This is a genomic window from Rhodoferax sp. GW821-FHT02C08, assembly GCF_059421805.1.
On the sequence record NZ_JBWKVR010000032.1, the window covers coordinates 1 to 50,380 of the forward strand.

Genomic DNA, 50,380 nt, shown 5'->3' on the forward strand with positions numbered 1-50,380 from the left:
GGCCGCAGTTTGCCGCGAAATGTGCCCCTATCCCGTGCTCCCAGGCAATTTACGAAAGCAGCTGTAACCGCTTGTCCTGCAAATGAAGGAGATTTGTGTGCAACGGGCCGTATGCGGGCCGTTTCATACGCGGGTTAAACCACAAGCTGAGCACAGGGTGAACACGTAAGCTTGGCATAGGGCAGCGTCGCTAAGATGCGCAGGTGCCCCACCCGCTAATGCCATCGCCGTGAAAATCTTCCAGCGCGAACAACGCTCGCTTTTCGGCGAAATCCTGGACTGGATGCTCACGCCCTTGCTGTTGCTGTGGCCGGTCAGCCTGGCGCTGACCTGGCTGGTGGCCCAGGGCATTGCGGGCAAACCGTTTGACCGGGCGCTGGAATACAACGTGCAGGCGCTGTCGCAGCTGCTGGTGGTGGCCCAGCCCGACCACGCGCAGTTCAACCTGCCGCTGCCGGCGCGTGAAATCATGCGCGCCGACGACTCCGACCAGGTCTATTACCAGGTACGTGGCGTGCGTGGCGAACTGCTCAGCGGCGATACCGACCTACCGCTGCCGCCGGCCGATGAAAGGCCCGCTGAAGGCCCGGTGCATCTGCGCGACGACGAGATGCGCGGCCTGGACGTGCGCGTGGCCTATCTGTGGATCAAGCTGGACATTGCCGGTAGCCAGCTGGCCCTGGTGCAAGTGGCCGAAACGCGGGAAAAGCGCTCGGTGCTGGCGGCCGAAATTATCAAGGGCGTGATGCTGCCGCAGTTCGTCATCTTGCCGCTGGCCGTGCTGCTGGTGTGGCTGGCGCTGGCGCGCGGCATCCGCCCGCTGAAGCGCCTGGAGGACCGCATCCGCGCCCGCACCTCGGACGACCTGAGCCCGCTGGACGAAAAGGCCGTGCCGCTGGAAGTGGCGCCACTGGTCTCGTCGGTGAACGACCTGCTGACCCGTCTGAAAGACTCCATCGCCACGCAAAAGCGCTTTCTGGCCGACGCCGCCCACCAGCTGAAAACCCCGCTAGCCGGGCTGCGCATGCAGGCCGACCTGGCGCAGCGCGAAGGCACCAGCACGGCCGAGCTGAAGCGATCGCTACAGCAGATCGGCCGCTCCAGCATCCGCGCCACCCACACCGTGAACCAGCTGCTGGCCCTGGCCCGGGCCGAGAACGGCGGCGTCAGCCTGACGCTGCAGGAATGCGACCTGGCCCGGCTGACCATGGAGGTGGTACGTGACTGCGTGCCCCGCGCGCTGGAAAAACGCATCGACCTGGGCTACGACGGCGCCGAAGCCGGTAGCCCCGGTCTGCAGATCCAGGGTAACCCCACGCTGCTGAAAGAGCTGGTGCGCAACCTGGTGGAAAACGCCATCCACTACACCCCGTCCAACGAACCGCACACCGGCATCATCACCGTGCGCGCCCTGGCCAACGCCGGCCAGGGTGCTGAGCTGCAGGTGGAGGACAACGGCCCCGGCATCCCCGCCGCAGAGCGCGCGCTGGTGTTCCAGCCCTTCTACCGCGCGCTAGGCAACGAGGCCGATGGCTCGGGCTTAGGCCTGTCCATCGTGCAGGAGATTGCGCGGCAGCACAACGCCGAGGTGCTGCTGGAAGATGTGCATCCAGATGCCGTGCCGCTAGGGCTGCGGGTGACGGTACGGTTTCAAACCTGAAAACGGGCCCATACTGCGCATCACTTGCGTCCGGGCAACATCGCCAGCAAAACCCCGTCTTTCAGAAACACGTGGTGGAAGATGGCCGCAGCGGCATGCAGGCCGGCCAGCCACATGATGGCGTCGCCCAGGAACTGGTGCACATCGCCCCAGTCCGCCAGTCCGGCGATGGCGGAGTCGGCAATCCAGGGCATGTGATCTACGCGTATACCGCCGAGCAGCGTCAAAGGATGGTTCTCGCTGCCCAAGGCCAGGAGGGCAGTAGCTGGCAGTGCCAGCAACAGCACCCACAAGGCGATGTGCCCGAGTTTGCTGGCCAGGTGCATGGCCGCGCTCATCTCGAACTGTGGCGCGGCTGGGCGGAAAGCAACCCACAGCAAACGCAGCAGGGTGAGCACCAGCACCAAAATGCCCAGGGACTCGTGCCAAACGATATCGATTCGCGTTGCGGGATCGACACCCTGGCGCATCATGCGCCCGAAGCCGCCGGGGCCGAGAATGAACGCGATGGTCACGACGATGGCCGTGAGCCAATGAAAAGCCTGGCTGAGACAGTCGTAGCGAGGTGTGGCTTGTTGGGTCATGTTGTTTTCCTCAAAGTGAGACTATGCGTCCAGGGGTAGGTCATAGTATGGGTTTGGATCAAATGTGTGTGAACCATGGATGGCGTTCCATGGCTTCACCGAAGGTCCGGCCAAGGCGGCGCTGAAGCCAATACAGGCATCTCTTGTCAGCTGTACGGAACCAAGCAGGCATTGGATACCCCTCACATGAAGATAAGCTGAAGAAAGTCGCCGTAGCCGTTTGGATTCAGGCTGCATTCATATTCACCGCTTGTAATCCATTGCCATCGCAAGCCCTGCGCAAAGCCAGGCAAGAAACCTGGTCCTAACCATGCTGCGCACCCGGCGGCCTTTTTTTGTTTGTAATGCTCCTCTTTCCACCCAAGGAATTTCATGCGGCATATTGAGCGACACAGAACCCAGCACATTGGCTGGCTGCGGGCATCCGTGCTGGGTGCCAACGACGGCATCGTCTCCACCGCCAGCCTGATCGTCGGCATCGCCGCGGCGCAATCCAGCATTGGCAACATTCTGATGACCGGTGTGGCTGGCCTGGTCGCCGGAGCCATGTCCATGGCAGCAGGAGAGTATGTGTCGGTGCACTCCCAGGCAGATACCGAGCGGGCCGACCTGGCGCGGGAACGCGCTGAACTGGAAGCCGACCCTGTGGCCGAGCGGCGCGAGCTGACGGCCATCTACACCAGCCGAGGGTTGACACCCGAGCTGGCCCGCGAAGTTGCAGAGCAACTCATGGTGCACGATGCCATCGGCGCCCATGCGCGCGACGAACTTGGCATTTCGGAAATAGCCACGGCGCGGCCTCTGCTAGCGGCCTGGGCATCGGCGGGCAGCTTTGCCGTCGGCGCGGTACTGCCTCTGGCCGTCGCAGCACTGGCGCCTGCACAGGGGCTGGCGTTGTGGATCGCGGGCATGTCGCTGCTCTTCCTGGCCGTACTCGGAGCGGTGGCGGCCCGCGTGGGCGGGGCCCATCCCTGGCTGGGCGCATGGCGTGTCACTTTTTGGGGTGCGCTGGCCATGGCCGTGACGGCCGGAGTCGGCAGCCTGTTTGGTGCGGCGGTGTAGCGCCTAGCTAAACCAGCAGCGCTTTAAGTAGCTGGCAGGGTGCGCACGAAGCGCTGCTCCACTACCGGCGTGCCCCATTGCTGCCCGGACCATTGCTCGGCCAATGCAAAGCCAAAGGTCTCGTACAGCTTGCGCGCCGCGTCCAGCCCCTGGAAGGTCCATAAATGGGTTTCGGCAAAAGCCTGGCGGTCACAGAAGGCCATGGCTTCGGCCAGCAGTTGCCGGCCCGCGCCCAGGCCGCGTAAACCGTCGTCGACGATGAACCAGCGCAAATGCGCCTTGTTCGACCCCAGGTCTTCACCATCCACCGCTACCGAACCCACGATGCGCCCCGCCTGCAAGGCCAGCCACAGCCCGTTGCGCGGCTGCTCCAGGCGGGCACTGAACTCGGCCAGGCCACTGGCCACCCGGGCTTCGAAATAGGCGCCGAAGCCCACGCTGCGGCTGTAATAGCGGGCGTGCATTTCGGTGATGCGCCCCAGTGCGCCAGGCAGATAGCCCTGCACGATCTGCAAAGCCGACCCCGCTGCCAACGATATGCCGGTGCGCCGTGCCTGCAAGGCCTGGGCATAGGCCGCCAGGCCCTCGGCCACCGCCTGCTGCTGGGCTTCGGTGAGTTGCGCCAGCGCGCCCAAGACCTGCTTGCGGCCGTAGGCATGGATAGACTTGAGACTGCGTTTGCCCTGCGCCGTCAGCGCCAGGTATTTCACCCGGCCATCGTCACCGCTGGCGGACTCCTGCAGCTCGCCCGCATCCACCAACTTGCGCACCATGCGGCTGACGCTGGACTTCTCCAGGCCCAACACCTCGCCCAGCTGCACCGCCGTCAACGTGCGCTGGGCACCAATCTCCAAAATAGCGTGCACTGCCGACGGTGGGTAGTCGGTAGCCGCCAGGGTGGACTGCATGAAGCCGAGTTCGCGCACCATCTGGCGCGATGCGCTGCGGATGTGGTCAACGAGAGAAGCGGGGGTGCTGGATGTGGCGGGCATGGCTCGAGTTCGCTATTTCAATATGGTTGCATCATACAACCATATTGAAACCACTCAACTTAGCAGCTTGATCAGCGCGTCCGGGTGGATACCCAGCCCCACCAGGCCCGACACGCCCATCAACACACCGAACCCCGCCGGCACCAGGCTGAGCAGATACAGGCTGCTGAGCTGCGTAAGCGAGGCCACGGCCAGCATGGAGATGGCGATGGCAATCAGCGCGTCACACAGGTCGAACTGGTCGTCGCGGAAATTCAGCGCGTCGTAGCTCTTCTGGTCTTGCTCGGCCTGGGTTTTGAGCTCGTCCTTCTTCTGGTTTTCTTTCTGCGCCAGCGCCGCATAGGCGCTGATCTGCTGCTGGTAGGCGGCCTGCTGGGCAGGCGCGGTCACGGCCATGGCCTGCAGGCGCAGCTGGGCCAGCGTGGCGTTGGCAATCTCTTCGCGCACATTGCGCGCCTGGTAGAACTGCCAGTGGTCCAGCTTGTCGGCCTGGGCCTGCTGCATGCCCTGCACGATGTTGTCGTCCTTGACCTTGCAGATGCCCAAAAAGGTGGCCAACAGAGCCACGGTGATGGCCACCGCCGGGTTCAGCCAGCGGCGCTTGGTAGGCCTTCTGGCGGGTTTGGCGTGGTCAACGATATCTAGCGGGTCCAGTTCCATGGCGATGCTCCTGTAGCGTGCCCGCCACCGAAGGGTGGCCAGGCGATACAGGCTTGTAACAGCTAAGCCCTTCGGTTTCTTAGCGCAGGCTTAAAGCTCCGGCCCCACGGCAAACGCCAGCGGCATAGCCCGCGCCAGCCAGTGATTTTTCTTACAGTGGCATCAGCCCGCTGATGCATTCGAGGGCACGGGAATACGGTGCGTGGACTTTATTTTCTGCAGGGAAATATTGGTCTGCACCGTCGCAATTCCTGTCAGTTTGCGCAGAACGCTGTCTACAAAGTTGCGGTAGTCATCCAGGTCCACGGCGATAACCTGCAGCAAATAGTCGGCCTCGCCTGTGATGCGGTGGCACAGCAAAACATGCGGACTGCTTTGTATGACCTCTTCAAACAGCCCGAACGCATTGGCGGTATGGCTCTCGAAACGGACCAGCACAAAAGCGTGGATCTTCCAGCCCAGCTTGTCCAGGTTCAGATTGGCCTGGTAGTCCTCGATATAGCCACTGCTCTCCAGCTGCCGCACGCGGCGCCAACACGGCGTCTCACTCAGGTGCATCTGCTCTGAAAGCTTGGCATTGGATAAACGCCCGTCTTCTTGCAGGGCTTTCAAAATAGCCAAATCAACTTCATCAATACCACTCATGGGTGGAGTCTTTCTAATTAAATATAAATTTTAGGTTTTTCCACCAAAATCTTAGGGCTGGCAGGCCCCTAAAAGCAAGCACATTTCAGCGCGGCGCAAGCACAATTTGGCGGCTTTTCACCCTTGCCCCACCACCCCACCATGCTCCAACACCCACCCCTGGCCCGCCACAATGTCCAGCACATCCAGGCCTCGCGTATCCGCGCTGTGGCCGACGCAGCCGCACACCGCACGGACCTGTTGCCCTTCTGGTTTGGCGAACCCGACCAGGTCACCGCCCCTTTCATCCGCGATGCGGCCAAGGCCGCGCTGGATGGCGGCGATACCTTCTACACACCCAACCTGGGCATTCCCGCGCTGCGCCAGGCCATCGCGGACTACCTGACCCGGCGCCACGCGCCGATTGGGGCCGAACGCATCGCCATTACCTCCGGTGGCATTTCCTCGCTGATGCTGGCCGCACAGCTGGTCATTGAAGCTGGCGACCGCGTGGTGGCCGTCACCCCGCTGTGGCCCAACCTGGTGGAAATCCCCCGCGTGCTGGGCGCGCAGGTGGACACGGTGGCGCTGCACCTGGATGCGCAGCAGGGTTGGACGCTGGACCTGGACGCGCTGCTCACGGCACTGACGCCGGGCACGCGCGCCGTGCTGGTCAACTCGCCCAACAACCCCACCGGCTGGGTTATGCCGCCCGACCAGCAGGACGCGCTGCTGGCGCACTGCCGCCAGCATGGCATCTGGCTGATTGCCGACGACGTGTATGAACGCCTGGTGTTCGACCGCAGCGCCGACACACCACCCCAGGCACACAGCTGGCTGGCCCGCTGCACGCCAGACGACAGGCTGATCTCCGTACACAGCTTCTCCAAGTCCTGGCAAATGACCGGCTGGCGCCTGGGCTGGATGGTGGTACCGGAACGCCTGAGCGCCGACCTGGCCAAGCTCATCGAATTCAACACCTGCTGCGCCCCCGGCTTTGTGCAGCGGGCGGCTGTCACCGCCATAAGCGACGGCGAGCCGCTGGTGGAGCAGTTTGTGCAACGCCTGGCCATCGCCCGCGACTACCTGCATAGCGCGCTGTCCACCATGGACGGGCTGACAGTATCCAAACCCCAGGGCGCCATGTATCTGTTCTTTCGCATGGACGCCGCAGCGGACAGCCTGGCCTTCTGCAAGGACCTGGTACAGGCCACCGGGCTTGGCCTGGCACCGGGCCGCGCCTTCGGGCCGGAAGGTGAGTCCTGCCTGCGCTGGTGCTTTGCCAGCAATACGCAGCGCCTGGCAGACGGTGTGCAGCGCTTCCAGCACTTCCTGCACGGTCGGCGTTGAGACACTCCAGCAGCTATTGATTCAATAGCTACTTGCGCAGTATCTACCTGCGCTACAGCCCCATTTAGGCCTCAGCCCCCAACGCCTGCAGCATGTGGCTGATGAAGCGGCTGAGCTTGGGCAGCTGGCGCCGGTCCGGCAGGTACACCAGATGCGCCGGCCGGGCTGCGGGCACGCAATCGGGCAGCACGGCCACCAGGCGGCCGCTGGCCAGGTCGTCGGCCAGCAACACCTCGGGCTGCAATACCAGGCCCAGGCCCTGCAGCGCAGCAATACGCAAGCTGTCACCCTGGTTGCAAACAAAGCGCGACTGGTCGGGCCAGTCCACGGTTTTGCCGTCCTCGCGCAACAAACAATCGGCACGGCTATGCCACACCGCGTGGCGCAGGCAGGTGTGCTGCACCAAGTCGACAGCACGCTGCGGTCGGCCGTGACGTTCCAGGTAGGCGGGTGCCGCGGCAATCACCATGCGGTAGGGCTGCAGTGGCCGCGCCACCAGGCCTTCGTCGGCCACCGGGCCGATGCGCACCGCCACGTCGATGCCATCGCCGGCCAGATCGACCAGCCCGTCGCTGAGCTGCAGGTCCACCCGCACTTGCGGGTTGTCCAGTAAAAACCCGGCCACCAGCGGAGCAACCACCTGGTTGCCCAAGGTGGTGGGCGCGCTGACCCGCAGCAGGCCTTGCGGCGCGGCCCGGCTGCGCTCTACCGCCGACTCAGCCCAGCGCACCTGTTCCAGTACGCGTTTGCTGTCCTCGTAAAAGCTGCGGCCCACATCGGTCAGGCTGTGCTGCCGGGTGCTGCGCTGCAGCAGTCGGGCGCCCAGGTGCGTTTCCAACGACTGGATGTGCTTGCCCACCATCACCGCCGAAATGTCCAGCTGCCGGGCTGCAGCGGCGAAGCTGCCGCCTTCGACCACAGCCACCATAACTTCCATGTTGCGGAATTTATCCATCGCTATTCCAAACCAATGCTTAGTAGATAGCGAAGTATTAACTACTTTATGTAGTCCTGCATTTGCAAAACAATCCAGGCTTCTTAACTTCTAAACCCAGGAACACCCCATGAAAATCCTCTTGATCGGCGCCAACGGCACCGTAGGCCAAGCCGTAAAAGCCAATCTGGCCGCCCGCCACACCATCGTCAGCGTCGGCCGCAACAGCGGCGACTACCAGGCCGATCTGGCCCAGCCCGCCAGCCTGGAGGCCCTGATGGAGCGCGTGGGCAAGGTGGACGCCATCGTCAGCGCCGCCGGTAATGTGCACTTCGGCCCGTTGAGCCAGATGACGGCAGAACAGTTCAACATCGGCCTGCAAGACAAGCTACTGGGCCAGGTGCAGCTGGCCTTGCTGGCCCAACGCTACCTGAACGACGGTGGCTCGGTCACGCTGACCAGCGGCATCCTGTCCACCGAGCCGATCCGCTATGGCGCCAACGCCACGGCGGTCAATGCAGGCATCGAAGGCTTTGTGGCCGCTGCCGCCATTGAGCTGCCACGCGGCCTGCGCATCAACGCCGTCAGCGCCACAGTGCTCACCGAATCCTTGCCCACCTACGGCCCCTATTTCGCGGGCTTCGAATCGGTGCCCGCGGCGCGCGTGGCTATGGCCTACCAGCGCAGCGTGGAAGGCGGGCAAACCGGCCAGGTCTACCGGGTGCTGTGATACCCGGATTGCACGTGCGAGGCCTGCTGGTGGCCGTGGAATCAGCGGTAATAGGCTTCGACCTTGCCCTTGATCTTCATCAGCAGCGGGCGACCATGGCGGTCGCGCGTCTTACCGGAGGGCACCTTCACCCAGCCTTCGCTGATGCAGTATTCCTCCACGTCCGAACGCTCCTTGTCATTCAGACGGATGCCGATGTCATGCTCGAACACGGCAGCCACATGGAAGGGGCTGCGTGGGTCGGCAGACAGGTGGTCGGGCAGGGCGGGAGCGGAGCTAGCGGCGTTGGTATCAGCGGTGGCGTTGTTATCGTTGGTATCGGTCATGGCAATGGCTGTGGAAAAAATCAAATGGCCCGCATTGTCCCGGATTTGCTGGCCCCGCCTACTGCGCGAGGATCTGCATCATCCGCTCTGGCTTGGCCAAGGGCTCAAAACCGAACTGCGCATAAAGCCCATGCGCATCGGCAGTGGCCAGCAAAAAGCGGCGCAAGCCCTGTAGCTCCGGGTGGGCCAATATGGTTTGCACCAGCCATTTCGACAGGCCCTGGCCCCGGTGCGCCTCCAGCACATACACATCGGCCAGATAGGCAAAAGTCGTCTTGTCGGTCACCACCCGCGCAAAGCCCACCTGCTCGGCGCCGTGGAACAACCCAAAACACAGCGAGTTCGCCGCCGCGCGCTGCACCCGCTCGAACGCAATACCCGGCGACCAGTAGCTGCGTGTGAGGTAGGCATGGACGGCCACCATGTCCAGGCCGGTGGGGTCGGTACTGATGCGGTAGTCCCCGCGTTGGGCATTCACGTGCATGTTCTGCGGCTCCGGGTAAACAAGGCTGTGGCGCAGATATTACCTGCGGCAGCCGCTATTAATTACATAGCACTACGCAGAAGATGCCGGAAACAACGCAGCCCCCACCCGGGCCAGCGTGCTGGTGGAGCCGCACATCTGCGCCACGTATTGCAGGGCCATGCGGTGCTCGGCCTCGCTGTAGTCGCCCAGGGCATCGGCCACCATGGTCATCTGGAAGTTGCGCATATAGCCGTCTATGCAGGACACCATCACGCCGTGGTGGGCAAACACGCCGCAGACGACCACCTGGTCGCGGTTCATCTTGCGCAGCAGCGGCTCCAGCTCGGTCTGGAAGAAGGCGCTGTGGCGCGGCTTGTGGACCACATATTCGTCCTCGCGCGGCGCCAGGCTGCTGGCAATTTCGCAATCTTGCGGCCGCACATGGGCGGCGTTCAGGCCGTCGCCCCAGACCGCCAGGCCCAGGCCGCGCTCGAAGCGCGAGGGCGCACGCTCACCGCGGCAGAACACCACCGGCAGCTGCGCTTGGCGAAAGCCGGCCAGCAGCGCCGCCACATTGCCCAGCAACGGCGCCGGGTCCACGAACAGATCGACCCAGTAGTTCTGCATATCGTGCACCAACAGCACGGTGCGCTCCGGGTCCAGCTTCCAGTGGATCTTGTTGTAAGCCTGACATTCCTCGCCGGGCAGCGCATAGGGTGCAATCGGGTTGCGGGCCAGGGTTCTTTGGGTATCGATCATGGGGCTGGGTCCTGCGGTTTATTTCTTAGCCGCGCCGAGGGCTGGTACGGTGGCAATGACGACCTGCTTGCCGTTCTTCACCTCGACCATGAAGCTGTCGCGGTCCAAGTCGCCCTTGTCGTCAAACGCCAGGTCCATCAGCACGCCGGGTTGCTGGGCCGCCGTGATCTTCATGCCGTGCAGGGCAGCGGCCACGGCCTGGCGGTCCAGCTTGCCGACCCTCTCGATCGCGGTTTTCAGCACGTACATGCCGGAATAACCTTTCATGCCGTTGTGGTCCGACACGTATTTGTATTCGCGCTCGAACTTGACACGAAAAGCCTGGACGGCCGGCAGCGGCGCATCTACCGTCAGGTTGACGTGGGCGATGGCACCATTGGCGGCATCGCCCGCCAGCTCAAGCACTTTCTGTGCGGTGAGGGTGCCTTCACCCACAATGGGTTTGCTCCAGCCCTGCTTGCGCAGCTCGCGCAGGGCACGGGCCGATTCTTCATCGTAGGTGTAGACAAACACCGCGTCGGCATTGCTCTGCTTGGCGCGCAGCACGGCGGCCGAGAAATCGAGCTGGCCGCCTTCGGTGGAGATCTCGGCCACGATTTTGGTGGGGGATTTCTCCAGCGCCTTCTTCAGCATGTCCAGCCCGCCTTTGCCGAAGTCGTTGTTCACGTAGATGATGGCCAGGGTTTTGAGTTGGGCTTGCTCGCTGATGTAGTGCGCCACTTGGGGCATGGCTGTGGCCTGGGTGGCCGTGGTGCGGAAGATGTAGGGGTTGCCCTGGGCGGTGATGCTGGCCGCCTCGCCGCCGGTGAAGTTGGGAATGCCGGCACGGCGGCTCTCTGCCATGCTGACCATGATGGAGCCCGAGAACACCGGCCCGAAGATGGCGAACACATCGTTGTCCACCGCCTTCTGCGTCAGGCCCTTGGCCACGCCGGGATTGCTCTGGGTGTCGGCATTGGTGGTCTGCACCTTCTTGCCCAGAATGCCGCCGGCGGCGTTGATCTCTTTCACCGCCAGCTCCACACCGTTTCTGAAGTTGGTACCCGCAGTAGCGCCTGAGCCGGACAGCTCAAGGATGTTGGCGATCTGGATGCTGTCCTGCGCGTAGCTGGCGCTGGCCGCCAGCAATGCACTGGCAGCGATGAACGAAAGGGCAAATGGAAATGTCCGGTGAAATGGCATGGGGGTCTCCGGTAGCTTGTAGGGTTATGCGGGCCGCCGCGCAAGTCCGGCCGGCGGGAGAGATTGTGCTTGCGAAGCAGAGGCAGCCTTGAGGCGGCGGCACCAGCTCTTGGTTTCATTTGGTATGCGCAGCGTCCACACATCTACTTCAACGTCTGCTTTGCAGAGAAATGACCGTCGCATTAGGGCCCAATTGCGACATTCAGTCGTGCCCAAAGCAGACTTCTAAAGGTTCACAATTGGCAGAAAATTCCACCGCCAGAACGGTTGGCATCCAATAGCAAATCTTTTAGTGCGGACAGCGCAGGAGCGAGCGCCGCATTGGTAGTGTCGCAGCAGATTGGCTCGTTGTTGGCGTCTGTGGCGTAAACGAAGCGTACAGCGACGTCTGGTAAGACTTGCACCTTGGTGAGCAAGCGCCCGATATTCGCAACAGCAAGTTCCAGGCCTGATGGCGGCAAGACTTCTTCTTCATATTGCTCGAAATGTCTCCCCACCGACGCACCAAGCTCACTCCAGAAGCCGACGTAGAAGAGCCACTCCGACGCATCGCCGGGCAAAGCAAGTTCCTTACTTACTTCAGAGCCATCTAAGATTTTGAACCACGAGGAGTGCATTGGGTGTCCGCTGATGGCCGAATTTTGCCTCACGCACGAAAGCCGAGCGTGTCGTTCAATTTGCGCACGCACCATGCCTGCACAGCTACTATCTACTTGAAAAAAAGCTTGGGTTTTTCGAACTTGAACTGCTTGTTGCCGAACGACCACCCGCCGAAAAATCGCTTCTTGAAAGGTAAGAACACCAACACACGACCGTCGTCTTTGTGTTCCACATCCAGAATAGCGAGGTGCTGACCATCCTCGTCGACCGGCGTACAAAACACATTCCCAACAATCTGGCCATCGCGTGCCAGCGACACGAGGACTTTCAATGTCTCCACTACGGCGCTATGCCTGTCGGGAAATTCGTCTGTTGGTTGAATTGGGCTGTACTTCCCGTCTGTGCTTCTCGCAAGCGAGAACATCTGAAATTCACCGCGCTTCTCAACAAATCGTTTGACCCAGCTTTCCGCTTCGTCGATTAATTCTTGCTGACCCGTCGTGACGTTCAAGTTATTTCCAATCTCTGATTTTGTGAGTTGCTGGGCAATCGCACTGCGTAGATTTAACCAAGACGCGAATGTCGGCTCATGGCCGAACTATGTCTTTAACGCGTGCCGTCATTTTTCTTCTTCCCTGTAATTGCCGAGCCGACTATTTCGACTACGACCGACAGGCAAAGAACAAGGTCAGCGAATTTGGAAGCCCCGGAAAAAAATAGTCCAAGAGCGACAAGGAGACAAGCAATCGATAAAAGATGAGTAGCTTTCAAGTTTTCCCCCAAGCTATTTAGAAAAACGCTGCCCCGCATATTAGGTTTGTTAGTGTCAATGGCTGCTTCTGGCGACGATAAAAGCCACACAAAAACCAGCCCCGCTAAAAGCCTACCGCACCACAGGCGGCGCCGGATGCAGCCGCGCCATGGCATGCGCATCGACGTACTGGCCGTGGCGCAAGGCATAGGCGCGGTGCGTGCCTTCCAGCACAAAGCCATGCCGCTGGTACAGACGCTGGGCGGCGGTGTTGTCGGCGTACACCGTCAGCTCCAGGCGCAGCAGATTCAGCCAGTTGTCGGCCAGGTCGGTGGCAGCTTGCAGCAGGGCTGTGCCTATGCCTTGGCCCTGCAGTTCGTCGCGCACCGCCATGCCGATGCCGGCCACGTGGGCGCGGCGCGGCTGGGGTACGGGGTGGATACCCAGGTTACCGACCACCTCGCCGTTAACCACCGCCACCAACATGCGGTCGAATGGGCCCATGCCCGTCAAGCGTTTCTTCCATACCTCGCGCGACTGCAGCGGGATCTGCATGGTGCCGGCGGCCGCCAAGGGCTGGGCGTAGATCAGGGCAATGGCGTCATAGTCGTCTGGCTCGGCGTGGCGGATGGTGGGCTGCATGGGCAGGATTCCTGGAACGGGGAAACCCATGTTAACGGGGCGTATGGCCTGCTTAGGTGGATGTTGCGGTGCAGGGTTCATCGCCACGTACAGCTCCCAGCAGCAAGACCCAGAGAGCCTGGTGCGATTGGCGGAACCAGTCGAGGTGGCCAATGTGTCGCAGCCCGTGGTCCTGAGGCCGCAACTGGACGGCACGACCGGGCGCTGCGGGCAATGTCTGCAACAGGTCCTGCACGGTGAAGTGCGTGGCGATGTCATCATCCTCGGCGTAAAACAGGGTGATGGGCGTGCGTACCTGCGCGTGGAAGTCCTGCGCCGAGCCCCGCCGCACAGCATTGGTGGCGTAACCCCCGGCAGCGCACCACTGGCCCCATTGCCGGGCCACACCGGCAGGCAGGTTTTCACCCAGCCCCAGCCAGGCAGTCGGTGCATAGCCCTTGAGTAGGGTGCCCAGCGGCACCAGCAGGCGCAGCCCCAGGCGGGCCTTGAGCGCGAACGCGGGCCGCATGCCGCGGAACCAGCCGGTGGATGCAGCCACGCCCACCAGCCGGGCCACACGGCCATGGTTGGGCAATAAACCCAGCATCTGCCCACCCGCACTGTGGCCGACCAGCACGGCCTGCGCAGCGCCGCAGTGGTCCAACAGCCATTGCAAGGCCGCCACCTGGTCAAGCTGGCCCCAATCGACCAGCTGGGCCGTGCTGGCCGACAACTCTCCGTCCAGCGACAGGCCGACGCCCCGGTAGTCAAACACCAGCACCGCATGGCCCTGCCCGGCCAGCCAATCGGCGAAGCGCCAATAAAACTGCTGGCGCACGCCAGTAGCAGAGCAGACCAACACCGGCTGCAGCTGGTGGAGGCCCCGGGCTGCAAAAAAGTGGGCTTGGAGCCGCTGGCCGTCGGCACAGTCCAGCATGACCGGCTCGGGTGCCAGCGCAGGGGTGAGGGATCGGGTGGCAGTAGGCCGGTCAGACATCTTGGACTCCCAGGGTTTGCACATGCTCCAGCCAACGTGCCACGGTTTGCAGCTCGGCGTCGGTGAAAGAGTTGGTCAGGCGGTCGTTCACGCGGCCCAGCGCCTTGCGCAGTACGGGCATTTGCGCACTGCCCTCGGGGCGCAGCCACACGCGCTGCGTGCGCGCATCGCGCTCGCAGGGCCGGCGTGCCAGCCAGCCCAGTTGCTCCATGCGCTGCACCAGGCCAGACACCGCCGAGGGTGCCAGGTCCAACCCCTGCGCCAGCTGACCCATGGTGGCGCCATCACTGCGCGCCAGGAGGAATAGCACGCCACCTTGGGCGGGCGAGGGCACGCGCTCACCGGCCTGGGCAGTGCGCTCCTGTTCGGCGGCCATCCACTGTTGCAGGCGGCGCTGCGCGCTGTTCAGCAGAAAAATAAGACGCGGTTTAGACGCCATAAAGACTCCAATTACTTCGCATGCGAAATAATTACATGGTACTGCAAACCTTTGTGATGCAGCCACGTCCACACTGCCGGACTGCGGCCGCCTTGCTCGTAAATGGCAAGAAATGAGGCCGCCGGCATCAAGGAAATCTATATGCCAAATTGGCCTGTAGCGCAGGTAATACCTGCGCAAGAAGCTACTGAAAACATAGCAAACTAAATTCCGCCCACGATGCACATAGGGCCAGCTGTCTGGTAAAAGACTCGATCCCCCACAGCGTGAAAACAAGCATGCCTACCCCCACACCCGCCACGCTGTCTTCCAGCCCCACCCTGCACTGGACCGAGAACGACCAGCCGCAGTCTGCCCATTGGCACTCCGAACGCGGCGCGCCACCACCCAAAAAGGTGGTGCTGGCCGACGACACGATGAACGCCGACACCGCCTACCACCTTGCCTGCGAAGGTACGGCACTGCTGTGGCGTGGCGACTTCCACAACGCGCGCCAACTGCTGCAGGCGATGACGCGGCGCATCGACAAAACCCCGGCCCGCAAGCAGCGCAAAGCCCCCAAGGATGCGGGCACGCTGGCCGATGCCTTCCACCTGCACCGCCAGGCCCAGGCGCAGCGCGCACGGGTGCTGAACATGCTGCTGGTACCCATGGCTGCAGACTACAGCGTGCCGCTGCGCCGCGCCCCCAAAGTGCACGCCGCCTGCCTGGCCGCGTGGGGCCCGGCGGACGCTGCAGCGGGCCCATCGGTCATCACTCTGCGCGAGCTGCAGGGCCTAACCAGCGCGCACGAATGGCGCCGCGTGGGCATCGAAATACCGGCGCTGGGCGCGGCGCCGCTGAACCGCATCCACCCGCATTACGGCGTGTTTTCTCCGGTGCGGGGCGAATACATCGACCTGGTGGCCAAGGCGCCGCTGCCTGCCGATACGGCGGTGGCCTTCGACATCGGTACCGGCTCGGGCGTACTGGCCGCGGTGCTGGCTCGGCGCGGCGTGGCCCAGGTGGTGGCCACCGACCAGGACCCACGCGCCCTGGCCTGCGCGCGCGCCAATCTGCTGCAGCTGGGCGTGGCGCCAACGGTGCAGGTGGTGCAAACCGATATGTTCCCCGAGGGCCAGGCCCAACTGATCGTCTGCAACCCACCCTGGCTGCCGGCCCGGCCTGGCTCGCCCATAGAACACGCGGTGTACGACGAAGGCAGCCGCATGCTGCTGGCGTTTCTGGCCGGCTTGAAGAAGCACCTGGCGCCGGGCGGCGAGGGCTGGCTGATCATTTCCGACCTGGCCGAACACCTGGGCCTGCGCACACCCACCGAGCTGCAGGACGCATTTACCCAGCACGGCCTGCAAGTGCTGGGCCGGCTGGACGCCAAGCCTCAACACCCCAAGGCTACCGACGCCAATGCGCCCCTGCATGCTGCGCGTGCAGCCGAGCTGACGACGCTGTGGCGGCTGGCGATATTGCCGCTCTAGGGTTTAGTACAGCACGCGGCGGAACAGGCTCAGCGCCAGCTGGTAGCCCAGCAGCTGCAGTTCCGCATCAAAACGTTCGCCTTCATCGCGCATGAAGGCGTGCACGCCGTTGAACTCGTGCCAGGTGAAGTTGACGCCGCTGTCGCTGAGCTTTTGGTAGACCAGGGCGCGGCCTGCGGCGGGGATGTGCGGGTCTTGCTTGCCCCAGACCATTTGCAGCTCACCCTTGATTTCGCCGGTGCGGCCCAGGCTGTCATTGCCAGGCTGGGACGGCACCATGCCCGAATGGATGTCGGTGGCATAGAAGCACGATGTAGCGGCAATCGCCGGGTTCAGCGCCGCGCGGTAGGCCAGGCCGCCACCCAGGCAGAAGCCCATGGCGCCTATGCTGCCGGCGTAGTAAGGCAGGCTGGCGGCGTAGTCGATGATGGCCTGGGTGTCACTGTCGTGCGCCTCCAGGGTCTTGGCCACCTTGTCGGCATTGCCCTTGTCGCGGCCTGCGTCGTCGTAGCCCAGCACGGTGCCGATGGGGTTCAGCTCATGGAACACCTCGGGCACGATGACGATGTAGCCGTGGCCGGCCATGGTCTGCGCGCTGCGGCGTATCGGACCGGTCTGCTGAAAAATCTCGGAATACAGGATGATGGCCGGGTACTGCCGGGGCTTGGCAGCGCCGCCGTCCTTGGGCCGGTACACATAGCAGCGCATGGGGCCGGTGGGGGTGCTCAAATCGACTTCGTGGGCTTGGATTTGCACGGCAGGTTTCCTAGGGTTGGGGGTCGTTGGCAGCAGCCTTGCGCGCCAGGTCTTGCTGGTGGGCCGCCAGGTCGCCTAGGCGTATGTTTTCAGGTGCGGCACGTAGCTTGGCATGGCCCACGCGCTGCGCTTTGTAAATACCGCTATGCCCTGAAAAAAGATAGCTGGCTACGCAGGCCAGTGCTGCGTAAACCCCGATTTCGGCACCAAACAATTCCATGGCCATCAGGGTGGAAGCCAGCGGTGTATTCGCCGCACCGGCAAACACCGCCACAAAGCCCACGCCGGCCAGCAGAGGGAAGGGCAGCTGCAGCAGCGGCGCCAGCGCATTGCCCAGGGTGGCGCCCAGGTAGAACAGCGGGGTCACTTCGCCGCCCTTGAAGCCCGTGCCCAGCGAGGCCACGGTGAAGGCGAACTTACCCAAGTAGTCCGTAATGGCCAGCGGGTGCTGGAAGGCATCCACGATGGTGGGGATGCCCAGGCCGATGTAGCGGTCTGCGCCCAGCCAGAACCAGGCCACGGTAGCCACCACCACGCCGCCCAGGAAGGGGCGCAAGGGGCTGTAGGCGATGTGCTTTTTCATGAAAGCGCCCAAGGCATGGGTGGCATCGGCAAACAGCTTGCCGGTCAGGCCGAACAGGCAGCCCGCCAGCACCATGGCCAGCAGCGGCCAGGCGGCCACGGGCGGCACCAGTGGCACGACGTAATGGGTATGGTGCACACCCCACAACAGGCCCACCTGGTCGGCCACGATGGCGGCCACCAGACAGGGCAGTAGGGCGTTGAAACGCATGCGGCCCAGGGCCAGCACCTCCAGCCCGAAAATTGCGCCGGCCAGCGGCGTGCCGAACACCGAGGCAAAGCCAGCACTGATGCCGGCCATCAGTACCATGCGGCGGTCTTCGGCGTGCAAACGAAACAGGCGCGTGAGCTGGTCGGCCAGCGCGCCGCCCATTTGCACCGCCGTACCCTCGCGCCCCACGGACGCGCCAAACAGATGCGACACCACGGTGCCGAACAGCACCAGCGGCGCCATGCGCAAGGGGATAGTGGCCTTCGGGTCGTGGATCTCGTCAATCAGCAGGTTGTTACCCGCCTCCACACGCTGGCCAAAGCGCAGGTACAGCCAGCCCACGCCAAAGCCGGCGAACGGCAGCAGCAGCAACAGCCAGCGGTGGGCGATGCGGGTTTGCGTGGCCCATTCCAGAGCAAACAGAAAGAAGGCAGACGCACTGCCCGCCAGCACCGCCACCAGCATGGCTAGGCCGATCCACTTAGCCAGGTAGATCAGCACATCCACGGCCTCGGGGCGTTGTAGCGAGGGCATCGATAGACCTAGTTGGCCGGGCAGGCCCGCAGCGGCTTGCCCGCCAACGCGGTCTTCAGGCCGTCGAGCTGGGTCTTCAGCGCCGCGTCCACCGCTGGCAGGCGCAGCTGCAGGCCGTGCTGCTCGGGCCGCTCGACCACCACCTTGGCGGTGCGCACGCCGCGCTGGGCCAGGTCGCCCAGGGATTTATTGGCTGCCGCTTCGCTGTCGAAACGGCCCAACAGAATGCCGGGTTCCAGCGATGGGGGCGCAGCTTCGTATTTGACGTGCAGGCCGCGCAGCTCGGCCTTTTTGCGGTCGGTGAACTCGGCCGTCTGGTAGCGGCCCATATAGACGATCCAGCGGCCTGGATCGGTGGCTTCATCCAGTGACCAGGAACCCGCTGGCAGGGCTGCCAAGGCATCGCTCAACTGCTTGCCACGTGCTGCGTCAAACAGGCCGGCCACCAAGCATTCGGTGGGCTCGTTCGCCGCTATGGCCGGAGCCGAAGCCGGCGCGCTGGCAGCAGAGGCCGCAGTTGCGGCTGCCGCCACGGCCTCGGGCGTCAGCACCACCAGCATCTCGGGGTGGATCTGCTGCTGCAGGCGTTGCGGCTCGGACTGCTGCTCCGGCGCCAGGCCATAGGCGGCCAGCAAGCCATGCGACCAGGCAAAAAACAGGGCGTTGGCCAGCACCAGGGACAGCAGCAACGCGCGCAGCATGGTCTTGCTTCCCATGGTCATGCTCCGGTCGATCCAGGTGTTGCCGGCGCAGCGGGGCGCACGCTGACCTCGGAACTGGTCACGGTCTGCATGCCCGCAGGGGTTTGCAGCAGCAGGCCGCCCTGCGCATCTACACCGCGCGCCATGCCCACGGTGCCGTTGCTCAGGGTCACCGCGTTGCCGCACAGCAGGTCGCGCCGGGCAAAGCCGGACAGGAAGGGCGCCAAACCGGCCAATTGAAAGGCCGCCAAGGCCTGCAGCAGCGGCGGCGCCACGCGCAGCAGGGCTTCCCCCGCATCCACGTCGGGCAGCAGCTCCTGCAGGCAGGCGGGCGGGGTGGACAAGCCCTCGGATGCACGCGGCGCGATATTGATGCCCACGCCCACCACCACCGAGCGCTGCTCACCTGCGCCGGCGGTTTCGATCAGCACGCCAGCCAGCTTGCGCCCCTGCAACCAAAGGTCGTTGGGCCACTTGAGCTGGATGTCCGAGTGCAGACTCTCGGCCACGCTCACGCCCACGGCCAGCGACAGGCCAGCCCAATCCGCCGGCGCCAGCGGCAGGGAGACAGAGAAAGTCAGCGAATCGCCCACCTGGCTGTGCCAGTCACGGCCCAGGCGGCCCCGGCCGGCGGTTTGCTGCTCGGCCACCAGCAAGGTGGGCTCGCAGCGGCCAGCGCGCACGCGGCGCATCAGCTCGCTGTTGGTGGAGGCTATCTGCGGCAGCACCTCGACCGTGAAGTCCGGCCACTGCGGCGACACCGCCTCCCAGATCGCCTCGGCGGGCCAGCGCATCACTTGTGCAGCCTGCTCAGGCGGCGTTTAGGCGCCAGCAGCGTGCCGCGGCAGCTGGGGGCACCGCACCAGCAGGGGTATTCGGCCTTGAGCTTGGGGGTGTAGCGCTCTTCCAGCATCAGGCCGTAGTCGTAGTTCAGCTCTTCGCCGGCGGCGATGTCGCGCAGGGCGATGATGAAGATGCGGCCGTCCTGCTCATCGGTTTCGCAGTTCGGCTCGCAGGCGTGGTTGATCCAGCGTGAGGAATTGCCACCGTAATTGGCGTCGATCACCCGGTCTGCGTCCACATGGAAATAGAAGGTGTGGTTGGGCTGGCTGGGGTCGTGCGGGTGCCGGTCCTGGGCTTCCTGCCAGGTGATGATTTCGCCGACGTACTCGGCCACTACATCGCCGGCGGCGATGTTCTGCAGCGCAAAAACGCCCTTGCCATGCACGCCGGAACGGCGAACCTGGATGCGACGGCCTGGATTTCTAGCGGCTTTCGGTCGGGTTTTGGAAGTCACGGCAAAACTCTGTTAACTTAAATAAGGAGCCCATCCGCGAATTTGTGCGCGAAATGGGACAAAGCCGGATTGTAGAAGTGGCCCCACCCTGGTTGACGCCGCTCAGACAAAGTCCGCACAAATTCAAAAATTGGCAAAGTGAAGTTATGACAAAAACCCTGGTGATTGCCGAAAAACCCTCGGTGGCGCAAGACATCGTGCGTGCGCTCACACCGACCGCTGGCAAATTCGAGAAGTTCGACGAGTATTTCGAGAGCGAAAAATACGTGGTGACCAGCGCGGTCGGCCACTTGGTGGAGATCCAGGCGCCGGAGGAATTCGACGTCAAGCGCGGCAAATGGAGTTTTGCGCATCTGCCGGTAATTCCACCGTATTTCGACCTAAAACCCGTCGATAAAACAAAAACTCGCCTCAACGCCGTGGTCAAGCAGGCCAAGCGCAAAGATGTGACCGACATCATCAACGCCTGTGACGCGGGCCGCGAGGGTGAGCTGATCTTCCGCCTGATCGAGCAGTACGCCGGCGGCTCCAAGCCCCTGGCCAAGCCGGTGCGCCGGCTGTGGCTGCAGTCCATGACACCGCAGGCCATCCGCGACGGCTTTAGCGCGCTGCGCAGCGAAGCGCAGATGCAGGGCCTGGCCGATGCGGCCCGTTCGCGCTCCGAGGCCGACTGGCTGGTGGGCATCAACGGCACCCGCGCCATGACCGCGTTCAACTCACGCGACGGCGGCTTCTTCCTGACCACGGTGGGTCGGGTGCAGACGCCCACGCTGTCGGTGGTAGTGGAGCGCGAAGAAAAAATCCGCAAGTTCGTCAGCCGCGATTACTGGGAAATCCACGGCACTTTCGATGCCGAAGCCGGCAACTACCCCGGCAAATGGTTCAACCCCGACTGGAAAAAACCGCCGCCCGGCCCAGACGGCCAGCCCGACGCCGAGCAGCGCGCCGACCGCGTCTGGAACGCAGCCGAGGCGCAAGCCATTGCCAACGCCGCCCGCGGCAAGCCCGCCACGGTGACGGAAGAAAGCAAGCCCACCACGCAGGCATCGCCCGCCCTGTTCGACCTGACCTCGTTGCAACGCGAGGCCAATAGCCGCTTCGGCTTCAGCGCCAAGACCACGCTGGCCCTGGCCCAAAGCCTGTACGAACGCCACAAGGCGCTGACCTACCCGCGTACCGATTCGCGCGCCCTGCCCGAAGACTACCTGCCCGTGGTCAAGGAAACCATGGGCATGCTGGCCAATAGCGGCATGAAGCACCTGGCACCCTTCGCCAAGCAAGCGGTGGACGGCAACTATGTGAAGCCCACCAAACGCGTGTTCGACAACAGCAAGGTCAGCGATCACTTTGCGATCATCCCCACGCTGCAAGCACCGAGCGGCCTGAGCGAGGCAGAACAGCGGCTGTACGACTTCGTGGTGCGCCGCTTTTTGTCGGTGTTCTTCCCCAGCGCCGAATACCAGGTCACCACCCGCATCAGCACGGTGGCGACTGAGGGCAAGAAGTACGCGTTCCGCAGCGACGGCAAGGTGCTGGTCAAGCCGGGCTGGCTGGCCATTTACGGCAAGGAAGCCGTCAACGACGACGATGAAAAAGACGGCAAGAACCTGGTGCTGGTGAAGCCGGGCGAAGTGGTGCAGACCGCCTCGGCCGACCCCAAGGCACTGAAAACCCGGCCACCGGCCCGCTACTCCGAAGCCACGCTGCTGGGCGCCATGGAAGGCGCCGGCAAGACTATCGACGACGACGAACTGCGCGAAGCCATGCAGGAGAAGGGCCTGGGCACGCCAGCCACCCGCTCCAGCATCATCGAAGGCCTGATCGCCGAAAAGTACATGCTGCGCGAAGGCCGCGAGCTGATCCCCACGGCCAAGGCCTTCCAGCTGATGACGCTGTTGCGCGGCCTGGATGTGGAAGAGCTGTGCCACGCCGAGCTCACCGGCGAGTGGGAATACAAGCTGTCGCAAATGGAGCGCGGCCAGATCAGCCGCGCCACCTTCATGGCCGAGATCGCCGCCATGACCGAGCGCCTGGTGAAAAAGGCCAAGGAATACGACCGCGACACCATTCCCGGTGACTACGCCACCCTGTCCGCGCCATGCCCGAATTGCGGTGGCATCGTGAAAGAAAACTACCGCCGCTACACCTGTACCGGTGCCGATGGCCACAGCGAAGGCTGCGGTTTCTCCTTCGGCAAATCGCCCGCAGGCCGCACTTTCGAACCGGCCGAGGTCGAACAATTCATGCGCGACCGCCGCATTGGCCCGCTGGACGGCTTCCGCTCCAAAGCCGGCTGGCCGTTCACCGCCGAAATGCTCATCAAGTTTGATGAAGAAACCAAGAACTACAAATTGGAGTTCGACTTCGGCGACGACAAGGCCGGCGAGGAAACCGGCGAGCTGGTGGACTTCAGCGCCGCAGCCAACCTGGGCAACTGCCCCAAGTGCGGCAGCCCGGTGCACGAGCACGGCGCCAACTATGTGTGCGAAAAGAGCGTGCCCACCCAGGCCCACCCCACGCCCAGCTGTGACTTCAAGAGCGGCAAGATCATCCTGCAGCAAACGGTGGAGCCCGAACAGATGCACAAGCTGCTAACCACCGGCAAGACCGATCTGCTGGATAAGTTCGTCTCCATGCGCACGCGCCGCAACTTCAAGGCCTTCCTGGCCTGGGACGCGGAAGCCGGCAAGGTGAACTTCGAGTTCGCTCCCAGCAAGTTCCCACCTAGACCAGGTGCAGCTGGTGCAGCCGCCAAATCGGCTGCGGCCAAAAAAGCCGCGCCGGCCAAGAAGGCAGCGCCCGCTAAAAAGGCCGCTGCCAAGAAAACCGCAGCCGCCAAAACCCCGCGCAAGACCGCCACCACCGGCGGCCTGACGCCCAGCCCGGCACTGGCTGCGGTAGTGGGTAGCGAAGCCGCTTCGCGCCCGCAAATGGTCAAGAAGATGTGGGACTACATCAAGGCCAACAACCTGCAGGACACGACCAACAAGCGCAACATCAACGCCGATGCGCTGCTGGAACCGGTGTTCGGCAAACCGCAAGTCAGCATGTTCGAGCTGACCGGGCTGATCGGCAAGCACCTGAGCTGATCGCCCGGCCTGTTTGCTATTAAATAAAGAGCTGCTGCCGCAGGTGATGCCTGCGCTAGCGGCTTTTTTTATGTGAAACCGAACAAGGCGGCTGGCGTGTCCCACAAGACCTGCTGGCGGTCCGCCAGTGGCAGCCAGTGGTCCAGCGCCTCGCGCTGGGCGGTGTAGTTGGTGGTTTGCTCAAACAGGGTATGCGGCCAGTCGCTGCCCCACAGCAGGCGGTCCAGGCCGAAAGCCGCGCGCAGCAAAGGCAGAGCACACAGGGCTGTCGCCTCGCCCGCACCCTGGCTGCCATTGCGGTAAGCCCCTGACAATTTGACCCAGACCTGGCGGCTGCGGCCGCGCTCCAGCAGGTACCGGAAGCCCGGGTCGTCCACGCCCAGCCGGGCATCGGGTCGGCCGAAATGGTCCACCACGACGGGTAGCCCCGCGTCCAGCAGCGGATCGACCACGCCTTGCAAGGCACCCGCGCTTTGGTGCACCTCCACCTGCCAGCCCAGACGCCGAATAGAGCCCAGCAGGCCGGCCCAGGGCGCGCCGCGCAGGTCAGGGTTGGGCAGACCCACCAGATTCAAGCGTATGCCGACGATGCCGGCCTGGGCCAGGCGGTCCAGCTCGGCAGCGTCCACCGCCGGTTCCACCACGGCAATGCCGCGCAATCGCTGTGGCTGCTGCCGCAGGCATTCGACCAGATAGTGGTTGTCGGTGCCCAGAAAGCTGGGCTGTACCAGCACGCCATGGCTCATGCCGTGGCTGTCCAGCTGCTGCAGATACGCACTCAGGGGCGCGTCATAGCCGCTGGGGGCCCGCCGCCTGTCCGGCATGGGCAAACTGCGGTGGAACACATGGGCGTGGCAGTCTATGGCTTGCACTGGGGAGTGGGACATAAGGTGGGAGCAGGCGGCCAGAGGTGTGACGGCCGTCAGACCCAACACCGTGGTGTTGAAGTCTCTACGCGAGTTCATGCAGCTTGCATTGTCAGCGCACGGCCGCGGGTTTCAGGCAGGCACAACACCGTCACCATGGCCAACCCGTAGGCAATGGCGGCGTCGATGCCGATGGCTTCGCCCAGGGGCATGGACTGGCTCATATAGCCCACCAGGAAGGGGAAGATGGCGGACGCAATGCGGCCAAAGTTGTAGCAAAAGCCTACGCCTGCACCGCGCATGTCGGCTGGGTACAACTCGTTGAACAGCGAGCCCAGGCTGGCCGGAATGCCCGCCGCAAAAAAGCCCAGCGGAAAGCCCAGCACCAGCATGGCCGCGTCGCTCAGGGGCAGGTACACATAGGCCAGCACCGTGACGATGCAGCAGGCGGCAAACAGTGCGACATTGCGGCGCCGGCCGATGCGGTCTATCAGCTGCGCACTGGCCATGCAGCCGCACCAGAAGGCAATGATCACCACCGCCAGATTGCCGCCCGTGCTGAGCACAGACAGATGCCGCTCCTTGGACAGATAGGTCGGCAGCCAGGTCATGATGGCGTAGTAGCCGCCATGCGCGCCGGTACCCAGAATGGCGCCCAGCAGCGTGGTCTTGAGCACGTCCGCCCGGAATATCTTGGCCAGGTTGAACCAGATGCCACCCACGTCGGCACCGGCCACTGCTGCGGCGCGCACGGGCTCTTTCAGGCTGCGGCGGATGTAAACCACCAGCAAGGCTGGCAGCAGCCCCACGGCAAACATCACGCGCCAGGCCATGTCCGGTGGCAACCACGAAAAGGCAACTGTGAACAGCAACACGGCCGCGCCCCAGCCCACGGCCCAGGCACTTTGCACGGCGCCCATCGCCTTGCCACGGTTTTCCGCACGAATGGTCTCGGCCATCAGCACCGCACCGGCCGCCCATTCGCCGCCAAAGCCAAAACCCTGGAACGCCTTGAGCACCAGCAGCTGCGGAAAGGTCTGGGCAAAGGCGCACAAGAAGGTGAAGCCCGCGAACCAGACGATGGTCCATTTCAGCGTACGGATACGGCCAAAGCGGTCCGACAGCGCACCGGCCACCCAGCCGCCCAGCGCCGAAGACACCAGCGTGACGCTGCTGATCAGCCCGGCCTGGCCCTTATCGATGCCAAAGGCCGCAATGATGGCCGGAATGGCCAGGGTGAACATCTGCACATCCAGTGCGTCCAGCCCCCAGCCGGCAAAGCAGGCCCAGAAGGTTTTACGCTCGGTGGGCGTTCCTTGTTTGTACCAAGTAAACATAAATCTCCTTCAGACCTTGTTATATAAACATATAGATGACTGTATGAATTCTAGAAGCCAGGCCAATATTCGAAAGCAGTAGAAACCCTAGGCAGCCCCGCATACCGGTGCGCAGCCGCAGACTGGTACAGTCGAAATTCCTTTGAACATCTACATGAGTGCACGCCAGTTGCAAGCCCCTATGGACGACCGCCTGCCCCGCTACCAGCAAATCCGTGACGACCTGGCGCGCCGCATTGCCGCGTCGGAATGGCTACCGGAGCAGGCGATCCCTACCGAGGCCGAGCTGACCGACAGCTACGCGGTATCCACCGGCACGCTCCGCAAGGCCATCGACCTGCTGGTGGCCGAAGGGGCGTTGACGCGCAGCCAGGGCAAGGGCACCTTCATACGCCGGCCTCGCTTCGACTCCTCGCTGTTCCGCTTCTTCCGCTTCAAAAGCCGCAGCGGCGAAGCGGTAAAGCCCCGTGCCCGCGTGCTGAGCCGGGAACTGGCCCAGCCCGATACCGAGGTGCGCAGCGCCCTGCGCCTGGACCCGGCGCAGAGCGCCATCCATTTGTCGCGCCTACGCCTGATCGACAACGAACCTGTGCTGGCCGAAGACATCTGGCTGCCACGCGACGGCTTCCAGGCGATCGAGACCCTGCAACTCGACGCGTTCGAAGACCTGCTGTATCCGCTGTATGAAAAAGAGTGCCGGCAGGTCGTGGCCTCGGCCACCGAAACCCTGCGCGTGGAGTCGGCCAGCGCGGCACTGGCGGCGCTGCTAAAGGTCGCGGTGGCCAGCCCGCTGATACGCGTGCACCGCGTGGCTTTCGACTTTGCCGGGCGGCCCATCGAATGGCGCAGCACCTGGGGCGCGGCTGACGGTTTCGAGTACCAGATCGACATCCGCTGACAAGCGCGCGCCCCATCCTCCAGATGGCGGACGGCCCTGGTACAAAGCCGCTTCCGCCAGGCCGCTAGCAGGTGCATAGTGGCGGCGGTCGGCGCCTCGGGTGCTGCGCATCGGAGGTCTTATGCAGTGCACATTCCGCATCCCGCGTACCCCACGCATATACGCCGCCGTCGCCATGTCCCTGGCGGCCTTGGCCCACGCCCAGACGCCGACCCCAGCACCTCCGCCCTGGTTACCGCTGGCCACCTGGCTGCTGTATTTCATACCGCTGCTGGCGCTGTTCGGCGCGGTAGTGGCCATCTGCGTAATACGCGCGGCCTTGAAGCAATCGGTCGGCTGGTCGCTGGCCGACGCCCTGTCCGAAGAAGTGGATTTGCCGGTCTATACCGAGGTGAAGGATGCCGCCGGCAACACCACCCGCAGCCTGCAGCTGGGCCCGGATGGCAAGCCCCTGCTGGCGGCCCAGATGCGCGCCAGCAGCAGCCGCGTGATCGCACTGATGGGCATGGTGGCGATCCTGTTTCTGTTCATCGGCTTTGGCGCGCTGGCCCTGTTCTCGCTGGGCCGTACCGGCCAGGTGCCGGACAGCCTGGAGCGGGTGGTGAACTTTCTGGTCTCGGGCATGACGCTGTTTGCGCCCTACGTGGTCAACAAATTTGCTTCGCTGTTCCAAGGCCTGCCGCGGGGTAAATAAGCAGGTTCAGCCACACAGAAAGTCCACCAACACGCGCACCCGCATCTCCAGCGGCTGGCCGTCGCGCTGGAACAGCCATGAAAAAAGCCGCTAGCTGGCCTGGGCCAAGCTTGGGGCTGCCGTGCCGCGCAACTGCAGGCCCTGGTGCACCCGCCATGCCAGGAAAGCCGCCGTCAACGTGGAGCCGACCACCACATAGCCGATCACGCCGTAGTTCTGCAGCTTGCCATCCGCACCAAACGACACGATATGCCCGGCCACCAGCGATGCCAAGCCACCGGCCAGCTGCTGGATGGCGGCACTGATGGCGTTGTAGGCGCCACGCTGGGTCGCCTCCGGCACCATGCTGGACATGGCCTGGAACGGAATCAGGCGCGAGAAGATGCCGACAAACAGCACCACGTTGACCAGCACCAGCAGCCAGAAGGGCACAGCGGCCAGGTGGGTGTAGACCAGCACCATGGCAATGGTCAAAGCGCTGCCCACGAAAAACACCGGCAGCTTGCCCCAGGTATCCGCCGCCCGGCCGACCAGCGGGCCAACAAAGATGGTGAACGCACCGGTGATCAGGTAGATCGTAGGCAAACGCTCCATGGCGATGCCCACGTTGTTCACGATGAACGCGCTGCTGAACGGCATCAGCATGTAGCCGCCGGTGGTCAGCAGCGCGGTGGTGGCAAAAGCCATCAGATAGCGCGGCTCGACCACGGTATGCCACAGGTGCATGAAGGCGCTTTTCTCCTGCGGAATGCGCAGGTGGTCGGCCACCGGCTTCATGCCCAGGACGATAACCAGTCCGCCAATGCCCCCGACCACCACCATCGCCAGAAACGGGGCGTGCCAATTCCAGCGGTTGGCCAGATACAGGCCCACAGGCAAGCCCAACACCTGGCTGGCGGCAAAGGCCGTCTGGATCACGCCCATGACGCGGCCGCGCTGCTGCGGGGCAAACAGGTCGGCCGCAATGGCCATCACCACCGAACCGATGACGCCGCCAAAAATGCCCGTCACCACACGCGCCAGCAGCAGCATTTCATAGTTCGGCGCCAGCCCGCACCACAGCGTGGCCAGCACAAAACCGGTATAGAAAAACAGCAGCAGCTTCTTGCGGTCGAAGCGGTCCGCGAAGCCCGCCGTCAGCAGGCCCGACAGGCCGGCGCTGAAGGCGTAGGCCGACACGACCATGCCGAACTGGCGCGTGCTGATCTGCAGTGCGGGCATGATCAGCGCACCCAGTGGCGACATGATCATGAAGTCCAGAATCACAGCGAATTGCAACGCCGCCAGCAGGCCCGCCACAAAGGTCTGGTAGCGGGTGAACTTGGCCGGCGCGGCCTTGTGGGGGGTGGTGGATGTCATGCGATGGGCCACTCAAAGTACTGCGCAGTGTGCCGCGAAGGCAGGGCTGGCGCAGATAATGGCAGGTAAAGATGCTGTTGCATAGGCGATGGTTGAATTTGAAATTTAATATAGGTGCCTATATATTAATATAGCCTCCTATGTATTGTCAATACGATATATGAGCGATGACCATTTACCCCCCAACCCGCTAAAGCTCATAGGCCGTGCGCACCGCAGCTTTGCCCGCATCGCCGATGTGGAGCTGCGCGACCTGGGTTTCGCCACGGGCCAAATGCCGGTGTTGATGGGGCTCAAGGGTGGCAAGGCGCTGTCGCAGGCCGAGCTGGCCCGCATTGCGCAGGTAGAGCAACCCAGCATGGCCCAGCTGCTGAACCGCATGGAGCGCGACGGCCTGGTGGAGCGCGTCCCCGACCCCGCGGACAAACGCAGCCGGCTGATCTCGCTAAGCACCACGGCGGCCAAGCGCATGCCCAAGGTCAGGGCGATGATGGAAGTGCTGAAGGCGCAAGCGCTGATTGGCTTCACTCCAGAGGAGATCGCCCAACTCGCCAGCTTTGTGGAGCGGATCAATACCAACATCGACCAGATGGCGGTCGAAAGAAGCAACGCCTAGGCTACCGCCGCCTCCAGATTAATCCGAGCAGCGGCTTCATGCAATGCGAAGAAATGGGGCGTGCTGTAAATATGCGACCGGTCCAGAAAGGACTGCAGCACGGCCCGGCGCTTGCGCCGGAATATCCAGCCCGGCACGAAAGCGTATTCGGCACGAATCTGGCGCTCGTATTCTGCAAACCGGGTGGCGGGTGCGGCCAGAATACCAAGGTCTATATCCACCAGAAGTTGCTCGTCCGTAGCCTCGGGTGCAGCGCTGTGCCGCGTCGCCATGACCAGGTCATGCACGCGCTGGCATAAAGCCGGCGGCAGGGCTGCAGCCAGCAACGCATCGCGCGCCCAGTCTGCGCTTTTCTGCTCGTTGTCCGATCGCTGCAGCGCGTACACCGCATCATGGAACCACAAAGCCAGCTCGACCTCGGCCGGCTGCTGTGCCAGATGCAGACTGGTTTCCAGCGCCTCAAGACACTCGCGCAGATGCTGCAGGCTGTGGTAGTGGCGCTGCGGTTCGGCATAGCAAGCCAACAAGCGCGCCTGCAGCCCAGCCGCCGGTACGGCTACGCCCAGACCCCGCCAGGCGCGTTGCCAGGAGCGGTCAAAAATATCTGCAGCGTTTGGCAATGGTGATGAATCGCTCACAGCTTTGCCCCTGGGTTTACTACAAACTTCATAGCTGCTAGCGCAGGTCTTATCTGCGCCAGCGGGCTATTTCATCATTATTTGACGGCGGCAATCGCCATGATCTCGACCTTGATCTCGGGGCGGGCCAGACGGGCCTCGACCGTGGCGCGGGCGGGGCCGATGCCGGTGGTGCCAATCCAGGCGTCCCACACCGCATTCATGGCGGCGAAGTCACCCATGCTGGACAGATAAATGGTGGCGCTGAGGATGTGCGCCTTGTCGCTGCCGGCCTGGGCCAGCACGGTGTCGATCTGGTCCAGCACGCTCTGGGTCTGGGCGGCGATGGGCAGGCTGGCGTCTTCTGGAATCTGACCGGCCAGGTAAGCCACGCCGTTGTGGATGGTGGCGTCGCAGAGTCGGTTGCCGGGGTTGATGCGTTGCAGAGGCATGGGAGTCTTTCTGAAGAGTAAGTGGATGGAAATGCTTGATCGTACTGTCTTGGCGCCACACGCTTTTGTCCTGCAAAGCTAAAAAACGGTCTCCAAATCGTCACGCATTTGAAATATTTCCTCTATCCAATGCGGGGTTTATTTGGGAAACACCTATGTTCATCCGCCGTGCCCTGCTGGGCTGTGCCATCGCTTTAAGCTTCAACGCATTTGCCGCGGAAAGCCCCTACCTTACCCATAAGCAGCTGGACATCATCCCCTTCATGCCCGCACCCGTAGCCAACGGTAGCGCCGAGGACCGCGCCCAACAGATGCTGGTGCTGGCGGCGCAAAAAGCGGCCACGCCCGAGCGCATTGCACTGGCCAACAGCGACGCCGAAGAAACGGTGTACGCCATGTTCTCCACAGTACTGGGGGCCAACTTCAAGCCGGCCAACCTGCCCCTGTTCACCGCCATGTTCGCGCGCATGGGCGACACCGAAGACGCCGTGGTGGACCCGGTCAAGGCCTTCTTTGGCCGTACACGTCCGTTCCTGAACAACCCGGACATCAAGCCCCTGGTGAAGCCGTCCAAAAGCGGGTCCTACCCGTCGGGCCACACCTCGCGCTCCACCATGATGGCCATCGTGTTGAGCAGCATGCTGCCGGAACAACGGGCGGCCATCTTTGCGCGCGCCAACGACTACGCCGAAAGCCGTGTCATCGGTGGCATGCACTATCCCAACGATCTAGATGCAGGCCGCCGTGCCGGCAGTGCCATGGCCGCAACCCTGCTGGCCAGCCCCACATTCAACACCGATTTCGAAGCCGCCAAGGCAGAGCTGCGCAAGGCGCTGGGCCTGCAGTAAACCCCGACTGGCGAATAGAGATCCCGCCAGGCACTGGCCTTAGCCGCGCGAGCGGCAGACAATGGCCCTCCCTGTTTCTGTCCAAGGAGATCCGAGCATGGCTACTGGAACTGTCCGCCTGCACCGCGTGCTGAAAACCCGGCCGGAGAAAATCTACCGCGCATTTCTGGATGCCGCGGCCATCACCAAATGGTTGCCGCCCTATGGTTTCGTCTGCAAGGTGCAGCATATGGAAGCCAAAGTCGGCGGCAGCTTCAAGATGTCGTTCGAGAACTTTTCCACCGGGCTGGGCCATTCGTTTGGCGGCGAATACAAGAAGCTGATCCCCAACGAACTGATCCAGTACACCGACACCTTTGACGATCCCAATTTGCCGGGTGAGATTTTTGTGACGGTCAGCCTCAAGCCCGTCTTGTGCGGCACGGAAGTGCACATCGAGCAGTCTGGCATTCCCGAGGTCATCCCCGTGGAGATGTGCTACCTGGGTTGGCAGGAGTCGCTGGCACAGCTGGCAAACCTGGTGGAGCCGGAAATTCCGGGTTAAGTCGCTGCCAGCGCCGAAACCTTGTCACGCTCCTAAATTAATAGCTACCTGCGCAGTTTCTTTGTGCGCTAGCGGCCTATTTGACCTCTAACCAGACCGGGTGGAACAGGCCGCAACCGCCGCCGCCAGAATCTGCACGCCCTGCGCAATCTGTTCGACCGCCAGGCTTGCGTAGCCCAAGACCAGGCCGGCCGGCCGGGGCTGGGCACCCGACGGTGGGCTGGCGAACAGCGGTGACACCGGGTAGACGCCCACACCCCTCGCACGGGCCGCCGCGGCCAAGGCCGGCTCGTCCTGCGGCCGCAGCGAGGGCAGCCACAGCACGGCATGCAGCCCAGCTGCCGTGCCGGCAAGACGCGCATCGCCAGGCAGGTAGCGCGCCACCGCATCCAGCAGGGCCGTACGGCGGCGCTCGTTCTCACGGCGGCTGCGCCGCACATGGCGCTCGTAAACACCGCTGTCGATCAGCGAGGCCAGCACCCGTTGCTCCAGCGCGGGTGCATGGCGGTCGGCCAGACGCTTGGCCTGGCGAAACACCGGCACCAGCTCGGCGGGCAGCACCAGATAACCCAGGCGCAGCTGCGGCGACAAGGCCTTGGAGAAGGTGCCCATGTAGATCACCCGCCCATCCGCCTGGATGGACTGCAGCGCGTCCACCGGGTGCTGGCCGTAGCGGAACTCGCCGTCGTAGTCGTCCTCGACGATCCAGGCGCGCTGGCGTTGCGCCCACTGCAGCAGTTCCAGGCGCCGGCCTATGGGCAACACACCGCCCAATGGAAACTGGTGCGATGGCGTGACATAGGCCAGGCGCACACGCTCGTCGCTGGGCAGGCTGGCGGTGTCCAGGCCCTGGGTGTCCACCGGCACCGCCAGCAACGCGGCGCCCGTGGCCTCGAAGCAGCGGCGCGCCATCAGGTAGCCCGGATCTTCAAACACGAAGGCATCGCCCACGTCCAGCAGCAGCCGTGCACATAGGTCGATGCCCTGCTGCGAACCGTGCACCACCAGTATCTGTTCAGCATCACAAGCCAGGCCACGCGCACGCCGCAAATAGCCCTGCAGCGCGCGGCGCAGGGCCGCATCGCCCTGGGGTGGCACGTAGTACAGGCTGTGCTGCTGGCGCAGCAATTCAGTCTGGTAGGCCCGCCGCCAGGCCAGCGTAGGAAAGTCACGCGAGGCCACCGCCCCGTACAGGAAATCGATGCGGGCCGGCTCCGCCGCCGGCAGCCCCGGCATCTGCATGCCCGCCACACGGCGGCCGAATGCGGACAGCGCAGGCACCGGCTTGCCGCGCCGACCCACGGCTGTACGCGGCGTTGCGGGCGCAGCCGACGAGCCGGCAACCCGAGCGGCCCGGCCCTTGGAGGTGATGAGAAAGCCCTCAGCCGCCAGTTGCTCGTAGGCGGCGGTGACGGTGGTGCGCGACACGCCCAGGTCGGCCGCCAGGGCCCGGGTGGACGGTGCGGGCGCGCCCACCGGCAAAGTCGCGTCGGCCATCTGCGCACGCAACAGATCGTAAATACGGCGCCCGGCACCGGGCACACCAGCGCGGCGATCGAACGAAGATTTAGACTGGCCCATGAAAAATTCACAAAACTGGCTCTTCTGATTGTGCCAGTTTTACGCGATATTCAGCCATCTCTAGCGCTTCCAACCCACACCATGTACATCCCTGCGCACTTCGCTGAAAACCGGCCTGAACAACTGCAGCGCATCATCCGCGAACACCCCCTGGGCACCTTGGTCAGCCACGCAGACGGCGGGCTGGACGCCGACCACCTGCCCTTCGAGTTCGACCCCGGCGTGGGGCCGCATGGCCTGCTGTCGGCCCACGTGGCCCGCGCCAACCCGGTGTGGCAGCGCTGCCCCACGGGCAGCCCGGTGATGGTGATTTTTCGTGGCGCGCAGGCCTATATCTCGCCCACCTGGTACCCCAGCAAACACGAAACCCACCGCCAGGTGCCGACCTGGAACTACGAGGTGGTGCACGCCCACGGCGTGCTGACCGTGCGTGACGATGAACGCTTTGTACGCGGCATCGTGGCACGCCTGACGCGGCGCCACGAAGCGACTGAGCCCACGCCATGGAAGATGGGCGACTCGGCGCCCGAGTACATCGACAGCATGCTGCGCAACATCGTAGGCATCGAGATCGCCATCACCTCGCTAGTGGGCAAAGTCAAGCTCAGCCAAAACCGCGAATTGCGCGACCGCATAGGTGCTGCCGACACGCTGCAGGCGCGCGGCCACACAGAGCTGGCCGGGCTGATGCGCCCGGCGGAATGAGCTCCAGCGTCGTCCGTACGCGGCGAATGGGCCAAGCGGTCCATCCCTTCATGGCACTCTAAGATTGAGCCAGTTTCACCCTCCGCAGCCATTGCGATTCACCATGCCCTTTGCACCAAAGAAGCCCTCACTTTTGCGCTGGGCATTGCTACTCGGGGTCGTGGTACCGGTTGCCAGCTGGGCCTTGGTACGGCCGGTGCGCGTGATCGCGCCCACGCTAGCGGGCGTGTCCTGTCCCACCGCGTATATGTGTGTAGATGACATGGCGCAGCTGACCCAGGCTACCGCCCTCTACCAGGAAGCCAATGCCTTTGTGACCAGGCACCTGCAAGCCTTGCAAGGCGAGCCACGCGTCATTTTTTGCGCGACCCAAGGCTGCGCGGAATCGTTTGGCCTGGGGGATCGTTCTGCCGTCACGCTCGGCACTATCGGCACCGTCATCGGCCCACGTGCCTGGAAGCCGTACTACGTGCGGCATGAATTGATTCACCAGTTGCAAGGCCAGCAACTCGGCGTGGTGCAATTGCTGTTCAAGCCCACATGGTTTGTTGAAGGCATGGCCTATGCATTGAGCCAAGACCCGCGCCCGGCGCTGGCAGAACCGTGGCAGGCCTACCGCTCACAGTTCAGCACCTGGTACGCGCAGCTGCAACCAACCCAGCTGTGGGAGTCGGCCAGCAGGCTCTAGTCCCGGCTCAAGGCAGCAGAAAGTTCCGCATCGCGCCGTTGTCCGACGCCAGCACGTCCACCGTCTCGTCCTTCAAATCCACCCCCGACAGCTGGCGGCGGCGGGACTCGCGCAGCAGCATGTGCAGCTTGTAGGCAGCGTCTGAGTAGGACAGACCTTCAGGCCGCACGTTGGAGATGCAGTTGCGCGCGGCGTCGGTCAGGCCGACATGGGGTGCCCAGGTGAGGTACAGGCCCATGCTGTCGGGCGAGCTCAGGCCGGGGCGTTCACCGACCAGCACCACAACGGTCTTGGCACCCAGCAGCTGGCCGACCTCGTCGCCAATCGCCACGCGGCCCTGGGTGACGATGGTGGTGGGCGCCAGCGACCAGTCCTCTGGCTCCAGGCGCTGCAGCAGGGCGTGGATGAAGGGCGCGGCGTTCTGCGCGATGGCCAGGGCGGACAGGCCGTCCACCACCACCAGCGCCAGGTCGTAGGGGCGGGCGGGTTGGTAGAAAGACTCCAGCAAGTCGTGCGAAGTCGCGTCCAGCCTGCGGCCCAGGTCGGGGCGCTGCAGATAGGTGCCACGGTCGTGTGCGGCGCTGGCCAGCTGGATGGCATCGGGGTGGCCGGGCAGCACCTCGCCCAGGTCCTGCGCCAGCTGGGCGGTGTCCAGCGGCAGGTGCACGGCGTCACGAGCGCGGGCATGGGCTAATTGGAATTCGAGCTGCGGCGTGGTGGGCAGGCTGATGCCGGTGCGGCCCAGGGCGATGCGCGCAGCGGTCAGGCTGCGCAGGGTATGCCAAGGATTCGGGACTACGCTCATGCCATCACCAACAGTGCTTGGGCAAACGGTTCTGGCAATGCAGACGCCAGCTGCGCTACCCCTTCGCCTTCAAAAATCTGCATGCGGCGCAACCAGTCTTCGAACTCGGGCGCCGGGCGCAGGCCCAGCAGGCGGCGCGCGTACAGCGCGTCGTGGAAAGAGGTAGTCTGGTAGTTCAGCATGATGTCGTCCGAGCCGGGAATGCCCATCACGAAGCTGCAGCCGGCGGCGGCCAGCAGGGTCAGCAGCACGTCCATATCGTTCTGGTCGGCCTCAGCGTGGTTGGTGTAGCACACGTCGCAGCCCATGGGCAGGCCCAGGAGCTTGGCGCAGAAATGGTCTTCCAGGCCGGCGCGGATGATCTGCTTGCCGTCGAACAAATACTCGGGGCCGATGAAGCCGACCACGGTATTCACCAGCAGCGGCTTGAAGGCACGGGCCACGGCATAGGCGCGGGCCTCGCAAGTCTGCTGGTCCATGCCATGGTGGGCGTTGGCCGACAGCGCGCTGCCCTGGCCAGTTTCGAAATACATCACGTTGTCGCCCACCGTGCCACGGTTCAACGACAAGGCAGCACTGCGCGCTTCGGCCAGGATGGCCAGGTCGATGCCGAAGCTGCGGTTGGCAGCCTGCGTGCCGGCGATGGATTGGAACACCAGGTCCACCGGCGCACCGCGCTCTATGGCCTGGATGGTGTTGGTCACATGGGTCAGCACGCAGCTTTGCGTGGGGATCTCATAGCGCTGGATGATGGCGTCCAACATGGTGACGATTTTGATCACCTGGGGCACATTGTCGGTCGCCGGGTTGATGCCGATCACCGCGTCGCCGCTGCCGTATAGCAGGCCGTCGAGCACGCTGGCGGCGATGCCGCTGGTGTCGTCGGTCGGGTGGTTGGGCTGCAGGCGCGTGGACAGGCGCTGCTCCAAGCCGATGGTGTTGCGGAAGGCGGTGACGACGCGGCATTTCTTGGCCACCAGAATCAAATCCTGGTTGCGCATGATCTTGCTGACGGCCGCCGCCATTTCGGGCGTGATGCCGGGCGACACAGCGGCCAGCGTCGCGCTGTCCACCGGGTCGCTGAGCAGCCAGTTGCGGAAGTCGCCCACCGTCAGGTGCTGGATGGGCGCAAAGGCGGCGGCGTCGTGGCTGTCGATGATCAGACGCGTGACTTCATCGCTCTCGTAGGGCACGACCGGTTGCTGCAGAAAAGTGGCCAAGGGCAAGTCAGCCAGCGCCATCTGCGCGGCCACGCGCTCCTGGGCATTGCCGGCGGCCACGCCGGCCAGCAGGTCGCCGGAGCGCAGCGGCGTGGCTTTGGCGAGCAGCTCGCGGAGATCGCGGAAGCGGTAGCTATGGGCGCCTACCGTATGGACAAACTGGGGCATAGGCAACCTTTGGATAACTTTGGCAGCGGTAGGTCTACAAATGAAGACAGCCGCTGTAGTGGAGTCGCATGCAAACATTACTGCCCAGCAAAATTAATGCCATGCCGCATCCCAAAGTCGCACCGACAGCGCCATCAGGATTCAACAAAAAGAACAGAGTTCAGGCAATAACACACACCGAAGGCTTTTTTGCGCTGCAAGGCATATGTAAAACATGTAACCATTTCAGTGACAATTTGTTCGCTCGCTTCACTAACTCACTCACACGTTTTTACCGCTTATGCGGACCAAGCATCTGGATATCTTAAGAAGGACCGCATTTTGATGGTGTCCGAAAACACTCATACGGTGCCTTTGCTCTCTTCCCCCTCTACGAGACCGCAGCATATAAGCCTTGCATCAATACGGCATTGGTTAACTACATGCTTGTCGCTCTTGTTGTTCACTGGCTGTGCAAGCCATGTCCCCGTAGCTCCTGCTGCCAAGGAAGCTTCAACGACACCAGCCACGCGTGAAATCAACGAGCTGCTAGAACAACCAGCGATTGATCCGCTAAGCCGCTACCTGGAACGCCACGGGCCGGGTCGTTCTCCCACGCTGGACAGGGTACGGGCTGAACGCGACAAGCGTTGTGCAGCCATCGCAGACAGCTATGCCGGCCGCGAAAAAACCGCTGCCAATTTGGAAAAACTGGATACCGGCTACCGCTACTCCTGCCCTGCAGTCGTCCAGGCTTTTGCCGAACAGGTGAGTCGAGCTGGTGCAGCTCCAGGATCTGCGATGTCGACAACCCCATCAACGTCCGCGCGCTCCGCCACAACCACGCAAGACAAGGCCGTCCTGGACAACTGCTACCTGCCGTTCGCCATCAAGAACTACCGCGAAGCCCACGCCGCGTGCCGAAAACCAGCAGAAATTGGCGATGCTCGGGCGCAATACAACCTCGGCTTCAGTGCCCGCGTACTGCAGCTATTGCCGGAAGCCGTGCAATGGACCCAGCGTTCGGCAGCACAGGGTCTGCCCGAAGCGCAACTGCATTTAGGGCAGCTGTATCTTCGCGGGCAGGGCTTACCGCAGAATCCAACCAAAGCCCTGCAACAGTTCGAACTGGCCAGCGCACAAGGCCTGGCTGAAGCCCAGTTCATGGAGGGCCAGATGTACTACCAAGGCAACGGCATAAAGCGCGATCTGGCACTGGCTTTGCGCTACTTCACCCAAGCGGCGGAACAAGGGCATGGCAATGCCCAGCTGTACATGGGCAAGATGTATACCCAGGGTGAAGGCATAGCCACCGCTGATCCGGCAAAAGGCCGCAAATGGCTGCTCGCCGCCGCGGAACAAAGGGTTCCTGAAGCCCAGTACCGCCTGGGCACTCTCTATGCCCAGGGCCTGGGCGTAGATGCTGATGCCATACAAGCCTATGTCTGGCTGAGCTTGGCGGTCGCCGGCGGCCAAAGTGCAGCGGCAGCACCACGCGACGAAATTGCACGCCAACTGTCAACGGAGCAGTTGGCAAATGCACGGCAACGAGCTCGGCGTACCCAGGAAACCATGCACTGATGGGCTCCCCAATGCGTTCAACGGTTGAGGGAGGCATGAGCTCCATTAAAAAACTCATCATGCTCATCCTCTTGCTGCTGGTAACGCTGTTCCTGGCTGGCATGGGCGTGATGTCCTCGCTCAATCTGAGCTATTCCCAAGAGGCCATGTCAAAACTGCGCGCGCGCCAGATTGATGAAACCTTCCATGGCAACCTGGACCGTATCGACGCCCGCCACCAGATCATGGAGAAGAACGCAGCCGCACTAGCGCGCCTGGGCGAATTGCTCTACAGCATGAAGCAGCAGAACGGCCGTACGCGTCGGACCGAACTAGAAAGCGCATTGCTGAAAAAGATCCGTGATTTTCCCGAAGCGTCGGGCGGAGGAATCTGGTTTGCGCCGAACATCTGGCCTGCTGCCGCCTATGCAGGCTGGAAAAACAACTCCGTGCAACTGATCCCAGCGTATGCAGATAGTGCCTATACCTATTCCCAGCAAGCTTGGTATGTGGCCGCACTGCCAACGAACGATAACGACAAATCACCCGGTAAGGAAATCTTCCACTGGACTCCCATCTACTACGACGCCGTGCAAAGCGACGGCCTGGTCACGGTGGCCACACCCATGCACGACGAACACGGCCGTTTCATCGGCTTGGCCACCACCTCGTGGCGCGCGGAAGAAATCATCCGTCTGGTCAGCGGTGCCGATGTCACCCCGGGCAGCTTCGCGTTCGTGATGGACAACAACAATCGCCAGCTGTCCAGTCTGTCGCAGTCGTCCGAGTCATCGACCAACCAAGCACTGATGGACGCATTGTCGACATTGGAGCTTCCCGCAACACCACCACCGGGGAGCACCTCTTTCCGCGGTGGGCAGATGCAACTGCCGATACAAACCCACCAGCTAGGTGTGCAAGGACGTAGCTATTCCATGTTCTTGTCGCGCACCCGCGCGGGCATGGTCTTCGGCATCGGTGTGCCGCAGGATGAAATTGACGCCGTACTGGAGCCCATGCGCCAGACCAACTACCAAATCGCCTTGACTACCGGCTTGGTATTACTGGTACTTTCAGGGGTCATTCTGTATGTAGTAGCCCATATTCTGAGGTTGCTGGAAACACTGTCCACCGATTCACTCACGGGCTTGCCCAATCGGGCCAAACTGCTACGCGAAACCGCGGCACCACAGCAAGAAAGCCTCATCCAGGTCAATATCGATGCATTCAAAGAAATCAACGATTTCTATGGCCACCAATGCGGTGACCACATCCTCGTTTCGATGCGCGATAAATTGCAGAAGTTTCTTGATACCGGTCTGAATAGTGGGCGTACCGCCTTGTACAAACTACCCGGTGACGAGTTCGCTATCCGGATCCATACAGCACTGGACCGCGCCGCCCTGAACACCTACCTGCATGCGCTGTCTACCTACATACACACTGCGCTTTTCCATTGGGAGGAACAAGAAATCGGGGTCAACGTGACCTTAGGCGCCGTGACTACCGAGAATGAGTCCACACAAGCAGCCCCATCTGGAGAGACATTGCTGTCGTCTGCCAATATTGCTTTGAAACTGGCTCGCCTTCAGCACCGCCATTACGCAGTCTACGACCCAGCCCTCAAGGTACGTGAAGAATATGAGCAGAACCTGCTGTGGGCACAACGCTTAAAGACGGCCTTGCATGAAGATCGCATCGTTCCGTACTTTCAGCCGATTGTTAGCAACAGCAATGGAAAGATCGAAAAATTTGAATGTCTGGTACGCCTGCTGGATGAGCACGGATCTCCGGTAGGGCCAGGGCAATTTCTGGGGATTGCCAAGAAGCTGCGCCTATATGGCGAAATCACCCGCATCATGGTGAGCAAGAGCTTCGCCGTGTTCCAGGACACGCCCTATAGTTTTTCCCTCAACCTGTCATACGAAGACCTGGTTGACCCGGAAACCACCGGCTTCATCAAACGCCGTCTCAGTGAAACCGGTATCGGCCGACAGGTCATCTTTGAAATACTGGAGTCAGAAGGTATTCAGAATTACCTCGAAGTTCGGGCCTTCATCGATGAAGTGAAAGCCATGGGCTGCAGCATCGCCATCGACGACTTCGGCAGCGGATACTCCAATTTCGACCACTTGCTGCGCCTGAATGCCGACATCATCAAACTCGACGGTAGTCTGATCCGCAATCTCGACAACAACCCCAGCGCATTGGTCATCATCCGTGGCATCGTGCAGTTCGCTCGCGAACTGGGTTTCAAAACCGTTGCCGAATTTGTGCATACCGCCTCCATACAGGCGCAGATATTGGCGCTGGGCATCGACTATTCGCAAGGCGCCATGTTCAGCATGCCCACCGCAACACCGCTGACACAGCTGAACAACGGCCAAAGCCCCGCGGCGTGCTCAAACCTGGCGTAGATGCCAGGCCTTGGGCCGGGTGAAGGTTTGTATGCCGTAGGTGGACAGGGTCAGGCCCACGCCCGAATCGCCATGGCCGCTCCAGGGCAGGCGCGGGCTGACGCGGTCGCAGCAGTTCCAGTAGACGCTGCCGGCGTTCACCTGGGCCAGCACGGCGCGGGCGCGGGCCTCGTCGGGGGTGAAAACGCCGGCAGTTAGGCCATAGCGGGTATCGTTCATCAGCGCCACAGCCTCGGCGTCGCTGGCCACCTTCTGGATACCGATAATGGGGCCGAAGCTTTCCTCGCGCATCACGTCCATGCTGTGGTCCACACCCACCAGCACCGTGGGCGCATAGCTATTGCCCGGCAGGCGTTTGCCGCCTGTGAGCAATGTGGCGCCCTTGGCTACCGCATCGGCCACCTGCGCGTCCAGTACGTCCAACTGGGCCTTGCGGGTGATGGCACCGATATAGGTGTCGTCGGCCATGGGCTCACCCACCTTGAAGCCGTGCACTGCGTCCACAAAGGCCGCCACAAAGGCATCAAAAACCTGGGCGTGCACATAGATGCGCTCCACCGAGCAGCAGCTTTGGCCGGTGTTGTACATGGCGCCATCGGCCAGCGAGGCGGCGGCGTTTTGCACCTGCGCATCGTCGCAGACATAGGTCGGGTCCTTACCGCCCAACTCCAGCTGCAGCTTGACCATGCGTGGGCCCAGGGCCTGGGCGATCTTGGCGCCGGTGGCGTACGAACCGGTGAAGAACAGGCCGTCGATGCGCTGCGCCTGCAGAGCCGCTCCCACATCACCGCCGCCGACCAGGGCCACCAGCACATCCGTGGGTACGCCGGCCGCATGCAACAGCCGCACGATGTTCAGGCCGGTCAGCGTGGCGTATTCAGATGGCTTGTACAGCACGGCATTGCCGGTCAGCAGGGCTGGCAGGATGACGTTGCAGCCCACGAACCAGGGGTAGTTCCAGGCGGAGATGTTCGCCACCACACCCAGAGGGATGTGCTGTATCTGCTCGGTCATGCCGCCCTCGTTCAGCACCGTCTCGGTGGCGGTACTGGTGTCCACCTCGGCCAGGAAGAAGTCGATGCGGCCCAGCAAGCCGTTGAGCTCGTTGCGCGACATGGCGATGGGCTTGCCGGTCTCGCTGGTCATGGTGGCGGCCAGGGCTTCAAGCTCGGCCACCACGGCGGCGCGGAAGCGCAGCACGCAGGCCTTGCGCATCTCCAACGGCGCGGCCGCCCACACGGGCTGGGCCGCGCGCGCGGCCAGGGCTTTGGCGGCAACCGAGGCCGCGTCGTCGGCCGGCACTTCGGCAATCTTGGCGCCGCTGGCGGGGTTGTGGATGGCGAGGGTGGTCATGGCTTGTGCGGTTGGGTGTGGGCGGCCTTGGCGGCGTGTGCTGCGGCCAGAAAGTCGGTAAGCAAAGGGGTGTCGTCCAGCGTGCCCAGGGCCGGCTGGTGGAATTCAGGGTGCCACTGCACGGCCGCCACATAGGCCGGGCCTGTGCTGCGAATGGCTTCGATCACGCCGTCCTCGGGGCTGCGCGCTTCCACCACAAAGCCGGGCGCCAGGTCTTTGATGCCTTGGTGGTGGATGCTATTGATTTTGTAGCTGCTGCCGTCCGGTAATAGTGCGCTGAGCCGTGTTTCGGGCACGATCTGCAACGGGTGGAAATGGTGGTCGTAGGCATCGGCATCGCGGTGCAGCACGGCCTCTGGGCGCTGGGTGGCGATGTCCTGGTACAGGGTGCCGCCAAAAGCCACGTTGATCAGCTGCAGGCCGCGGCACACGCCGAACACGGGCTTGCCTGCGGCCACAAAGGCCTTCACCAAGGCCTGCTCGTATTCGTCGCGGATGCGGTCACCACTCCAGCGCTCCTGCAGCGGGGTTTCACCGTAGCTGCCGGGCCACACGTCCGCGCCGCCGTGCAGCACCAGGCCGTCCAGCCACTGGGCGTAGTCGTCAAAATGCACCTCGCCACGCGCGGTGTCGCCCACGGGCGAGGGCACCATTACCGGCAACGCACCGCCGGACATGATCCAGTGTGCCATGGACTGCTCGACGTACTGCAGTGTCTTCTTGGCGAAGGCCGCGCGGGTCGGGTCGGGGTGCAAAAAGCAGGCGCTGATGCCGATCTTCAAGCGCTCGGGTCGGGTGGGGTTGGACATCACATCGCCGCCTTGAAAAGCATTTCGAAATCCTCCGCCGTGCAGGGACGCGGATTGGTCTGGTGGCAGATGTCGGCCGTGGCGATTTCCACCAGACGCGGCAGGTGCTCGTAACGCACGCCATGGTCGGCCAAGCGGCCGGTGATGCCAATGTCGTGCTTGAGTTCGCGCAGCCAGGCAACAAAAGCCTTGCCGCCGCCCGGCACCTGGCAGACATGGGCCAGCTCGTCGAACTTGTGCGGCACCACCGCCTGGTTCCAGACCAATACGGTGTCGATCATCAGCGCGTTGGCCAGGCCGTGGTGCAGGTCGCACACGGCGCCCAGCGCATGCGCGCAGGAGTGCACCGCACCCAGGTCTTTCTGGAAGGCGATGGCGCCCATCATCGAGGCCATCATCATGTCGGACCGGGCCTGCAGATTGCTGGGCTCGTGCACGGCCGTGCGCAGGGCGGCTGCGGCAATGCGCGTGCCCTCCAGCGCTATGCCGTCGCACAGCGGGTGGTAGGCCGGCGACAGATAGCTTTCGATGTTGTGCGTGAGCGCGTCCATGCCTGTAGCCGCCGTCACGTGGGCCGGCAAGCCCAGGGTCAGCTCGGGGTCGGCAAATACCACCTGGGCCAGAATCTTGGGGCTGAAGATCACGCGCTTGAGGTGGGTGTCGTTCTCGCTCACCACGCTGGAGCGGCCCACCTCGGAGCCCGTGCCCGAGGTGGTAGGCAGGGCCACAAAATACGGCAGCGGTTGGTCGATAGGGCGCACCTGCGGGTGGTCCCATACGTATTCCAGAATGTCACCCGGGTGCGTGGCCGCAATGCCCACCACCTTGGCCACATCCAGTGCAGCGCCGCCGCCAAAGCCGATCACGCAATCGGCGTTGTGGTCCTTGAAAGCGATAGCTCCGTCCATCACCTGGCTGCAGGTCGGGTTGCCATGCACACCGCTATACAGCCCCACCACCAGGCCATTCAGGTGGCTAACGAACTCGGCCATCACCGGCAGAGCAGCCAGGGCCCGGTCGGTCACGATCAGCGGACGCTGCAGGCCCTGGTCCAGCAAATGCTGGGCCACGAGCTTGCGCGCGCCAGCACCGAATTTGATGGGCGTAGGGAATGCGAAATTAGTAATCGTCATGGTTCAAATGATCTCGAAATAGCGTTTCAGTTCCCAGTCAGTGACGGCGTCCAGCCATTGGCGCCATTCCCATTCACGGGTGGCGGCGAAGTGGTCGACAAAGGTGTCGCCCAGCCAGTCGCGCGCGATGGCCGACTGCTGGAACACGCGGGTGGTTTCAATCAGGGTGCGCGGTGCGCGGGCAATGTGCTCGGCGCCGCCATTGGTGCCGGTGATGGGTGGGGCTGTGAGCTTCAAACCTTTTTCCACACCGTCCAGCCCAGCGGCAATGACGGCGGCCATGGCCAGGTAGGGGTTCACGTCAGCGCCAGGGCAACGGGTTTCCAGGCGGGTTGCCTTGGGGCTGCCAGCGATCACGCGGAAGCTGGCGGTCCGGTTGTCCATGCCCCAAGTGGGTTTGGTCGGCGCCCAGAAGCCATCCACCAGGCGCTTGTAACTGTTGATGGTGGGCCAGATCATGGGGCCAAAATCCATCATGCAGGCGACCTGGCCCGCGAGATAGCTTTCAAACAGCTTGCTCATCTTGCGCGGCTGCTTGGCGTCATAAAACAGATTGTTCTTACCATCGCTTAAGCTTTGGTGGATATGGCCGCTGCAACCCGGCAGGTTCGCGTGCGGCTTGGCCATGAAGCTGGGCATGATGCCGTAGCGGGCACCGATTTCTTTCACGCCGGTCTTGAACAGAATGGCCCGATCGGCCTGGGCCAGAGCCTCGCTGAAACCTATGGCCACTTCAAATACGCCGGGGCCAGTCTCGGTATGCAGGCCCTCGATAGGTACGCCGAAGGCCAGCATGTCGTCCATGATGGCGTTGAAGAAATCACGGTTCTGGTTCATGCGCAGCAGCGAATAACCAAACATGCCGGGTGTCAGCTTGGTGGCGCCGACGCCGTTTTTCTCGGCCCAGCTATGCGGCGTTTCCAGGAAGTTGAACCACTCGAATTCCATGCCGGTCATGACCTGCAAGCCCATTTTCTCGGCGCGTTTCAGCACGCGCTTCAAGGTCTGGCGGGGACACAGCGGGTGCGGCGTACCGTCGGCAAGCACAAACTCACCCAGGAAAAAAGGCACCTGGTTGTCCCATGGCACGTGGCGCGCCGTGCCCAGGTCCAGCCGGGCCAACGCATCGGGAAAGCCGTGCTGCCAGCCGGTGACGGTGGTGTTGTCGTAGCAGCTGTCCATCATGTCCCAGCCCAGCACCACATCGCAAAAACCAAAGCCGCCGGCTGGGTAGGGTTGGGCCGCGCCCATGAATTTGTCGATGTGCAGGTACTTGCCGCGCAGCACGCCGTCGATGTCGCTGACGGCGACCTTGACCTTGGCCGCGCCAGATTGCTGGAGGGCCGCCAGGGCAGGGTGCTGGGCAGGTGTTTTCTTGGATGCCATGTTGTCTCTCACCGTTTTGTATTCCAAGGCCATGGCGCACCAAATTGGGCCGCTACGCCGTGCTTTGTGCCTGTGTTTCAGGGCTTGGGCATTGAAACGCTTTGCATCCGGCTTGTCAATTGCTCTACTGTAGATTGTTAACAATCTGCAGATTTTGCTTGTGCAGCGCGCAAATCGCGGTTACACACGCAGGGCAATTTCCATGGTCCAAATACCTGCGGAAGCATCAGGCATGGGATGTGCATATGTTCATTTTCCATTCATCCTATTCAGGAGTACTTGATGACACTTTCTGCGAACACGTCAGGCATAGCCGCCGACGACGCCAGCGTGCTGCAAAGCATGGGCTACAAACAAGAGCTGTCACGCAGCATGAAGCCGTTTTCGAACTTCGCGATCTCGTTCTCCATCATCTGTATCTTGTCGGGTGGCATCAACTCGCTGTCCCAGGGCATATCCGGCGTGGGCGGTGCGGCCATTGGCATAGGTTGGCTGATCGGCAGCGCCATCAGTCTGGTGTTTGCACTGGGCATGGCGCAGATCGGCTCGGCCTTTCCTACCGCGGGTGGCCTGTACCACTGGAGCTCGATCCTGGGTGGCCGAGGCTGGGGCTGGCTGACCGCCTGGCTGAACCTGCTGGGTCTGGTGACGGTGCTGGGTGCCATCAATGTGGGCACGTTTTACTTCTTTATCGGTGCATTTGGCACCAGCTTGGGGTGGGAAGCCAACTTCCAGACCCAGGCAACCTTCGTCATCGGCATCACCGCTCTGCAAGCGCTCGCCAACCATATCGGCATCAAATTAACAGCGTTTTTGACGGATATCAGCGGTTATCTGATTTTTGCCACGGCAATCTTCCTGACCGTGGCGTTGCTGGCATATGCGCCTAGCTATGACTTTGCACGTCTGATCACGTTCAAGAACTACAGCGGCGCCATCGGTGGTGATGTATGGCCAGAAACCCACAGCATGTGGCTGCTGTTCGGCTTGGGTTTGCTGCTACCGATCTACACCATTACCGGCTTCGATGCATCCGCCCACACGGCAGAAGAGACCGTCAACGCCTCCAGCGCAGTACCCAAGGGTATTGTGTCGTCTACCCTGTATTCCTCGCTGTTTGGCTATCTGATGCTGTGCGCCTTCGTGATCGCCATTCCCGACATGGACAAGGCCGCAGCCAGTGGCGGCAATGTGTTCTTCACCACCATGGACGCGGTATTGCCAACCGGCATCAAGAACGTGCTGTATTGGGCCATCACGGCCTCGCAGTTTCTGTGCGGCCTGGCTACCGTGACCTCGGCATCGCGCATGATTTTTGCCTTTGCACGCGACGGTGGCCTGCCTGCCTCGGGCGCGCTGAAAACCGTACATGCCACTCTGAAGTCGCCAGTGGCCGCGATCTGGACAGCATCCATCATCGCCATCCTGTTCACGCTGTACACCCCGGCCTACACCACCATCGTGTCGGTGACGGTGATCTTCATCTTCATCTCCTACGGCCTGCCCATCGTGCTGGGTGGCTTGGCCTATGGCGGTAGCTGGAACAAGATGGGTCCGTGGGACATGGGCCCGGTATTTCGCCTGGTGGCGCTGCTGGTCGCATTGGCCGCAGCATTGATCCTGTTCTTGGGTGTGCAGCCACCAAACGATGCGGCACTGCAGATCACGCTGGGCTTTCTGGTGCTGACGGCCGTGGTGTGGTTTGGCTTTGAGCGCCGCCGCTTCAAAGGCCCACCCGTCACCACGATGGGCAAGAAATAAACCGTTGTTGTATCGCCCCAGAACCGCTTGGATTCTGGGGCTTTTTGCCAGGTTTTTTATACAAACTGTGCTCCAATTCGGGGCATGTCTGCTGCACCACATCCCACCATCGCCCTCCTCCAAAGCAGCTCGCTGACAAGCGTGGTGCAACAGGAAATAGAGCGCGCCATCCTGGTAGGTGAATACGGTCCCGGCACCAAGCTGATCGAAGCCACGCTGGCCCTGAAGCTGGGTGTGTCCCGGGGCCCGGTACGCGAAGCCTTTCGCATGCTGGAAGAAGGCGGCCTGCTGCGCTTCGAGAAGAACCGCGGCGTTTTCGTACGCGACATTCCCACCGATGAAGCCGTAGAGATTTTTGACCTGCGCGCCTCGCTGGACGAGCTGGTGGGGCGCCAGCTGGCCACCCACATCACAGCCGTCCAACTGAAAGAAATCAAGGGTCTGGTGACGGAAATGGAGCGCCAGGTCAAGGCCCAGGACGCCTACCACTACCACCTGCTGAACCTGAAGTTCCACGACCGGCTGGTGGAGCTGGCGGGCAACCGCAAGCTGACCGAGATCTACCGCAAGCTAATCAAAGAGCTGTCGCTGTTTCGCCGCCTGAACCTGGCCGACAGCTGGTTGATGCCCATCACCGCCAACGAGCACCGCCCCATCGTCGCCGCAATTGCCTCGGGCGACCCCGACGCCGCCGGGCGCGCCATGTTCGACCACGCAATGGACAGCAAAAACCGCACCATTGCCAACGAGCTCAGCCGCAGCGGCGCAAGCAACCTAAGCGTGGCGAAGAGCAGCATTCCCAGCGCCCCCGGCATCGCTGGCACCCGCCGCAAACGCGTGTAAGGCAGCTGCCAGCGCATCCACCACAGGCGCCCAGCCGCCGCCCGCAGACTGGCGAAAAAGACGCATCACACCAGGATACCAAGGCGTGTCGCTACGCTCTGCCAGCCAGCGCCAGTCGGTCAGGTAGTCGGGCAGCATCACCCAGCACGGCACAGCCAGCGCACCGGCCAGATGGGCCACGCCGGTGTCGACCGAAATCAACAGGTCCAGCTGCGCCAGGATGGCAGCGGTATCGGCAAAGTCGCGTATCTGCGGCCCCAGGGCGCGCACGGCCATGCCCGGGGGTGGATGCGCGGCCTCGTCTTCCCCCGCACCCTTTTGCAGGCTGATAAACGTCACGCCCGGCACGTCAGCCAGCGGCAACAGGGTGGCCAGACTGGCCAGCGAACGCTCGGCATCGTTCTCAAAGCTGGTGCTGCCCTTCCACACCAGGCCCACGCGCAGATGGCCCACCGGCACCTGGGCCAGGGCAGGGTGGTGCGCCCAGTCGGCCAGCAGGGGCGGCTCGGCGTGCAGATACGGCAGGGGCGCCGGCACGCTATCCACCCGGGTCTGGCACAACGATGGCAGGCTCATCAAAGGCGTCCAGCAGTCCCAGGCGGTATCCGGCAGGTCTTCGTCATAGCCCACCAGCACATCCACCCCTGCCAAGCTGGCGAACAGGCGTTTCAACGGCGGATGGCAGACCAGGGTGACATGGCTGGCGCCGCGTGTCTTCAGCTCCACCACATAACGGCAGAACTGCAGCATGTCGCCATGGCCGGCCTCGTAGCCCACCAGGATGGATTGGCCTGCCAGCGGCTCGCCGCGCCACCGTGGGCAGTGCATCAGGCGGGCCATGGCGGCATACCAGTCACGCGACTCAAAATGCGCCCAGCCTTCCTCCCAGCGACCTTGGCGCAACAGCAGGTAGGCCAGGTTGAAGCGGGCCTTGGGGTAGCCGGGTTCCAGCAGCAGGGCTTCGCGGCAGCACTCCTCGGATTCCACCTCCAGCCCCATGCGTGCATAGACCACGCCCAGGTTGCACCAGATATGCGGGTCGTCGCGGCGCAGCCGCAGGGCGATGGCACAGGCAGCTTCGGCCTCGTCCAGCTGATGCATCAGTATCAGCACACCGGCCAGGTTCACATAGCTATCGACCAAAGTGGAGTTGTGCGCGATCGACTGACGGTAGCAGTCGGCGGCCTCGGGCCACGCATGCCGCAACTCCAGCACCAGACCCAGGTTGGCATGGGCCTCGGCCAGGGTAGGCGAGAGCTGCAATGCGGCGCGCAAGGCGGCTTCGGCACCGACCAGGTCGCCCTGCTGCAGGCGCTGCGTGCCGTCAAAGAAAAGCGCTTCGGCGCTGGCGGGTGCGCCCGGCACCGTGTTCAAAACGTCCATGGCTGCGCATGGTACGCCGCAGCCCATGCGGTGAGGAAACAGACTGCGAAAAGCCCGGCGACACATTGTTTTTGGCGGGCCGGTCCCTTCGCGCTGGCTAGCGTGGCGTTGCGCGCTTGATGGAACACCACACTAGAATCGCGCCCCTATGATCGACCGCTTTGCCCTGAGAAACAGCCTGCGCCAGCAGCTGAATAGCTTGCAAGCGGTGTTGCCAGAGCAGGCCGCATGACCCGCCTGGCTGTGATCGACTTTGAAACCACCGGCATCTCGCCCGGCCAGGGCGACCGCGCCACCGAAGTGGCCATCGTGATGCTGGAGCAGGGCCAGGTGGTTGACCGCTACCAGAGCCTGATGAACGCAGGCGTGCGCATCCCCAGCTTTATCACCCAGCTGACCGGCATCAGCAACGCCATGCTGGCCGACGCGCCCAGCGCCGCCCAGGCCATGGCCGAGGCCAGCCGCTTCGTCGGCGACGTGCCCCTGGTGGCGCACAACGCGGCCTTTGACCGCAAGTTTTGGCAGGCCGAGTTGGCGCGTATAGACCAGCCTGCCGAGCAGCCATTTGTCTGCACCTTGCTGCTGGCGCGCCGCCTATACCCGCAGGCGCCAAACCACAAACTGGGCTCGCTGGTGGACTTCCACGGCCTGCCGCGCACCGGCCAGGCCCACCGCGCCTTGGCCGATGCCGAAATGGCCGCCCACCTACTGGGCCAGATCCAGCACGACCTGCGCCAGCGCTGGGGCATCGCGCAGCCCCATAGCGCGCTGCTGATGGATTTGCAGCGCTGCACCAAGGCCACGCTCGGTAAACGCCTGGCGCAGCTGGCCAGCGCCCACTAAACCACAGGCGCTAGCGGCAGCCGCCGCACACCAGCTTGCCGGTCTTATATGAAATATTGCCTGATTAGCTACTTGCCTCAGAGTATCGAAGAACAGTCAATGGAAGTGGCTGGGTCGTCACAGCCGCGCGCAG

General features: G+C 63.0%; 50 protein-coding genes. 18 read left to right on the forward strand and 32 right to left on the reverse strand.

Annotated elements, in window-relative coordinates; genetic code table 11:
- Window positions 1-229 precede the first annotated feature (229 nt).
- A complete protein-coding gene (locus tag AC07VY_RS24445; protein ID WP_495099781.1) occupies window positions 230-1,660 on the forward strand; it encodes a sensor histidine kinase in 1,431 nt (476 codons plus the stop codon).
- Window positions 1,661-1,680: 20 nt separating this feature from the next.
- On the opposite strand, the gene AC07VY_RS24450 is transcribed toward AC07VY_RS24445, so the two are convergent.
- Window positions 1,681-2,244 (reverse strand): cytochrome b, encoded by a 564-nt coding sequence (locus AC07VY_RS24450; RefSeq protein WP_495099782.1) that lies wholly within the window; start codon window positions 2,242-2,244, stop codon window positions 1,681-1,683.
- A gap of 372 nt (window positions 2,245-2,616) precedes the next feature.
- Here AC07VY_RS24450 and AC07VY_RS24455 point away from each other — a divergent pair, with 372 nt between their 5' ends.
- Window positions 2,617-3,306, forward strand: coding sequence for a VIT1/CCC1 transporter family protein (locus AC07VY_RS24455; protein ID WP_495076913.1), 690 nt, complete (start codon window positions 2,617-2,619; stop codon window positions 3,304-3,306).
- A gap of 23 nt (window positions 3,307-3,329) precedes the next feature.
- Here AC07VY_RS24455 and AC07VY_RS24460 read toward each other — a convergent pair whose 3' ends face one another.
- From AC07VY_RS24460 to AC07VY_RS24470, 3 genes are all read right to left on the reverse strand, one after another.
- Window positions 3,330-4,298, reverse strand: a complete 969-nt coding sequence (locus AC07VY_RS24460) for a bifunctional helix-turn-helix transcriptional regulator/GNAT family N-acetyltransferase (RefSeq protein ID WP_495099784.1) — start codon at window positions 4,296-4,298, stop codon at window positions 3,330-3,332.
- Between the two features lie 54 nt (window positions 4,299-4,352).
- Entirely contained in the window at window positions 4,353-4,958 is a 606-nt protein-coding gene (locus AC07VY_RS24465) for a DUF4337 domain-containing protein (protein WP_495099785.1), read from the reverse strand.
- A 162-nt stretch (window positions 4,959-5,120) separates the two neighbouring features.
- The gene (locus tag AC07VY_RS24470; RefSeq protein ID WP_495099786.1) at window positions 5,121-5,603 is read right to left on the reverse strand and encodes an Lrp/AsnC family transcriptional regulator; all 483 of its coding nucleotides are present in this window, start codon (window positions 5,601-5,603) and stop codon (window positions 5,121-5,123) included.
- 141 nt (window positions 5,604-5,744) lie between these two features.
- Here AC07VY_RS24470 and AC07VY_RS24475 point away from each other — a divergent pair, with 141 nt between their 5' ends.
- Window positions 5,745-6,932, forward strand: coding sequence for a pyridoxal phosphate-dependent aminotransferase (locus AC07VY_RS24475; RefSeq protein WP_495099787.1), 1,188 nt, complete (start codon window positions 5,745-5,747; stop codon window positions 6,930-6,932).
- Window positions 6,933-6,996: 64 nt separating this feature from the next.
- Here AC07VY_RS24475 and AC07VY_RS24480 read toward each other — a convergent pair whose 3' ends face one another.
- Entirely contained in the window at window positions 6,997-7,887 is an 891-nt protein-coding gene (locus tag AC07VY_RS24480; RefSeq protein ID WP_495099788.1) for a LysR family transcriptional regulator, read from the reverse strand.
- A 109-nt stretch (window positions 7,888-7,996) separates the two neighbouring features.
- Between AC07VY_RS24480 and AC07VY_RS24485 the strand changes: the two genes are divergently transcribed.
- Entirely contained in the window at window positions 7,997-8,596 is a 600-nt protein-coding gene (locus AC07VY_RS24485; RefSeq protein ID WP_495099789.1) for a short chain dehydrogenase, read from the forward strand.
- Between the two features lie 41 nt (window positions 8,597-8,637).
- Here AC07VY_RS24485 and AC07VY_RS24490 read toward each other — a convergent pair whose 3' ends face one another.
- From AC07VY_RS24490 to AC07VY_RS24530, 9 genes are all read right to left on the reverse strand, one after another.
- Window positions 8,638-8,922, reverse strand: coding sequence for a DUF3297 family protein (locus tag AC07VY_RS24490; RefSeq protein WP_495076920.1), 285 nt, complete (start codon window positions 8,920-8,922; stop codon window positions 8,638-8,640).
- A 58-nt stretch (window positions 8,923-8,980) separates the two neighbouring features.
- Entirely contained in the window at window positions 8,981-9,406 is a 426-nt protein-coding gene (locus tag AC07VY_RS24495) for a GNAT family N-acetyltransferase (RefSeq protein ID WP_495099790.1), read from the reverse strand.
- Between the two features lie 72 nt (window positions 9,407-9,478).
- Window positions 9,479-10,147, reverse strand: coding sequence for an isochorismatase family protein (locus AC07VY_RS24500; protein ID WP_495099791.1), 669 nt, complete (start codon window positions 10,145-10,147; stop codon window positions 9,479-9,481).
- Between the two features lie 18 nt (window positions 10,148-10,165).
- Complete coding sequence (locus tag AC07VY_RS24505) at window positions 10,166-11,329, reverse strand: ABC transporter substrate-binding protein (protein WP_495099792.1); 1,164 nt, start codon at window positions 11,327-11,329, stop codon at window positions 10,166-10,168.
- Window positions 11,330-11,562: 233 nt separating this feature from the next.
- Window positions 11,563-11,946, reverse strand: a complete 384-nt coding sequence (locus AC07VY_RS24510; RefSeq protein WP_495099793.1) for a hypothetical protein — start codon at window positions 11,944-11,946, stop codon at window positions 11,563-11,565.
- 92 nt (window positions 11,947-12,038) lie between these two features.
- Window positions 12,039-12,440, reverse strand: a complete 402-nt coding sequence (locus tag AC07VY_RS24515; RefSeq protein WP_495099794.1) for a hypothetical protein — start codon at window positions 12,438-12,440, stop codon at window positions 12,039-12,041.
- A 372-nt stretch (window positions 12,441-12,812) separates the two neighbouring features.
- Window positions 12,813-13,322, reverse strand: a complete 510-nt coding sequence (locus AC07VY_RS24520; protein WP_495099795.1) for a GNAT family N-acetyltransferase — start codon at window positions 13,320-13,322, stop codon at window positions 12,813-12,815.
- Between the two features lie 52 nt (window positions 13,323-13,374).
- Complete coding sequence (locus tag AC07VY_RS24525) at window positions 13,375-14,298, reverse strand: alpha/beta hydrolase family protein (RefSeq protein WP_495099796.1); 924 nt, start codon at window positions 14,296-14,298, stop codon at window positions 13,375-13,377.
- On the reverse strand, window positions 14,291-14,737 hold the full coding sequence (locus tag AC07VY_RS24530) for a MarR family winged helix-turn-helix transcriptional regulator (RefSeq protein WP_495099797.1): 447 nt from the start codon (window positions 14,735-14,737) through the stop codon (window positions 14,291-14,293). Before AC07VY_RS24530 ends, AC07VY_RS24525 begins: the two co-directional genes overlap by 8 nt.
- Before the next feature lie 278 nt (window positions 14,738-15,015).
- Here AC07VY_RS24530 and AC07VY_RS24535 point away from each other — a divergent pair, with 278 nt between their 5' ends.
- Entirely contained in the window at window positions 15,016-16,212 is a 1,197-nt protein-coding gene (locus tag AC07VY_RS24535; RefSeq protein ID WP_495099798.1) for a methyltransferase, read from the forward strand.
- Window positions 16,213-16,215: 3 nt separating this feature from the next.
- Here AC07VY_RS24535 and AC07VY_RS24540 read toward each other — a convergent pair whose 3' ends face one another.
- Genes AC07VY_RS24540 through AC07VY_RS24560 form a run of 5 tightly spaced genes read right to left on the reverse strand, consistent with a single transcriptional unit; the run spans window position 16,216 to window position 20,293 of the window.
- The gene (locus AC07VY_RS24540) at window positions 16,216-16,968 is read right to left on the reverse strand and encodes a dienelactone hydrolase family protein (RefSeq protein ID WP_495099799.1); all 753 of its coding nucleotides are present in this window, start codon (window positions 16,966-16,968) and stop codon (window positions 16,216-16,218) included.
- A gap of 10 nt (window positions 16,969-16,978) precedes the next feature.
- Entirely contained in the window at window positions 16,979-18,295 is a 1,317-nt protein-coding gene (locus tag AC07VY_RS24545; RefSeq protein ID WP_495099800.1) for a voltage-gated chloride channel family protein, read from the reverse strand.
- Window positions 18,296-18,303: 8 nt separating this feature from the next.
- Window positions 18,304-19,011 (reverse strand): SPOR domain-containing protein, encoded by a 708-nt coding sequence (locus AC07VY_RS24550; RefSeq protein WP_495099801.1) that lies wholly within the window; start codon window positions 19,009-19,011, stop codon window positions 18,304-18,306.
- Window positions 19,012-19,013: 2 nt separating this feature from the next.
- Window positions 19,014-19,790, reverse strand: a complete 777-nt coding sequence (locus tag AC07VY_RS24555; protein WP_495099827.1) for a biotin--[acetyl-CoA-carboxylase] ligase — start codon at window positions 19,788-19,790, stop codon at window positions 19,014-19,016.
- A complete protein-coding gene (locus AC07VY_RS24560; protein WP_495099802.1) occupies window positions 19,790-20,293 on the reverse strand; it encodes an SET domain-containing protein in 504 nt (167 codons plus the stop codon). The genes AC07VY_RS24555 and AC07VY_RS24560 overlap by 1 nt, the downstream gene beginning before the upstream one ends.
- Before the next feature lie 146 nt (window positions 20,294-20,439).
- Here AC07VY_RS24560 and AC07VY_RS24565 point away from each other — a divergent pair, with 146 nt between their 5' ends.
- A complete protein-coding gene (locus AC07VY_RS24565) occupies window positions 20,440-23,382 on the forward strand; it encodes a DNA topoisomerase III (protein ID WP_495099803.1) in 2,943 nt (980 codons plus the stop codon).
- 68 nt (window positions 23,383-23,450) lie between these two features.
- Here the strand turns inward: AC07VY_RS24565 and AC07VY_RS24570 are convergent, their stop codons facing one another.
- Window positions 23,451-24,347, reverse strand: a complete 897-nt coding sequence (locus AC07VY_RS24570) for an amidohydrolase family protein (RefSeq protein WP_495099804.1) — start codon at window positions 24,345-24,347, stop codon at window positions 23,451-23,453.
- Window positions 24,344-25,585, reverse strand: coding sequence for an MFS transporter (locus AC07VY_RS24575; protein WP_495099805.1), 1,242 nt, complete (start codon window positions 25,583-25,585; stop codon window positions 24,344-24,346). Before AC07VY_RS24575 ends, AC07VY_RS24570 begins: the two co-directional genes overlap by 4 nt.
- A 154-nt stretch (window positions 25,586-25,739) precedes the next feature.
- On the opposite strand from AC07VY_RS24575, the gene AC07VY_RS24580 reads away from it, so the two are divergent.
- Both AC07VY_RS24580 and AC07VY_RS24585 read left to right on the forward strand, forming a co-directional pair.
- Window positions 25,740-26,483 carry a GntR family transcriptional regulator gene (locus AC07VY_RS24580; RefSeq protein ID WP_495099806.1) on the forward strand — a complete coding sequence of 248 codons (744 nt, stop codon included), beginning with the start codon at window positions 25,740-25,742 and terminating at the stop codon, window positions 26,481-26,483.
- Window positions 26,484-26,604: 121 nt separating this feature from the next.
- Complete coding sequence (locus tag AC07VY_RS24585) at window positions 26,605-27,177, forward strand: hypothetical protein (protein ID WP_495099807.1); 573 nt, start codon at window positions 26,605-26,607, stop codon at window positions 27,175-27,177.
- A 90-nt stretch (window positions 27,178-27,267) separates the two neighbouring features.
- Here the strand turns inward: AC07VY_RS24585 and AC07VY_RS24590 are convergent, their stop codons facing one another.
- A complete protein-coding gene (locus tag AC07VY_RS24590) occupies window positions 27,268-28,536 on the reverse strand; it encodes an MFS transporter (protein ID WP_495099808.1) in 1,269 nt (422 codons plus the stop codon).
- Between the two features lie 160 nt (window positions 28,537-28,696).
- On the opposite strand from AC07VY_RS24590, the gene AC07VY_RS24595 reads away from it, so the two are divergent.
- Window positions 28,697-29,152, forward strand: a complete 456-nt coding sequence (locus tag AC07VY_RS24595) for a MarR family winged helix-turn-helix transcriptional regulator (protein WP_495099809.1) — start codon at window positions 28,697-28,699, stop codon at window positions 29,150-29,152.
- Here AC07VY_RS24595 and AC07VY_RS24600 read toward each other — a convergent pair.
- Together AC07VY_RS24600 and AC07VY_RS24605 are read right to left on the reverse strand one after the other, a co-directional pair.
- Entirely contained in the window at window positions 29,149-29,790 is a 642-nt protein-coding gene (locus tag AC07VY_RS24600) for an HD domain-containing protein (RefSeq protein ID WP_495099810.1), read from the reverse strand. The two genes, AC07VY_RS24595 and AC07VY_RS24600, sit on opposite strands and share 4 nt — an antisense overlap.
- A gap of 77 nt (window positions 29,791-29,867) precedes the next feature.
- Complete coding sequence (locus tag AC07VY_RS24605; protein WP_495076952.1) at window positions 29,868-30,221, reverse strand: RidA family protein; 354 nt, start codon at window positions 30,219-30,221, stop codon at window positions 29,868-29,870.
- A gap of 155 nt (window positions 30,222-30,376) precedes the next feature.
- On the opposite strand from AC07VY_RS24605, the gene AC07VY_RS24610 reads away from it, so the two are divergent.
- Complete coding sequence (locus AC07VY_RS24610; RefSeq protein ID WP_495076953.1) at window positions 30,377-31,069, forward strand: acid phosphatase; 693 nt, start codon at window positions 30,377-30,379, stop codon at window positions 31,067-31,069.
- Window positions 31,070-31,166: 97 nt separating this feature from the next.
- Window positions 31,167-31,613: an SRPBCC family protein gene (locus AC07VY_RS24615; RefSeq protein ID WP_495099811.1), complete on the forward strand. Its 447-nt coding sequence runs from the start codon at window positions 31,167-31,169 to the stop codon at window positions 31,611-31,613.
- A gap of 87 nt (window positions 31,614-31,700) precedes the next feature.
- Here the strand turns inward: AC07VY_RS24615 and pdxR are convergent, their stop codons facing one another.
- On the reverse strand, window positions 31,701-33,194 hold the full coding sequence (gene pdxR / locus AC07VY_RS24620; RefSeq protein ID WP_495099812.1) for a MocR-like pyridoxine biosynthesis transcription factor PdxR: 1,494 nt from the start codon (window positions 33,192-33,194) through the stop codon (window positions 31,701-31,703).
- Window positions 33,195-33,275: 81 nt separating this feature from the next.
- Between pdxR and AC07VY_RS24625 the strand changes: the two genes are divergently transcribed.
- Together AC07VY_RS24625 and AC07VY_RS24630 are read left to right on the forward strand one after the other, a co-directional pair.
- Window positions 33,276-33,899, forward strand: a complete 624-nt coding sequence (locus AC07VY_RS24625; protein WP_495099813.1) for an FMN-binding negative transcriptional regulator — start codon at window positions 33,276-33,278, stop codon at window positions 33,897-33,899.
- Between the two features lie 103 nt (window positions 33,900-34,002).
- Window positions 34,003-34,587, forward strand: coding sequence for a hypothetical protein (locus AC07VY_RS24630; protein WP_495099814.1), 585 nt, complete (start codon window positions 34,003-34,005; stop codon window positions 34,585-34,587).
- Window positions 34,588-34,594: 7 nt separating this feature from the next.
- Here the strand turns inward: AC07VY_RS24630 and eutC are convergent, their stop codons facing one another.
- Both eutC and AC07VY_RS24640 read right to left on the reverse strand, forming a co-directional pair.
- On the reverse strand, window positions 34,595-35,392 hold the full coding sequence (eutC, locus tag AC07VY_RS24635) for an ethanolamine ammonia-lyase subunit EutC (protein ID WP_495099815.1): 798 nt from the start codon (window positions 35,390-35,392) through the stop codon (window positions 34,595-34,597).
- Window positions 35,389-36,780, reverse strand: coding sequence for an ethanolamine ammonia-lyase subunit EutB (locus tag AC07VY_RS24640; protein WP_495099816.1), 1,392 nt, complete (start codon window positions 36,778-36,780; stop codon window positions 35,389-35,391). Before AC07VY_RS24640 ends, eutC begins: the two co-directional genes overlap by 4 nt.
- 189 nt (window positions 36,781-36,969) lie before the next feature.
- Here AC07VY_RS24640 and AC07VY_RS24645 point away from each other — a divergent pair, with 189 nt between their 5' ends.
- Window positions 36,970-38,340, forward strand: a complete 1,371-nt coding sequence (locus AC07VY_RS24645; RefSeq protein ID WP_495099817.1) for a tetratricopeptide repeat protein — start codon at window positions 36,970-36,972, stop codon at window positions 38,338-38,340.
- A 35-nt stretch (window positions 38,341-38,375) separates the two neighbouring features.
- Window positions 38,376-40,736, forward strand: coding sequence for a bifunctional diguanylate cyclase/phosphodiesterase (locus AC07VY_RS24650; protein ID WP_495099818.1), 2,361 nt, complete (start codon window positions 38,376-38,378; stop codon window positions 40,734-40,736).
- On the opposite strand, the gene AC07VY_RS24655 is transcribed toward AC07VY_RS24650, so the two are convergent.
- The 4 genes from AC07VY_RS24655 to AC07VY_RS24670 are packed head-to-tail and all read right to left on the reverse strand — an operon-like array spanning window position 40,722 to window position 45,417.
- The gene (locus AC07VY_RS24655) at window positions 40,722-42,089 is read right to left on the reverse strand and encodes an aldehyde dehydrogenase family protein (protein ID WP_495099819.1); all 1,368 of its coding nucleotides are present in this window, start codon (window positions 42,087-42,089) and stop codon (window positions 40,722-40,724) included. The two genes, AC07VY_RS24650 and AC07VY_RS24655, sit on opposite strands and share 15 nt — an antisense overlap.
- Window positions 42,086-42,898, reverse strand: coding sequence for a gamma-glutamyl-gamma-aminobutyrate hydrolase family protein (locus tag AC07VY_RS24660; RefSeq protein WP_495099820.1), 813 nt, complete (start codon window positions 42,896-42,898; stop codon window positions 42,086-42,088). Before AC07VY_RS24660 ends, AC07VY_RS24655 begins: the two co-directional genes overlap by 4 nt.
- Window positions 42,898-44,031 (reverse strand): iron-containing alcohol dehydrogenase, encoded by a 1,134-nt coding sequence (locus AC07VY_RS24665; RefSeq protein WP_495099821.1) that lies wholly within the window; start codon window positions 44,029-44,031, stop codon window positions 42,898-42,900. The genes AC07VY_RS24660 and AC07VY_RS24665 overlap by 1 nt, the downstream gene beginning before the upstream one ends.
- Before the next feature lie 3 nt (window positions 44,032-44,034).
- Window positions 44,035-45,417, reverse strand: coding sequence for a glutamine synthetase family protein (locus AC07VY_RS24670; RefSeq protein WP_495099822.1), 1,383 nt, complete (start codon window positions 45,415-45,417; stop codon window positions 44,035-44,037).
- A 282-nt stretch (window positions 45,418-45,699) separates the two neighbouring features.
- On the opposite strand from AC07VY_RS24670, the gene AC07VY_RS24675 reads away from it, so the two are divergent.
- Window positions 45,700-47,178 carry an amino acid permease gene (locus AC07VY_RS24675; RefSeq protein ID WP_495099823.1) on the forward strand — a complete coding sequence of 493 codons (1,479 nt, stop codon included), beginning with the start codon at window positions 45,700-45,702 and terminating at the stop codon, window positions 47,176-47,178.
- A gap of 84 nt (window positions 47,179-47,262) precedes the next feature.
- Entirely contained in the window at window positions 47,263-48,021 is a 759-nt protein-coding gene (locus AC07VY_RS24680; RefSeq protein WP_495099824.1) for a phosphonate utilization associated transcriptional regulator, read from the forward strand.
- On the opposite strand, the gene AC07VY_RS24685 is transcribed toward AC07VY_RS24680, so the two are convergent.
- A complete protein-coding gene (locus tag AC07VY_RS24685) occupies window positions 47,953-49,404 on the reverse strand; it encodes a tetratricopeptide repeat protein (RefSeq protein ID WP_495099825.1) in 1,452 nt (483 codons plus the stop codon). The genes AC07VY_RS24680 and AC07VY_RS24685 overlap by 69 nt on opposite strands.
- Before the next feature lie 228 nt (window positions 49,405-49,632).
- On the opposite strand from AC07VY_RS24685, the gene AC07VY_RS24690 reads away from it, so the two are divergent.
- Window positions 49,633-50,247: a 3'-5' exonuclease gene (locus AC07VY_RS24690; protein WP_495099826.1), complete on the forward strand. Its 615-nt coding sequence runs from the start codon at window positions 49,633-49,635 to the stop codon at window positions 50,245-50,247.
- Window positions 50,248-50,380: the final 133 nt, after the last annotated feature.

Coding starts and splice junctions, on each gene's coding strand:
- AC07VY_RS24450 (WP_495099782.1), bottom strand. CDS start 2,244: ATGACCCAACAAGCCACACCTCGCTACGACTGTCTCAGCCAGGCTTTT.
- AC07VY_RS24455 (WP_495076913.1), top strand. CDS start 2,617: ATGCGGCATATTGAGCGACACAGAACCCAGCACATTGGCTGGCTGCGG.
- AC07VY_RS24460 (WP_495099784.1), bottom strand. CDS start 4,298: ATGCCCGCCACATCCAGCACCCCCGCTTCTCTCGTTGACCACATCCGC.
- AC07VY_RS24465 (WP_495099785.1), bottom strand. CDS start 4,958: ATGGAACTGGACCCGCTAGATATCGTTGACCACGCCAAACCCGCCAGA.
- AC07VY_RS24470 (WP_495099786.1), bottom strand. CDS start 5,603: ATGAGTGGTATTGATGAAGTTGATTTGGCTATTTTGAAAGCCCTGCAA.
- AC07VY_RS24475 (WP_495099787.1), top strand. CDS start 5,745: ATGCTCCAACACCCACCCCTGGCCCGCCACAATGTCCAGCACATCCAG.
- AC07VY_RS24480 (WP_495099788.1), bottom strand. CDS start 7,887: ATGGATAAATTCCGCAACATGGAAGTTATGGTGGCTGTGGTCGAAGGC.
- AC07VY_RS24485 (WP_495099789.1), top strand. CDS start 7,997: ATGAAAATCCTCTTGATCGGCGCCAACGGCACCGTAGGCCAAGCCGTA.
- AC07VY_RS24490 (WP_495076920.1), bottom strand. CDS start 8,922: ATGACCGATACCAACGATAACAACGCCACCGCTGATACCAACGCCGCT.
- AC07VY_RS24495 (WP_495099790.1), bottom strand. CDS start 9,406: ATGCACGTGAATGCCCAACGCGGGGACTACCGCATCAGTACCGACCCC.
- AC07VY_RS24500 (WP_495099791.1), bottom strand. CDS start 10,147: ATGATCGATACCCAAAGAACCCTGGCCCGCAACCCGATTGCACCCTAT.
- AC07VY_RS24505 (WP_495099792.1), bottom strand. CDS start 11,329: ATGCCATTTCACCGGACATTTCCATTTGCCCTTTCGTTCATCGCTGCC.
- AC07VY_RS24510 (WP_495099793.1), bottom strand. CDS start 11,946: ATGCACTCCTCGTGGTTCAAAATCTTAGATGGCTCTGAAGTAAGTAAG.
- AC07VY_RS24520 (WP_495099795.1), bottom strand. CDS start 13,322: ATGCAGCCCACCATCCGCCACGCCGAGCCAGACGACTATGACGCCATT.
- AC07VY_RS24525 (WP_495099796.1), bottom strand. CDS start 14,298: ATGTCTGACCGGCCTACTGCCACCCGATCCCTCACCCCTGCGCTGGCA.
- AC07VY_RS24530 (WP_495099797.1), bottom strand. CDS start 14,737: ATGGCGTCTAAACCGCGTCTTATTTTTCTGCTGAACAGCGCGCAGCGC.
- AC07VY_RS24535 (WP_495099798.1), top strand. CDS start 15,016: ATGCCTACCCCCACACCCGCCACGCTGTCTTCCAGCCCCACCCTGCAC.
- AC07VY_RS24545 (WP_495099800.1), bottom strand. CDS start 18,295: ATGCCCTCGCTACAACGCCCCGAGGCCGTGGATGTGCTGATCTACCTG.
- AC07VY_RS24550 (WP_495099801.1), bottom strand. CDS start 19,011: ATGGGAAGCAAGACCATGCTGCGCGCGTTGCTGCTGTCCCTGGTGCTG.
- AC07VY_RS24555 (WP_495099827.1), bottom strand. CDS start 19,790: ATGCGCTGGCCCGCCGAGGCGATCTGGGAGGCGGTGTCGCCGCAGTGG.
- AC07VY_RS24565 (WP_495099803.1), top strand. CDS start 20,440: ATGACAAAAACCCTGGTGATTGCCGAAAAACCCTCGGTGGCGCAAGAC.
- AC07VY_RS24570 (WP_495099804.1), bottom strand. CDS start 24,347: ATGAACTCGCGTAGAGACTTCAACACCACGGTGTTGGGTCTGACGGCC.
- AC07VY_RS24575 (WP_495099805.1), bottom strand. CDS start 25,585: ATGTTTACTTGGTACAAACAAGGAACGCCCACCGAGCGTAAAACCTTC.
- AC07VY_RS24580 (WP_495099806.1), top strand. CDS start 25,740: ATGAGTGCACGCCAGTTGCAAGCCCCTATGGACGACCGCCTGCCCCGC.
- AC07VY_RS24585 (WP_495099807.1), top strand. CDS start 26,605: ATGCAGTGCACATTCCGCATCCCGCGTACCCCACGCATATACGCCGCC.
- AC07VY_RS24590 (WP_495099808.1), bottom strand. CDS start 28,536: ATGACATCCACCACCCCCCACAAGGCCGCGCCGGCCAAGTTCACCCGC.
- AC07VY_RS24595 (WP_495099809.1), top strand. CDS start 28,697: ATGAGCGATGACCATTTACCCCCCAACCCGCTAAAGCTCATAGGCCGT.
- AC07VY_RS24605 (WP_495076952.1), bottom strand. CDS start 30,221: ATGCCTCTGCAACGCATCAACCCCGGCAACCGACTCTGCGACGCCACC.
- AC07VY_RS24610 (WP_495076953.1), top strand. CDS start 30,377: ATGTTCATCCGCCGTGCCCTGCTGGGCTGTGCCATCGCTTTAAGCTTC.
- AC07VY_RS24615 (WP_495099811.1), top strand. CDS start 31,167: ATGGCTACTGGAACTGTCCGCCTGCACCGCGTGCTGAAAACCCGGCCG.
- pdxR (WP_495099812.1), bottom strand. CDS start 33,194: ATGGGCCAGTCTAAATCTTCGTTCGATCGCCGCGCTGGTGTGCCCGGT.
- AC07VY_RS24625 (WP_495099813.1), top strand. CDS start 33,276: ATGTACATCCCTGCGCACTTCGCTGAAAACCGGCCTGAACAACTGCAG.
- AC07VY_RS24630 (WP_495099814.1), top strand. CDS start 34,003: ATGCCCTTTGCACCAAAGAAGCCCTCACTTTTGCGCTGGGCATTGCTA.
- eutC (WP_495099815.1), bottom strand. CDS start 35,392: ATGAGCGTAGTCCCGAATCCTTGGCATACCCTGCGCAGCCTGACCGCT.
- AC07VY_RS24640 (WP_495099816.1), bottom strand. CDS start 36,780: ATGCCCCAGTTTGTCCATACGGTAGGCGCCCATAGCTACCGCTTCCGC.
- AC07VY_RS24650 (WP_495099818.1), top strand. CDS start 38,376: ATGAGCTCCATTAAAAAACTCATCATGCTCATCCTCTTGCTGCTGGTA.
- AC07VY_RS24655 (WP_495099819.1), bottom strand. CDS start 42,089: ATGACCACCCTCGCCATCCACAACCCCGCCAGCGGCGCCAAGATTGCC.
- AC07VY_RS24660 (WP_495099820.1), bottom strand. CDS start 42,898: ATGTCCAACCCCACCCGACCCGAGCGCTTGAAGATCGGCATCAGCGCC.
- AC07VY_RS24665 (WP_495099821.1), bottom strand. CDS start 44,031: ATGACGATTACTAATTTCGCATTCCCTACGCCCATCAAATTCGGTGCT.
- AC07VY_RS24670 (WP_495099822.1), bottom strand. CDS start 45,417: ATGGCATCCAAGAAAACACCTGCCCAGCACCCTGCCCTGGCGGCCCTC.
- AC07VY_RS24675 (WP_495099823.1), top strand. CDS start 45,700: ATGACACTTTCTGCGAACACGTCAGGCATAGCCGCCGACGACGCCAGC.
- AC07VY_RS24680 (WP_495099824.1), top strand. CDS start 47,263: ATGTCTGCTGCACCACATCCCACCATCGCCCTCCTCCAAAGCAGCTCG.
- AC07VY_RS24685 (WP_495099825.1), bottom strand. CDS start 49,404: ATGGACGTTTTGAACACGGTGCCGGGCGCACCCGCCAGCGCCGAAGCG.
- AC07VY_RS24690 (WP_495099826.1), top strand. CDS start 49,633: ATGACCCGCCTGGCTGTGATCGACTTTGAAACCACCGGCATCTCGCCC.